The organism is Palleronia sp. THAF1 (genome assembly GCF_009363795.1).
GTDB lineage: Bacteria > Pseudomonadota > Alphaproteobacteria > Rhodobacterales > Rhodobacteraceae > Palleronia.
The window spans coordinates 2,298,544-2,353,424 of sequence record NZ_CP045420.1; the positions used below are offsets into that span (position 1 = coordinate 2,298,544).

Consider the following 54,881-nt stretch of genomic DNA (forward strand, 5'->3'; position numbering starts at 1 on the left):
GATTTCGCCGTGGTGCAGGCAGACTGGCAGGGCCACGCGTTCGACGGCACATCCGCCTTTCAGGACGATGGCCCGATGACGGACTTGCGGTCCGTCTTCTCGATCCACCCGGAGTTCTACACCGTCGTCGTGCGCGCGGGGTCGGAGATCGCGTCCTTCGACGACCTGCGCGGCAAGCGCGTGAACGCCGGCGCGCCGGGGTCGGGACAACGGGCCACCACCCGCTTGCTGCTGGACCAGATGGGCTGGACGGAAGAAGACTTCGCGGCGCTGACGGACATTCCCGCCGCCGACTCTGCAGCTGCCCTCTGCGCGGATGAGATCGACGCGATGATCTACATGGTCGGCCATCCGTCCGGCGCGATCCTAGAGGCCACATCTGACTGCGACAGCACCATCATCCCGGTGGCAGGAGATGGGCGCGACGCCTTGGCCAAGGAAAATCCGCTCTATTCGGTCGGCGTGGTTCCGGGATCACTCTATCGTGGCACCGATACGGACGTAGAGACGTTCTCTATCGACGCCACGCTGGTCACGACCGCAGACGCATCTGATGATATGGTCTACGCCGTCGTATCTTCCGTCTTTGACGATCTCGCCCAGTTTCGCGAGCTACATGCCGCGTTCGAAAATCTGGACCCCGAACGAATGGTGGCAGACAGTCTGACGGCCCCCCTGCACCCCGACGCCCGACGTTACTACATCGAAGCCGGGTTGCTGGAAGATCAGGCCGCAAAGGCCAGACCCTAGTTGTTGATACGGAAGCTGTTCGCGTCCAGCACTTGCGTCAGCCCTTCGATCAAAACGGATTGGCTTTCGCCCGCATCGAAGGACAGTAGCACGCCGTCGTCCGTCAGGGTCTGACGCGCGGCGATGTCTTCCGGCGTCACGCTGACATTGGACCCGGTCCCGTAGTCGATGGTGATGAAGTCCTCGCCTTCGGTGAAGTCCGTGATCCGCGTCACGGCTGACTGGGTCTCGGGCACGATGCCAACGTCGAGAAGGAATCCGTCCGCTCCGGAGCCACCCGTCACGATATCGCCCGCGCCAAGGGCCAGAACGTCGGCACCCGCGCCGCCGTCCAGCGTGTCTACGGCGCCGTCTTCCAATGCGGCGACGAACTGCGCTTCGGTGACCGGTTCCGTCAGCAAGGCCTCGATATCGCCACCGCCGAACAAGGCGTCTGCGCCCGCGCCGCCTTGGATGGAGTCGCTGCCGTTCTCTCCGAATAGAAAGTCAGTTCCCTCAAACCCGTCGATCGTATCGCTGCCGTCGCCGCCGCCGATAGAGTCGTTGCCACGTCCGCCTTCCAGCGTGTCTTGGCCACCACCACCTTCCATCAGGTCGTCGCCCCCTCCGCCACTGGCGAAGTCGTTGCCTTCGGACCCATCAATCAGGTCTCCGTCCGGACCACCGTAAATCACGTCGTCCCCGGTGCCCCCGACCAGCACATCGAACCCGGACCCGCCGCGCAGCACGTCGTTGCCCTGATCCCCGGTCAGCAGATCGTCGCCGGCGCCACCAGCCAGATCGTCGTTTCCACCGCGACCGAAGATGGCGTCCGACCCATTGCCGCCCTGAACGGTGTCTGCGCCGCCAAGGGCGTCGATGAGGTCGCCCCGGTTGGTCCCGACCAGGTCGTCGGCCCCGTTGGTGGCGCCCTGAACGACGTTCAGATCGCCGGTATCATCCGGTCCATTGGCACCGCCAGAAGACCCGTTGTCATCGTCGCCGCCGCCCGCGAACGACCCGATCGCCAAGGCACTGCCCAGCAACAATAGAATCCCAATCATTTCACCTACCCCAAGTGATTCATTAATCGAGAAAAGCGCTTATTTTTAAGGACTTACAATATGCAAAACTGGAAAAAATGCCTGTTGCAATCGAAAACGGGCGGGCCCGAAGGTCCGCCCGCTGGATAAGTGTGTTTCGGATCAGGACGCTGTAAGCGGATCGCCATCATCCACCACTGGTGTATCGTCTTCTGTGTCATCCGAAGGGGTGTCGTCTCCGCCGTCAGGAGGCGTAACGCCATCGCCGTTATCATCGGACCCACCTCCGCCGCCGATCCCGGCAGCGCCAGCATCAGGAGACTCCATCAAAGCAGGTGCATCGACCGAGCCATTTCGCGTCTCTTCCAGAACCTCGAAGTCGTCCTCGGTCAGCGTCTCTGTCAGACCGGCCAGCAGGATCTGCTGCCCATTGTCTAGCGCGACGACCACACCGTCATCGGTGACAGTCTGCGATCCAACGTAGTCCGCAGCGGTCGGGGCCGGTGTGGTGCCTGCATCATAGGTCACGCGAAGCACGTCCGAACCCGCATTGAAGTCCGTCACCTGGATCTGGGTGGCGGTCTCGATGCCATCCCGCTCGAAGACCTCGAACGTATCCGTGCCTTCGCCGCCGGTGGCCTGATCGCCCTGCGTCAGGATCAGGTGATCGTTGCCGGTGCCGCCATCCAGTGTGTCGGACGCCGCATCGGACAGGTCCGCATCGCTCGGCGCACCACCGACGCCCGGTGCCAAGACGGATCCGCCGCTCAGAACGTCGTCGCCGTCGTTGCCGGACAGGGCGTCCGCGCCCGCGCCACCGTACAGCGTATCCGCATCCACGCCGCCCGAAAGCTGATCGTCACCGTCGTCGCCGTACAGCAGGTCTTCACCGACCGCGCCGCCCAGCGTATCGCTGCCGGTGCCGCCATACAGGGCGTCATCGTCCAGGCCTCCGAACAAGACGTCATCGCCCGTGTCGCCGAACAATGTGTCGCTGCCCTCGGCCCCCTGAAGGGTATCGGCGTTGTTGCCGCCGGACATAAGGTCATCGCCCGCGCTCCCGTTAAGCTCGTCGGTGCCGCCACCGCCAAGAAGGGTGTCGTCATCCGCGCCGCCGCTCATGCTGTCGCCGCCGAAGCCGCCGTCCAGAAGATCGTTGCCCGCGTTGCCAACCAGCGTGTCACTTCCGTTGAAACCGATCAGCGTGTCATTTCCATCGTTGCCGGTGACCGAGTCGCTGCCGAGGCTGCCATCAAGGAAGTCATCGCCCGCAAGACCGGCCAGCGTGTCGTCGCCTTGACCGCCGACCAGTTCGTCGTTGCCGACGCCCCCGCCCAGGAAGTCCTGACCCGCTCCACCGAACAGGCTGTCGTCACCTTCGTTACCGAAGAGCGAGTCCGCACCCTGACCACCGCCCAGCAAATCATTGCCGGCAAAACCCGTCAGCGTATCGCTGCCGTTGTTTCCGTAGAGCGAGTCGTCGCCGTCGGTGCCGTCCAGCATGTCTGCACCATTGCCGCCGTTCGTCGCTCCATCGACGTTATTGTTGTCGTTGGAATCGTCATCATCGCTGCCCCCATCGTCGAACAGCAGGAAGCCGAGGCCAAGGACGCCCCCGATCAAAAGAAGTGGTAGCAGCATGATCCAAACCCCAAGAAGAAAGTTACCCCGGAGTGAAGGTAGGCAGATTTCAAGGACTTGGCAAATGTATGTAGGGGGGGTTGCCCAATCCGGATCAGTCAAGGGCTAAGGCAAAGATTGTCGTCCTCGGGATGTGCAATGCTGCCTGAGAATGGGAAAATAGCCATCAGACCGAGCCACGCCGATCGGGGCAGACAGAGATGTCTTCATCCACCAGCGGGCCTGACCGCCAGAACTGCAGAGCTCCCTGATCGGTCGCCAGCGTCGAAACGACGCCATCTTCCATCACCTCTCGGCCGTTAAGACACGTTGCGGAACGGATTTAGCTTCCGCCCAACATTCAAGGTGATCCGGATCATATCTTTACCCAGCGCAAAGCCAGCATCATCGATGGGATTGGTGATGTCGGCGCTGCCGCGCTTGCACACCTCGAAGAAGTCGCTACCCGCACGACTGGCAGCCTGATCGCCCTGTGTCAGAACAGAATAGACGTCACACGTACCCCTATCCATCGCACCGTTTTCTACACCGCCGTTCAGAACATCGTCGACGGCTTTGCCGATCATCGTGTTGTCATCCCCGACACTGCACGTAATCTCGTCTCCTTTGCTGTTCGGCAGCACCTTCGCGACAGCGATCCCTTTCAGCGCGGCTTCATCGGTGGGCGCGGAACGCCGGGTCAGAGCAGGATCGGGATCTGACGTAGAGGAGGCAGTCGCGGGATCGGGTCGTCGGCATCAACGGATGCCTCTATCCTTTCCTTCCCATCGGACGGCCCTGCCGAAAGACGAACAAGGCCGTACCACGCAGTAACAGACCCATGGTTTGGGTCTCCCCGAACATCCGCCCGGCGAGAAGGAAATGACTGCCGGGAACAATTCGCAAGGACCCAACGCGTTTCGCAATCTACGCCGATCGTTAGTCGACCGCTTGCACGGTCCCGTCGATCAGGCGCACGCGGCGGTCCATCCGACTGGCGAGGTCCAGATTGTGCGTCGCGACAAGCGCCGCGAGGCCGGTTTCGCGCACCAGTTTGACCAACGCATCGAATACGGTGTCGGACGTCTCGGGATCAAGGTTGCCGGTCGGCTCGTCTGCGAGCAACAGCCGCGGACTATTGGCAAGCGCGCGGCACACGGCGACGCGCTGCTGCTCGCCACCGGATAACGCGCTGGGGCGGTGATCGGCGCGGTGCCCGACGCCAACGATCCCCAGAAGCTCGGTCGCCCGCGCCTCGGCCACGTCCTGCGCGATGCCTTCGGCCAGTTGCGGCAAAACGATATTCTCGGCGGCGGTGAACTCGGGCAGCAGGTGGTGGAACTGGTAGACGAAGCCCACCTGATTGCGCCGCGCCTGCGTGCGGCGACGGTCGCCCAGATCGGTCATGTCCTCGCCGCCCAGATACACGCGCCCCGTATCCGCCGAGTCCAACAGCCCCGCGATATGCAGCAGCGTGGATTTGCCCGCACCGGAGGGTGCGACCATGGCGACGATTTCACCGGGCACCACAGTCAGGTCGATGCCGCGCAGCACCTGCACCTCCTTGGGCGTGTTGTGGTTGTAGCCTTTGTGGATGGCGTCGAGCTTCAGGGCCGCATCACTCATAGCGCAGCGCCTCCACCGGGTTCATGCGTGCGGCGCGGCGGGCCGGGAAGATCGTCACAATGAACGACAGCGACAGCGACAGGATCACGGCAGACAGCACATCGCCCCATTGCAGCTTGGCGGGCAGCGCGTAGATGCCCCGGATCGAGGGATCCCACGCTCCGCCCCCTGACAGGTAGTTCACCGCCGAAAAGATCGGATCGATCCAGACCGCGAAGGCCACGCCAAGGATGACGCCCAGCGCGGTGCCGATGATGCCCGTCAAAGAGCCACAGATGAAGAAGATGCGCAGCACAGAGCCTTCGGTCAGCCCGACGGTGCGCAGGATGCCGATGTCACGACCCTTGTTCTTCACCAGCATGATCAGGCCGGACACGATGTTCATGGACGCGATCAGCACCAGTACCGACAGGATCACGAACATCACGTTGTCCTCGATATCCAGCGCGCGCAGGAATGACCCCGACGCATCGCGCCACGACCACAGCACGGCCTCGGGCCCGGCGGCCTGCAGGATCGGGATCTCGTAGCGGGCGACCTCTTCGGGGTCGTCAAGCATCACCTCTATCTCTGTCGCGGTGCCTTCGGCGTTGAAATAGGTCTGCGCCTCGGCGAACGGCAGGTAAATGCGGGTGCGGTCGATGTCGTAGCGACCGGCGGTAAAGATGTAGACGACTTCATAGTTCGACACGCGCGGCGTGGTGCCGAAGGGCGTGCGCGCCCCGTCGGGAGAGATCAGGCGGATCACCTCGCCGATCCCCACACCCAGCTCACGCGCCACACCCGATCCGATGGCGATGGTCGCGGGCGAAGCGCCATCTTCCCCGCCACCGCCGCCGAAGTCGGCCAGTGTGCCTTGGCTTTCTAGGGGGTCGACGATGCGCGGTACGGTGTTCAGGTCTTCGGCGCGGATGCCATGAACTTCGATCCCGGAGGTGTTGCCATTCGCCGACGCCATCACCTGCCCTTTCACCAGCGGAGCGGCGCGGACGACGCCGGGCACCGTGGCGATGCGTTCGGCCATCTCGGCGTAGTCGGGAATGTTGCGCGTTCCCGCCCCTGCCCCGTCGAAATAGGCGGTGGAGTAAATCGTGACGTGGGCGTTCGCGCCAAGAATGGTGTCGATGAACTCTGCCCGGAAACCGGACCGCACCGCCAGAGTCGCGATCAGTGCGAAAACGGCCAGCGTGATGCCGACAAGGCTGATCCATGTCATCACGGACACGCCGCCCTCTGCGCGCTTGGCACGCAGGTAGCGCCAGGCGATCATCCACTCGAAGCGGGAAAACGGGGCGGGGTTCGCCATGGGAGGCTCTCCTAAGGTTCGGCGTGACTTGGGGGAGGACGCGCGCAGGGTCAAGCGGCGCGCTCTTGGCGCGGGGTGGGATTGGAGTATTTAAGAAAACAAAGAAGGGTGAGGATGGCATGGAAATCAAGCGCGGCGCGGTTCGAAACGAAGGCCCGGCAGACCCGGAGTATTTCACCGGAGAGGTTTACATGTCGAACCTGTCGAAACACGAGGCACCGGGCCGCACGGGCGTACTGTCCGTGCGGTTCTCACCGGGCGGGCGCACGAACTGGCATACGCACCCCTACGGTCAGACGCTGGTGGTGACGGATGGCAACGGGTGGGTGCAAAAGGATGGCGACGCGAAGCAAGAGATCGCGCCCGGTGACGTGGTCGTGATCCCCGCGGGTGTGCGCCATTGGCACGGCGCGACTGACACATCCCAGATGACCCATATCGCCATCGGCGAGCGGGACGAGATCGGCACCGCACATTGGGAAGAAGCCGTTTCGGACGCCGATTACCTCGGCTAGGCCGCGTCAATACGGCGCTTTTGCTGGTCGTGGGGGCTATGCCTTCTATCTCTTTTCACCAACCTGCGTGACACCGGAGAGCACAATGACGACCATTCATCCCCATGCCCGCCAACTGGCTGGAGAGGTCGCCTCGGGCGCACTTTCCCGCCGCGAATTCTTGACCCGCGCCACAGCGCTTGGCCTGACGGCATCGTCGGCCTACGCCTTGCTGGGCTTGATGGCGACGCCCGCGCGCGCGCAAGAACGGCAGGATGGTGGCACGCTGCGCATTCAACAAGACGTGCGCGCGCTGAAGGATCCCCGCAGCTACGACTGGCCGCAGATGTCGAACGTGACCCGTGGCTGGCTGGAGTATCTCGTGAAGTACGAGCGTGACGGCGCGCTGACGCCGATGCTCTTGGAAAGCTGGGACATCAGCGACGACGCCACGGGCTACACCCTGAACGTCCGCCCCGGCGTGACATGGTCCGATGGCACACCGTTCACCGCCGAAGATGTGGCGTTCAACCTGACCCGCTGGTGCGACTCCACCGTCGAAGGCAACTCGATGGCCGCGCGATTTTCGTCACTGATCGACGAGGCCACCGGTCAGGCCCGCGAGGGCGCGATCACGGTGGACGACGATACAACCGTGACGCTGGCGCTGTCCTTCCCGGACGTGACGCTGATCGCGACTTTCAGCGACTATACCGCTGCCATTGTCCCGCAGGACTTCGACGGCGATCCGCTGAATGCCAAGGGCACGGGGGCCTACATGCCGGTGGAGTATGAAGTCGGCATCCGCGCCGCGATCGAGAAGCGCCCGGACCACCAGTGGTGGGGCGAAGAGGTGTACGGCCCCGCAACGCTGGAGCGGATCGAGTTCATCGACTTCGGCACCGATCCCGCCAGCTGGTTCGCCGCCGCAGACTCGGGCGAGGTCGACATGGTCTACGAGACCGTAGGCGAGTTCATCGACCTGTTCGACACGCTGGACTGGACCCGGTCCGAGTCCGTCACCTCCGGCACCGTGGTCATCCGGGTGAACCAGACGGTCGAGCCCTACGGCGACGTGCGGGTGCGGCGGGCGCTGCAACTGGCAACCGACAACGATACGCTTCTGGAACTCGGCAATTCCGGCCGTGGCCAAGTGGCAGCGAACCACCACGTCGCGCCGATCCATCCCGACTACGCCGATATCGGCCCGTCCGAATACGACGCGGAACAGGCGATGGCCTTGCTGGAAGAAGCTGGCCAGACTGACCACGCGTTCGAACTGATCTCGCTCGATGACGATTGGCGCAAGAACACCTGTGACGCGATGGCGGCGATGCTGCGCGATGCCGGGATGACGGTGAACCGCACGGTCGTGCCCGGCTCGACCTTCTGGACCAACTGGACGACCTATCCGTTCTCGGCCACCGACTGGGGCCACCGCCCCTTGGGCATCCAGCTTCTGTCGCTGGCCTACAAGTCGGGCGTGCCGTGGAACGAAACCGGCTTCGACAACGCCGAGTTCGACAGCTTGCTGGAACAGGCGCAGGGCATCGGCGACGCGGATGGGCGCGCCGAGGTCATGGGTCAGCTGGAAACCATCCTACGCGATGAGGGCGTCATCACGCAGCCCTACTGGCGCTCGACCTACCGTCACTTTGCGGCGAACGTGGTCGGGGCCGAACAGCACCCGGCGTTCGAGATCCATCCCTATGAGTTGGGTTTCGTCGTCTCCTGATCTTGCATCGGCCCCTGCGGGGGCCGATTTTGTCTGCGATGCACTTTTTCGAACAACTTGCCAACGAACGGATCGAAAGCGCCATGGAAGACGGCGCTTTCGACGACTTGCCGGGCGCGGGGAAACCCCTGCCGTTCAAAGCCGGTGATCCGGTTGTGCCGAAATCCCTGCAGACCAGCGGCTACACGCCCCCGGTCGTCATCCTGATCCGAAAGCTCGAAGATCTTCGCGTCGCGCTGCGCGACGAAAGCGACCGCGACCGCCGCCGCGCGCTTCTGACCGAGATCGCAGAGACCGACATGCGCCGCCGGATAGAGATCGAGCGCGCCGTGACGGATGCCACCCGGGGGCGCTGAGACCGCCCCAGCTTCTAGGTGGTCGAGCGACTTACCGCCTATCTTCACACGCTATGCGTGATTCCCATTTTATTCTGCGCTGCAGCATCTTGTATTTCGGCGCTGCAGCACGACATGTGTTGAAGACGAAAGACACACAGTATCCATTAAGGGGTTAATTCCATGGCCAAGCAATCCAACAAAGCCGCCGCGAACGATATGCAGAGCATGTTCGATCCGCAGAATTATCAGAACGTCTTCAAGACCTGGGCCGAGATGAACGAGCGCGTGACGACCATGATGGTCGAAGCCGGTCAACGTTCGGTCGACATTGCGCATGAGACCGCCAACGAAAGCTTCTCGAACATCCGCGACGTCGCTCAGGTCCGCGAAGAGCCGTCCGAATATAGCCGCGTTTACAGCGACTTCATGCAAAAGCAGATGGAGCTGGCTCGCCGTACTATCGAGTCGTTCTCTGCAGTGTCCAAGCAGACCGCATTCGAAGCGGCTGAAGTTGCGCAAGACGCTGGCAAGACGATGACGGACCAAGCGAGCGAGAACGCCGAGCGCGCCACCAACAAGGCAGAATCCGCCGCCAAGAAAGCCGCCTGAACGTCGAAAGATGTCCATGCACGATAGCGAAGGCGGGCCCATCACGGCCCGCCTTTTTTTCGTGTGCGGCCGGTCGCGTGAGGCAGAAAGTCAGATCGGCAGCAACCGATAGATCAGGTATCCGCAGGCCAGTACGATGGCCATGATCGGCACCAGCTTGCGCTTTGGGATGTTCAACTTCTCGATCCGTTCGCCAAGAAGCTGCGCCAAGAGTGCCAGACCAAAATAACGAACGCCCCGGCTGACTGCGATGGCGGCGAAGAACATCAGGAAATTCCCGCCCACAGCCCCGGCACCCAGCGTTGCCAGCTGCATTGGTGCTGGCGAGAAGGACACAAGGAACACGGTCCAGAACAAACCGTCCCCATCCAGCTCGCCTTGAAGGTCTTCGAATTCCGGCCCGAAGCTCAGCCATTCGATGATCGGCAAGACAACCGGATCGCGCAGCCATAACCCGAGCAAGTAGAACAACGACGCCCCAAAAAGGCATCCCAACCAGATCGAGACCGCGATGGTTATCGAACGTTTGGGGTGGCCGATCATCAAAGGGGCGATGATCGTTTCAAGCGGGATCGGCAACACCGTGCTTTCGGCGAAGGAGAGTGCCGCAAGACCCGTGCGGTGTCGGGCCAGACGTTCTGTCCAGCTTGCCTGGGTCTCGGGTTCGGTATCGGTTGCCTGTGTCACCTTGTCCAACCGGCAGCTTGGCGCACCGGTTCCGAAGCGGTGCCCCTGAATGTAAAAAAGCCCGCGCCGGAGTGGCGCGGGCCTTGGTGTCCTTAACGGTCGGCACCCGTCAGCTGGAGGTATCGGGGTTCGTGACGCGCAGGATTTCTCCGTTTGCCTTGTCTGTCAGCAGGAGGATCGCGCCGTTCTGATCAACCTCTACATCGCGGATACGGCCCCGGTCGGTGACCAGACGCTCTTCACCCGTGACAGTATCGCCGTCCATCGTCAGACGCACCAACCCGCCAGGGTTCAGGGAGGATGCCAGCACATCACCCTGCCATTCGGGAAACATCTCGCCATCGTAGAAGACGAAACCACCGGGCGCGATGACGGGGTCCCAGTAGTAGCGCGGCTCGGTGAAACCTTCGGCGCGCGGCTCGCCCGATCCGATCAGCGGGCCATTGTAGCGGCGACCGTAGCTGACCACGGGCCAGCCGTAGTTTTCGCCGGCAGTGATCAGGTTCAGTTCATCACCGCCCTTGGGACCATGCTCCAGCCCCCAGAGTTGTCCGGTTTCAGGGTGAATGTCGGCACCCTGAATATTGCGGTGGCCGGTGGACCAGATCTCGGGACGCGCGCCCTCTTGATTCACGAAGGGATTGTCGTCGGGCACAGTGCCATCGTGGGTGACGCGGATGATCTTGCCGTAGGTCTTATCGAGGTCCTGCGCGAAGACACGGGTTTCGTCCGATGAATGCTCACCGGTTGTGATATAAGCGTAATCGTCATCCAGCACGATGCGGCTGCCGAAGTGCTTTGGCGGCACGGCAGGGGGCGTCTGGACGAAGATGTCCTGCACATCCGTTAGCTGTGTGCCATCCTCTGACAATACCGCACGGGCGGCGGCGGTGCCGTTCTGACCCTCTTGCAGTGGCTTGGCGTAGGTCAGGAAGATCTCGCGCGTCTCTTCAAAATCGGGCGCAAGCGCCACATCCAGAAGACCGCCCTGCCCGCGCGCCAGAACCTCTGGCACGCCGCTGATCGGCTCCATCTTCTCGCCGTCGCGCGTGACCATGCGCAAGGTCCCGGCCCGTTCGGTCACCAGATAGGAACCGTCCGGCATGACCTCGATCCCCCAAGGGTGCGTCAAACCATCGGTCACGACCTCGACGTTCGGGGCGGGCGTCGTTTCGACCGCGGGCGCGCGGGTCTGATTGTCGAAGGCCGGCTCGAACTGGGGCACGTTTTTGGGGCCTTGATCGACTTGAGCTGCGGCAGGCGCGGCTAAGGCGGTGGTGAGGGCAAGAAGGGTCAGGCGGGTCATGACAGGCTCGCTTTTCTTAGGTTTGGTTGATTTTGAAACGCGCGGCCGCGTGACCCGTTCCGGGTCGGATCGTCGCGGCAACCCGCGCCGCTTTCGGGGCGTTGATGCCGGGAGCTCGAAAGGAGTGGCCATGCCGACTGAATTGAAGACCCTGTCGAAAGATGCCCTGCGCGACCTTGGCTCTGTGCGGGAGCTGGGCGGACATAACGACATGACCAAGGATGAATTGATCGAAGGACTCGACGGTCCGGTCGATGATGATCTGGCCAAGTGGCTGGGCATGACCCGGCAAGAGGTCTACCAAGCTGCGAAAGACGCCGGGATCAAGGGCGCGATGGACATGGACAAGCGCGACCTGATCCTGAAGATGGCCGACATGGCATGAGTCATTTCGCCGGAAGCTATGCCGTCCGCGTCGGCCCGCGCGGCGCCATCCCCTTACCCCCGCCGTGGTGGCTGGCCGCACTCGCCGCCGATCCCGGTGGCGCCCCTGGCCCGACCTTGTTCGTCATTGTCGAGGATGCGCAAGAAGGCTTCTTCAGGGTGGTTACGCCAGACGAACATCTGCGCCTTTTCTCGGCAACAGCCGCGCAGCCCGACACAGAGATTGACGCGTTTCCGGTATGCCTGACCGACCACGGCGAAATCCCCGGCTCTGACACCTTCGACCGCGTCCCCGCCTTCGCGCCGGGCCAGATGGTCATGTTGAGCGGTCGCAAGGCAGGGTTCTCGTTGTCACCGATGGACGAGACAGAGAACCCAATTCACGACTAGCCCTTAGCTGGCCACGCTGTAGATCTGCCCGATCCGGTCGATTGCGGCGTCGATCCCCATCTCTTCGCTGTCGCCCGTGCGGCGGCAGGTCAGCTCGACCTTACCGTCCTTCAACCCGCGCGGGCCGACGGTGATCCGCCACGGCAGGCCGATCAGATCCATGCCCGCAAACTTCGCGCCTGCCCGCTCGTCCCGGTCGTCGTACAATGGGTCGAGGCCCATGGCGATCAGCGCCGCCTCTACCCGTTCACAGGCCGCATCGCAGTCGCCGTCGCCTTGGCGCAGGTTGACGATGCCGCAGTGGAAGGGCGTCACGCCTTCGGGCCAGACGATGCCCTTGTCGTCGTGGCTCGCCTCGATGATCGCGCCGACCAGACGCGAGACACCAATGCCGTGCGACCCCATGTGGACCGGCACGCGGTCACCTTCGGGGGTGACCACGGTCGCGCCCATCGCCTCGGAATACTTGGTGCCGAAGTAGAAGATCTGCCCGACCTCGATCCCGCGAGACGTGCGGCGGCGCTCTTCGGGAACCTTGTCGAACATCTCGGCGTCGTGGGTTTCGTCCGTACGAGCGTAGGGCGCGGTCCACTCGTCCACGATGGCCTGACAGGCGGCGCGGTCGTCGAAATCGACGGAACGGTCGCCAAAGGTCAGGTCGGTGATCGCGGCGTCGTAGAAGACTTCCGATTCGCCCGTTTCCGCCAGCACAAGAAATTCATGCGTGTTGTCGCCGCCGATGGGCCCGGAGTCCGCCCGCATCGGGATCGCCTTCAAACCCATGCGCTCATAGGTGCGCAGATAGCTGACCATGTGACGGTTGTAGGCATGAAACGCATCTTCCTGCGTCAGGTCGAAGTTGTAGCCGTCCTTCATGCAGAATTCGCGGCCCCGCATCACGCCGAACCGCGGACGGACCTCATCGCGGAACTTCCACTGAATGTGGTACAGCGTCAGCGGCAGCGCCTTGTAGGACGACACGTGGCTGCGGAAGATATCGGTGATCATCTCTTCATTGGTGGGACCATACAGCAACCCACGCTCATGCCGGTCGGTTACGCGCAGCATTTCGGGACCGTAGGCGTCGTACCGCCCGGACTCGCGCCACAGATCAGCAGGTTGCAAAGTCGGCATCAGCATCGGGATGTGACCGGCCTTGGCCTGTTCCTCGTGGACGATCTGCTCGATCTTCTTGAGCACCTTGAAGCCTAGCGGCAGCCACGAATAGATGCCCGCCGCGTTTTGCTTGATCATACCCGCGCGCAACATCAGACGGTGGCTGACGATTTGCGCCTCGGACGGGGTTTCCTTGAGGACGGGCAGGAAATAGCGGCTAAGACGCATAGTGCGGGCTCCGGTAATGGTACTTCGGGCGTAGGCCAAAGGCCGCGCACCCGCAAGATCGGCCAAGCGTCACAGGATCGAAACGTTTCGCGCACTACGTTGATCCCGACCCCGGATCAGGGGATACCGGGGTGAACCCGTCAGGAAGGATAACCGATGGCGCTGCCCGTCAGAAGCCAGCTGAAATACTGGGGTGCCGCCGCGGTGGTGTTCCTGCTGCTGCTCTGGTGGCTGGGCAATGTGATCCTGCCCTTCGTGCTGGGCGCTGGCGTGGCCTACCTGCTGGACCCGGTCGCGGACCGGCTGGAGCGGATTGGCCTGTCGCGCGGTCTGTCTGTGGCGATCATCGCCATCGTCATGCTTCTGCTGTTCGTGGCGCTGGTGCTGCTGGTCATCCCGACGCTTATCAGCCAGGCGGTCTCTCTGTCAGAGCGGCTCGCCGAGATCATCGAAGGTGCGCCGGGCACGGTGGCCAGTTTTCAGGAGTGGATTTCCACGCGCTATCCTGGCTTCGTCGAGCGTTTCCCAGATTTCGCTGACATAGAGACCACACTACGCAACATGTTGACCAACGTGACAGAGGCATTGCGATCGCGGGCGGGCACGCTGGTCGAAGGCGCACTGGCGTCGTTCTCCGGTTTCTTCAACGTGATCATCCTGTTCCTAATCGTACCCGTCGTGGCGGTCTACCTGCTGATCGACTGGGACCGCATGATTGCGAAGATCGACGATCTGCTGCCGCGCGAACACGCCCCGACCATCCGTCGCGTCGCATCCGACATAGACGATACGCTGGCCGGGTTCCTGCGCGGTCAAGGCCTCGTGTGTCTGATCCTCGGGGTCTACTACGCAGCTGCGCTGGCCATCGTCGGCTTGCAATTCGGGCTGATCGTGGGCGCCATTGCGGGCTTCCTGACCTTCATTCCCTACGTGGGCGCCTTGGTCGGCGGCATTTTGGCCATCGGCTTGGCCCTGTTCCAGTTTTGGGGTGACTGGGTCTGGATCATCGCGGTCTGGGCGATCTTCCAGTCCGGCCAGTTCGTCGAGGGCAACTTCCTGACGCCCAAGCTGGTGGGCGACTCGGTCGGCCTGCACCCCGTATGGCTGCTGTTCGCCCTGTCGGCCTTCGGCGCGGTATTCGGCTTTGTGGGTTTGCTGGTCGCGGTGCCGCTGGCCGCATCGCTCGGTGTAATCGCGCGATTCCTCACGGCGCAGTACCGCGACAGCGCGCTTTATCGCGGGACCGGCGGTGACGGGACGGACATCTCGTAGTGGCCGAGCAACTCCCCCTGCCCCTACCCGTGCGGCCTGCACTGGGCCGCGCCGATTTCGTCGTCGCCCGCGCGAATGCGGCGGCGCTTGGGATGCTGGAAGGCGCGCGCTGGCCGGGCAATCGACTGGCGATCATCGGCCCGACCGCTTCCGGCAAGACGCATCTGGCACACGTCTGGGCCGCGGCGCGCAACGCGCTCGTGATTCCCGCCACCGATCTTTCGCGCTACGACATCGGCACGCTGGCCAGCGCGGGCCGCGTCGCGGTCGAAGATGCGAACGCCGTCGCGGGCAACCGATCCGGCGAGGCGGCGCTGTTCCACCTGTATAACCGTCTTGCCGCCACGCAAGGCGCCTTGCTGCTGACCGGACGCACCGCGCCGTCCACATGGCCCATCACCTTGCCCGACCTGCGCACACGTTTGGCGTCGTTCACCGTGGCGCAGCTGGACGCCCCGGACGAGGCGCTTCTGGCCGCCCTTCTGGACAAACAACTGAAGGATCGCGGTTTGACGCTGACCACACCAGTGTTCCGCTATCTCGTACCCCGCATGAGACGCTCGGCGGCCTTCGCGCAGGCACTGGCAGACGAGATCGACCACCTTGCATTGGCCAAGGGCCGCGCCGTCACCCGCGACATCGCGAAAGAGGCACTGATCCGGCTGGGAGCCGACCCCGACCGAACAGAGGATGACGAAACATGAGCGATACCGACTTCCTGAACCAACCCTTCCCCCAAGCGGTCGAGCCCGAAGACGGCATGGACCTGACCGGCCCCGCACGTTTCTACAACCGCGAACTGTCATGGCTGGCCTTCAACTGGCGCGTTCTGGAAGAAGCGCAGAACCCCCGCGTGCCGCTTCTGGAACGGCTGCGGTTCCTGTCGATCTCTGCCACCAACCTCGATGAATTCTACACGGTGCGCGTCGCGGGCCTGCGGGAACTGGCGATGGCGGGTAACACCACCCCCGCCGCCGATGGCCTGACGCCCGCGCAGCAGCTGACCCGGATCGACGCCAGCGCGCGCGACCTGATGGATCACCAGCAACTCGTCTTCCGCGAATTGAAGGCCCTGATGGACGCCGAGCGGATCGAGATCCTGACCCGAGATGAGTTGTCGAAAGAGGATTGCGCGGCGCTGGATGTCCGCTTCCTGGAAGAGGTGTTTCCGGTTCTGTCGCCGCTCGCCATCGACCCGGCGCACCCGTTCCCCTTTATCCCCTCGACCGGCTACAGCCTTGCGCTGCATCTGGAGCGTATCAAAGACAAGCGAGTCCTGCACACGCTTCTACCCATCCCCCAGCAGATCGACCGCTTTATCCGCCTTGATGCGCCCGAAGGCACCGCCCGGTTCCTGCCGCTGGAAGAGATGCTGCTGCTGCACGTCACGAAGCTGTATCCGCGCTACAAGGTCGTCGGCCATTGCACCTTCCGCGTGCTTCGCGACAGCGATCTGGAAGTCGAAGACGAGGCCGAAGACCTCGTCCGCGGCTTCGAGGTCGCGCTGAAGCGACGGCGGCGGGGCGAAGTGGTGCGGCTTAATATCTCGGCCAACGCCCCCAAGGCGCTGAAGAAGATCATCATGGACGAGTTGCCGGTGACGGAGTCAGAAACGATCGAGACGGACGGTCTGATCGGCGTCGGCCACTTGTCGGAACTGGTGTTGAAGGAACGCCCCGACCTTCTTTGGCCGTCCTACACCCCCCGCGTGCCCGAGCGTGTACAGGACCACGAAGGCGACATGTTCGCCGCGATCCGCCAGAAGGACATGCTGCTGCACCACCCCTATGAGACCTTCGACATGGTGGTGCGTTTCCTGAACCAAGCCGCGACCGACCCGGATGTGGTGGCGATCAAACAAACCCTTTACCGTACCAGCCACGACAGCCCCATCGTCGACGCGCTGTGCGATGCGGCTGAATCGGGCAAGCAGGTGACCGCTCTGGTCGAGCTGAAGGCCCGCTTCGACGAAGCCGCCAACATCCGTCAGTCGCGTAAGCTGGAACGGTCGGGCGTACACGTTGTCTACGGTTTCCTGAACCTGAAGACCCACGCCAAGCTATCTGCGGTCGTCCGACGCGAGGGCGGCAAGACCGTCAGCTACAGCCACTTCGGCACCGGCAACTACCATCACATCACCGCGCGCATCTACACCGATCTGTCGTTCTTCACGACCGACGCCGCACTGGGACGGGACATGACGCGGCTGTTCAACTTCCTGTCCGGTTACGCACAACCCGATGACATGGAAAACCTTGCCGTTTCACCCACCACGCTCAAGCCCAGCCTGATCGAGATGTTCGAACAGGAAGCGCTGAATGCCGAGGCTGGCAAACCCGCCGCGATCTGGGCCAAGATGAACGCGCTGATCGAGACCGACGTGATCGACAAGCTGTACGAGGTCAGCCAGCGCGGCGTGAAGGTCAGCCTTGTCGTGCGCGGCATCTGCGGGTTGCGGCCCGGCATCAAGGGCCTGTCCGAAAACATCCGGGTGAAGTCCATCGTGGGTCGGTTCCTGGAACACTCGCGCATCGTCTGCGTCGGCAACGGGCATGATATCCCAAGCAAGCACGCGCGGGTCTACATCTCGTCCGCCGACTGGATGGGCCGCAACTTGAACCGCCGGGTCGAGACGCTGGTGGAATGCACCAACGCGACCGTGAAGGCGCAGATCGTGCGACAGATCATGGCGGCGAACATGGCCGACACCGCGCAAAGCTGGATTCTGCGACCCGATGGCTCGTTCGAGCGTCCGGCGGCAGACCCGGATACGCGTCAGTTCTCGTGCCACCGCTTCTTCATCGAAAACCCGTCGCTGTCCGGGCGCGGATCGGCGGGAGCAAAGGACGTGCCGGAACTGACCCACGCGAACGACTGATGCGCCCGCACCTGTGGCCGATCCTCGCGGCGCAGGCCGCTTGGGTCGTAGCCCGCGCAACGCGGCTGCCCGAAGCGGACGGGCCGCGCTTCGGGTCAGCAGGGGTTGGTGAACCCCTTCGATTGCTGATTTTAGGCGATAGCTCAGCCGCTGGAACGGGTGCCGCAACACAGGAACAAGCGCTCGCCGGGCAGATCGCGACTTCGCTGGCCCCACCCGCGCGCTGGACTGGACCCTGATCGCCCGCTCTGGCGGCACAGCGCGCTCTACCTTGCGACTCTTGGCCGACGCCCCGGACGCCCGCTTCGACGCGGCAATCGTCTGCCTTGGCGTGAACGACGCGAAGAACGGTGTGGCGCGCGGGTTGTTCGCGCGGAGGATGGAGACGCTGCTCGACACGCTGATCACGAGGTTCCAAACCCGCCGCATCGTTCTGTCCGGCCTTCCCCCTCTTCATCGCTTTCCCATCCTGCCATCGCCACTGAACGCCACTGAACGCCACTATCGGCGCTCGGGCGTCGCTTTTCGACAAAACACTTCAAGACCTCGCGCACAGCCGTCCCGATACCGTCCATGTTCCGCTGGACCCCGAAATGGACCTGTCCCTGCTGGCCCCTGACGGCTTCCACCCCGGCCCCGGCATATATGCCGAATGGGGGCGGATGCTGGCGCAAGCAGTGCGCGATGTGCCCGACGACGATTGACCTGCCAGACCAAGCCGTTAACTGTCGCGTGACGCAGAACCCCCAGGGACCGATGCCAGACACCTCTCACACAGACGAGTATGGTGCCTTCGGCGCACCCATATTCGATGACCCGTCCGCCCGCGCCCTGTCGCGCGTTGCCGTCATTGATATTGGATCGAACTCGGTCCGTCTGGTCATCTTCGATGGGGCGGCACGCTCTCCCGCCTACTTTTTCAACGAAAAGGTCATGGCCGGGCTGGGCGCCGGTTTTGCCCAGACGGGCCGATTGAACGCCGAAGGCAAAAAGCGCGCCATGTCTGCGATGCTTCGGTTCGCGCGGTTGATAGAAGGCATGAACGCCAGCCCCGTCATCGCCATCGCCACCGCCGCCATGCGCGAGGCCGAGGACGGCCCATCTTTCCGCGAAGAGATCGAGGCGCTAACCGGCATCACGATCAACATCATCGACGGAGAGGAAGAAGCGCGACTGTCTGCCCAAGGCGTGTTCGTCGGCTGGCCGGACGCCAAGGGTCTGGTCTGCGATATCGGCGGCTCTTCCATGGAACTGGCCGAGGTCGGTGACGGGCGCGTGGGCCAGCGTATGACTACGCCCTTGGGTCCCCTTCGTTTGCAGGGCGTAACCGGCGGCAAGAAGGCGCTTCAGGCCCACATCTCTGACCATGTGGCCGCCTTGGGCAAGCGGTTCGGCCCCGACCATGATCGTCTTTTCCTCGTCGGCGGCTCATGGCGCGCCATCGCCCGGATCGACATGGAGCGGCGCGGCTATCCGCTGCACGTGCTGCACGAATACCGCATGAGCCCCAAGCAGGTGCGCGAGACGGTCAAATATATCCATGATCGATCTGTCGATGAATTGCGCGACAGCACCGGGATCGGCGAAAGCCGGATGAGCTTGGTTCACTTGGCCTCGACCGTTCTGAAGACGCTGGTGAAACAGTTGAAACCGAAGGAAATTGCTATCTCATCCTACGGCATCCGCGAAGGCGTGCTATACGAGCAGATGCCAGACACGCTTCGCGAACGCGATCCACTGATCGAAGCGTGCCGCTTCATCGAAGCCAAGGATGCCCGCCAGCCCGGTTTCGGCCGCGCGCTGTATCACTTCATCCTGCCGCTGTTCAAAAGCTGGCCCGCCAATCGTCTGCGCATCGTCCGCGCTGCCTGCCTGCTGCACGACGTGAACTGGCGGGCCCATCCCGACTACCGACATGAGGCCTGCTTCGACAGCGCCACCCGTGCCAACCTTGGAGGCATGACCCATCAGGAACGCTTGTTCTTGGGCCTATCGCTGCTGCACCGCTACAAGGGCGGGCGCGAGGGCACGCGGTTCGAGGAATTGATCGGCGTGCTTACGGATCGGGAAACGAAAGAAGCCGAGATCCTTGGCCGCGCTATGCGGTTTGGGGCTATGTTCTCTGCGCAGGAACCGCTGAGCCACGGTGAGCTGCGGTGGTTCCCGAAGAGGCTGCATCTTGAGTTGCGGATAAAGGATGCGGCGCAAGACTTGTTCGGAGAAGTCGCCCAGTCGCGCTTCAACGCACTGGTAAGCTCGCTGGGCGCCACAAGCGAAATCGCCCGAAGCCGAAAGCCCTAGATCTCTATCTCGCCGTCCATCGGATCTTCCGGTGGATCCTTACGCCGGATGATGATGTCACCATTCGGCAAACGTTCGGGCGGGTGATATGCGCCCAGATCGTCGATGCTCAGCCCTTCGAAGTTCCAGTCTTCCAGGGCATCGGCCAGATCGCGCATCCGCGGCTCGACCTCTCCCATCAGACCATCCATCAGCCGCCGGGCCCCTTCGGACAGCATGTCGATACCGTCTTCGATTTCCGAGTTTTCGGCCGGCGCGTCCTGTTCTTGCGCGCTGACCGGAGCGGTCAGCAGCATGGCGGAGAGGGATGTGATGACAACGTGCTTCATGGTTTGCCAACTCTCCTACGCTGACGAAAGTTCAACCGTCACAGGGAAGTGATCGGACGCGGCAAGCAACGCCGCGCGTAGGTCCGGATCGGCGTAGATTTCCGGGTCGTCGAACGGATGCCAGATGTGCCACCGCGCGCGGGCGGCCAGATCGGGGCTAAGCATCGCGTAATCCAGCATCGCGCCGATCCAGCGCTTGCCGTCGCGATCCCAGAAGCGGGCAGAGGACGGCCGCGCCACCGTCGCGCGCGGCGGCACCGCATTGGGGTCCACCAATCGGCCCGCGCCGTCACCCAGCACGATCTCGACACCTGACCGACCGAAGAGCGCTTCGTACTCATCCAGACCGGGACCATCGTTGAAGTCTCCCGCGACGATAAGGCTGTCGCCCGCCGCCAGGTGCGCGTCGATTCGGGCGCGCAGCCAGGCGCATTGAGCCAATTGCTTTCGGCGGTTCGCAATGGCGCGAGTGATGCGTTCCGCCTGCGTCGCACCATGGGTGGACTTCGACTTCGCATGCACGCCGATCAGCCGGATCGGTCCTTGCGGCGTATCCAAGGCCAGTTCCAGCGGCGGCTTGCTCCACCGCACCGCCTCCGGCTCTGCGTCCACATCCATATCGACCAGATAGCTTCGGTCGAACCGTGGGACTGTCGCGCTTTCCTTGGGATCATGCAGAGGTGTGATCACATCGGGATCGTAGAGCAGCGCGATTTCCTGCACCGTGTCGTTGGCAAAACCGATCACGGCACGACGGGCGCGCAGACCCGCATGTTCGGCGAAAGTCTCCAGCGCTGCCTGTCCTGACCTGCGAGACGAGGTGTCGGGCGCTTCGATCACCAGAACCGCGTCCACGTCCAGCGCCTTGAACACCTGCGTCAGAGCCTTGATCTGTTGTGCGCGTGTGACGTTCCACCGCGCAGACCACCCACCATCGTTCAGCAACGCACCGTCATCATCGAACAGGCGGTCGAACCATTCGACATTGTAGGTCGCGACCCTTACGCCCGCGCGGCTTCGATCTCTGCCCATGCGTCATTGATCGCACTGAGCCGGCGTTCGGCCAGCCGCACCGCCTCTGTCGGGACGCCGCGCGCGATCATACGGTCGGGGTGGCTCTCTTTCACAAGCTTGCGGTACGCGCGCTGGATATCGGCCAGCGGCGCGTCAGGATCGACGCCCAGGATCGCATAGGGATCGGGGGCTGCGTCGGGCACGTGGCGCGCGCGAGCCTGCCGGAACGCCGCTTCGCTGATGCCGAAGATTTCCTGCACCCGGCGCAGGAAAACTTCCTCATCCGGGTGATAGTCCCCGTCCGCCGCCGCGATGTGGAACAGCCCGTCGAGCAGATCCTCGAGCATGTCCGACCCACGCCCGAAGCTTTTGGCAATGCGGGTGGCATAATCCTCGAACCCCGCCACGTCCTGCCGCGCAAGGTTGAACACGCGGCCTGCCGCCGCCTCGGCCTCTGGCGGAATGGTAAAAACCTCGCGGAAGGCCGTCACCTCGTCCCGCGTGACCGTACCGTCGGCCTTGGCCATCTTCGCACCCAGCGCGATCACGGCGATGGTAAAGCCCACCGATTGCTCTGGCGGGGTGCGCAAGCGTTCGAATATCTCCGCCAAGCTGTCGCCTTGGCGCAGCGCCGCAAGAGCATCGAGGATTCGGGTCCAGATCGACATGCGCGCAACCCTACGCGCAGGCCGCGACGCGCGAAAGCGTTAGCCGATGTGTTTCGTCAGAAGATGCAGGTCAAACCACTGATCGAACTTGCGCCCGATCTGCGGCAGAACGCCGGTCTCGGTATAGCCACACGCCACGTGAAACGCGCGCCCGTCCGGGTTGGCGGACGAGACACCGGCCACCATGACATGGCCGCCCTCTGCCGCTGCCTGCCGTTCCGCGTAGCGCAACAAAGCGCGCCCAATGCCCTGCCCGCGCGCATCAGTCGCAAGGTACAAGCTATGTTCGAAACTGTGCGCGTAACCGGGACCGCTGCGGAACTGGCCGTATGTGATGAAGCCGCTGACGGTGCCACCGGGCGCGGTGACGAACGTGCGCCCCTGTGCGATGCGGTCCGCGATTTCTGCGTCAGTCTTCTCTGCGTTAGTGAAGGTCAGAGCCGTGTCGCGGATCACAACGTTCCAGATCGCGGCGATGGCCGGGGCGTCATCGACCCGCGCCGGGCGGATCACGCCAGACCGCCGCGAAGGACTTTCAGGCCAGTAGGGGTGACGATCTCTGCCGCGATCTCGGGTCGCTGACCGACTTCCAGCACTACGGAGTCGGTTCGGGCCAGGTCGGGCCAGGCCGCCTGTATGTCACCCATGCGCGGATGCGTCAGAATAAGCCGCTTGATCTTGCAACCCTGCGGCTCCAGCCCGTCCTGCGCCCGCGCACCCCGCCACTGCAGCAAGGCGGGCAGCACACCGTCGAACGGCAGCGCGCCGGAGGGCGGGATCGCCATGCGCCACGCCAGATCACCGCGAGACAGGTCGTGCACTTCGCCCATGCCCATCGGCGCCTCGGCCACCGCCCGGTCCATGTCGGCGGCGCTGGCGACCCAGTTGGTCAGCGCGGGCGCGCCAGAGCGATTGTCGAGATCGAACCACCGCGGTCGGTCCGGCGCGGGGGCGTCCGGGTCGATGGCGATGACCTCAAGGTAGGCGTCGCCAAGGGACAGAAGCCGATTGTGCGTGCCCATCAAGGGATGCTTGCCACCGGTTTGCAGGGGCACCCCTAGCGTCTCGGACACAGCAGCAGTTCCGGTGTCGAGGTCGGCGCAGGTCACGACGAGATGGTCGATTTTCATGGCACATGTCCTGTTGGGAGGCAGGGGCGGTATGAGGGCCGGCAAGGGCGTTGTAAACATTTGCCTTTTTAGCCCGGCTACGACTTTTTTTCGTAGCTGCAAAACCCAGCTACGAAAAAAAGTCGTAAATCGGGGCCAAAAGAAGTGAGGTTCCGCTCCCTACTCCGCAGCGTCGGCCCGGGCGCTGCGGATCAGGACCAGCACCTTGGCGGCTGCCTCGGGTATGTTCGTGCCCGGCCCGAACACCGCCGCGACACCAGCCTCGCGCAGTACCTGGTAATCGCGGTGCGGGATGACCCCGCCGCAGATCACCAAGATGTCGCCAGCACCCTTGTCCTTCAGCGTCTGTATCAGCTTGGGCGCGTTGGTCAGGTGCCCCGCCGCCTGAGACGACAGACCGATGACATGCACGTCGTTGTCCACCGCGTCCTGCGCAGCTTCTTCCGGCGTTTGGAACAGCGGGCCCACGTCCACGTCGAACCCGATATCTGCAAAGGCCGTGGCGATCACCTTCGCCCCGCGGTCGTGCCCGTCCTGACCGACCTTGACGACCAGCATCCGGGGGCGACGGCCTTCTTCTTCGGCAAAGTCCTCCACGTCCTTCTGAATTTTCTCATAGCCCGCGTCGCCCTCATACGCGGCGCCATAGACACCCGACAAAGTTCGCACTTCCGCACGGTGACGCCCGAATACGTCCTCCAGCGCCATCGAGATTTCGCCCACCGTCGCCCGCGCACGCGCCGCTTCCACAGCCAACGCCAGCAGGTTGCCGTCGCCTTTTGCACCCTCGCGCAGGGCATTCAGCGCCGCCTCGCACGCGTCCGGGTCGCGCTCTGCCCGCAGGGTCTTCACTCGCTCGATCTGGCTGTCGCGCACACCAGCGTTGTCGATCACGCGGATATCAAGGTCATCCTCCTGCTCCAGCCGGAACTTGTTGACGCCGACGATCACTTCCTCGCCCCGGTCGATGCGCGCCTGCTTTGCGGCCGCCGCCTCCTCGATCCGCAGCTTGGGCATGCCGGACTCGACGGCCTTGGTCATGCCACCCAGCTCGTCCACTTCTGCCATCAGCTTGCGCGCCTTGTCGATCAGGTCCGCGGTCAGCTTTTCCACGTAGTAAGAGCCCGCCAGCGGATCGACGACATTGGTCACGCCCGTCTCGTTCTGCAGGATCAACTGCGTGTTCCGCGCGATGCGGGCCGAGAAATCCGTCGGCAGCGCGATCGCCTCGTCGAAGCTGTTGGTATGCAGCGACTGGGTGCCGCCCAGCACAGCGCTCATCGCCTCATAGGCCGTGCGCACGACGTTGTTGTAGGGGTCTTGCTCGGCAAGGCTAACGCCCGAGGTCTGGCAATGGGTCCGCAGCATCTTCGAGCGGTCGTCCTTCGCGCCCATCTCCGTCATGATCTCATGCCACAGGAACCGCGCGGCGCGCAGCTTGGCCGCCTCCATGAAGAAGTTCATGCCGATGGCGAAGAAGAACGACAGACGGCCCGCGAACTTGTCCACGTCCATGCCCCGCTCCATCGCGACGCGGACGTATTCGCGCCCGTCAGCCAGCGTGAACGCCAGTTCTTGCACCAGGTTCGCGCCCGCTTCCTGCATGTGATAGCCAGAGATGCTGATCGAATTGTACTTCGGCATCTCGCGCGCGGTGTAATCGATGATGTCTGCCACAATCCGCATCGAAGGCTCCGGCGGATAGATATACGTGTTGCGGACCATGAACTCCTTCAGAATGTCGTTCTGGATTGTGCCCGACAGCTTGGAGCGGTCCACGCCCTGCTCTTCGCCTGCCACGATGAAGGACGCCAGCACCGGGATAACCGCGCCGTTCATGGTCATCGAAACCGAGACCTGATCCAGCGGAATTCCGTCGAACAGCACCTTCATGTCCTCGACCGAGTCGATGGCCACACCCGCCTTGCCCACGTCGCCCTCGACGCGCTCGTGATCCGAATCGTAGCCCCGGTGAGTCGCCAGATCGAAGGCGACCGACACACCCTGCTGTCCGGCGGCCAAGGCGCGACGGTAGAAGGCATTGGACTCTTCGGCGGTGGAAAAGCCCGCATACTGACGGATCGTCCAGGGGCGGCCCGCGTACATCGTCGCCTTCACGCCACGAGTGAACGGTGCCTCGCCGGGCATCGACCCCATATGATCGCCCTGCGCATCTTCTGACGTATGCACCGGGGCCACGTCGATCCCTTCGGCGGTGCGCCACGTCAGATCGTCCAGCGGTTTGCCGCGCAATTCCTTCTCGGCGCGCTTTTTCCAATCGTCCATGACCATCCTCCTGTCAGCACACTTGCGGCATAGTGATCCGCGCAGGCGCTTTGCCTCTTCGTTTCAGCGTCTGTCGTGCATACATTCAAGTCATGATAAACAGACGCAAGATTGTTACCGGCATGTCCCTACTCGCAATTCTGGGCGCTGTCCCGGTGTTAGCGCAAGAGGTTGGATTGCAAACGACGCCCGAACTGGATGCCGTGAACCGTTGGCGTGCCGATCCGGCAACCGTGTTCCGCGCCGACGAAGTAGACCTTGCGGACTTCAAGTGGATCGCTCGCCCCGTCGTCATCTTCGCAGAGGCACCGCAGCAGCCGGATTACCAAGAACAGATGGACCTGATCGCCGACCGCGCGCAGGATCTAGCGGATCGCGATGTCTTGGTGGTGGTCGATACCGACCCCGCCGCCTTCAGCGACTTGCGCCGCCAGTTGCGCCCACGTGGCTTCCAGTTCACACTTATCGGCAAGGATGGAGAGGTGAAGCTGCGCAAACCCTTCCCGTGGGACGTCCGCGAGATCACGCGCTCCATCGACAAGATGCCCATGCGCCAGCGTGAGATCAGAGAAGGCGGAAGTTGAACGCGGCGTTTATTGATAACGAACACGTTACGACTTATATATTGTGCATAGGCCATGGAGGCGCTGACGATGTCGCAGAACGATGAAAAGCCGCGTATTCCGCTGACGGGTCGCAACGGCCCCCGTCCCAGCTACTGATAGACGCCTAGGCCTTCTTCTTTCCGTAGGTGTCAATGATGCTTAGCGCCTCATTTCCATATTCGATCAGTCTGATCTTTATCGCGAACAGATCACCATAAATGACCGCGCGTCGCTGCGCATCCATCCGACGAAAACCTGCGCCCCGCATATCTTCGACCAATGCATCATGTGCCGCCAGCTGGCTATAATAACGCACAACCGGGTCGATGGTGACACGCGGCAGAACGCTGATCTCTGACAAGATCGTCTGGAACACTACATCGTTGCGTTCGCGCGGGACGAAAGGCACGAAGTCTTCCACTATGATCTTGTCCAAGACAGGCTCTGCGAAATCACGCAGTTTTTCGGGAGTCTCCAGGTTCGCAAGGTTGTGCTTTATCTCGGCATAGAGCGCGCGATGCACGTCCCTCAGTCGCTCGACCCGTCCCAGATGCGCGCTGAGTTCGCGCAAGGCGAACCCCGCGACCCATCCCAGCGCCACCACGACCGCAGCGACGAGCGCCTGTTGAACACGTTCGTTCGTCAGGTCGAGCGGCAAGAGAACAAGCAGGCCGATGGCAACCAGTACGACCGCAGCAAGGGTCGCAAGGATGATCCACAGCCGCGCTTGCACCCTATTCGAACTCCATGATCACCTCGTCCACGGCAAGGCTGTCGCCCTCGCCCGCGTTCACGACAGACACGATGCCCTTGCGTTCGGCGCGCAGGATGTTCTCCATCTTCATCGCCTCGATGGTGCACAGAGGTTGGCCCTGCTGGACCTCGTCGCCTTCGGACACGTGCAGCTTCACGACCAGACCCGGCATGGGGCACAGAAGCAGCTTGGAGGTGTCCGCCTCCTCCTTCTCCAGCATCAGGCGCGCCAATTCGGCCTGTCGGGGGCTGAAGACCCTGACGACCATATCGGCCCCGCGCGTTCGCAGGCGGTAGCCGCCCGTGGCGCGCCCGACCTTCAACACCAAAGGCGTGCCGTCCACGTCGAGCACCGCCAGCGGCTGGCCCGGCATCCAGTCGGACGTGATGCGATGCGTCGCGCCATTCTCCAGACGCACGGTCGCGCCTTCGCGGTCGGCGTCGATGGTCAAAGGTATCTCTTGCCCCTGCACCACGACGACCCACTCGCTACCGACACGGCGCTCGTGGTTGTCCATCCGACCGGAAATGCGCGTGCGCCGAATCTCTGCCACACGGTTCATCGCCGCCGCCGCCGCCGCCACACGGGTCAGGTCGGCGTCGGGCAGCGTGACTCCTTCGAACCCGTCGGGGTATTCTTCTTCGATGAAGGCGGTCGTCATGTTGCCGCTGGTGAACTTCGGATGGTCCATCACCGCCGACAGGAACGGCAGGTTGTGACCGATCCCCTCCAGTTCGAATCGATCCAGAGCCAGCCGCATACCTTCGATGGCCGTGTCGCGATCCGGACCCCAGGTGCACAGTTTGGCGATCATCGGATCGTAATACATGCTGATCTCGCCGCCCTCATAGACGCCGGTATCGTTGCGCACCGCAGTCTCGCCCGTGTGCGCACCAGTCTCATGCCATTTGCCATTCTCGGCCAGCGGTCCCGCCGCCACCTCTGACGGGGGCCGATACCGCGTCAAACGACCGATGGAGGGCAGGAACCCGCGATAGGGATCCTCTGCATAAAGCCGCGACTCCATCGCCCAGCCGGTCAGCGTCACATCGTCCTGCGCCAACGCCAGCTTTTCGCCAGCCGCCACGCGGATCATCTGCTCGACCAGATCGACGCCGGTGATCAGCTCCGTCACAGGGTGTTCGACCTGCAGGCGGGTGTTCATCTCCAGGAAATAGAAGTTACGGTCACCGTCCACGATGAACTCGACCGTCCCGGCGCTGGTGTAGCCCACGGCCTGTGCCAGTGCGACGGACTGCTCGCCCATGGCCTTGCGCGTTGCCTCGTCAAGGAACGGCGACGGCGCCTCTTCGATGACCTTCTGGTTGCGGCGCTGGATAGAACACTCACGCTCGCCCAGATACAGGCAGGTGCCGTGCTGATCGGCGAGCACCTGGATTTCGATGTGCCGCGGCTGGGTGACGAACTTTTCGATGAAGATGCGATCATCGCCGAAGCTGTTGGCGGCCTCGTTCTTGGAAGACTGGAAGCCCTCGCGCGCCTCGTCGTTGTCCCAAGCGATCCGCATGCCCTTGCCGCCGCCGCCAGCACTGGCCTTGATCATCACGGGATAGCCGATTTCAGACGCGATCTTCGCGGCCTCGTCGGCATCCTCGATCAATCCCATATGGCCCGGCACGGTCGAGACGTTGGCCTCCTGCGCCAGCTTCTTGGAGGTGATCTTGTCGCCCATCGCCTCGATCGCGTTCTGCGGCGGGCCGATGAAGGCGACGCCCGCCTTGGCCAGCGCTTCGGCGAACTTCGGGTTTTCAGACAGGAAGCCATACCCCGGATGCACGGCCTCTGCCCCGGTCTGGCGCAGAGCCTCCATGATCTTGTCGATCACGATGTAGGACTGGTTGGCCTGGGCGGGGCCGATGTGCACGGCTTCGTCGGCCATGCGCACGTGCAACGCGTTGCGGTCTGCGTCGGAATAGACGGCGACGGTGGCAATCCCCATACGGCGCGCGGTCTTTATGACCCGGCAGGCAATTTCGCCCCGGTTCGCGATCAGGATCTTCTTGAACATCAGAAGTCTGCCGTATCGCCGGGCGTGCGGTTCACGACGGGGCCGGGGTTGGCGCACAACTCGGGCACAACGCCCATACAGGGATCGCCCGGCTCGAACTGGGGACCACTTCCGCCAGCCGACGGCATCGTCGTTGCCGTCGGGGCGCACCCCGCGATCGTTGCCACAAGGATCGCAGCCAAAGCCGCTTGCCAGATACCAGTCATGCCATCCCTCCAATTTTCAGGAAGGAATGCCACTTTTTATCGGGAATGCACAATCCTTAGCGACGAAGATTGCGGTAACGGGGTGATTTTGGACGCTCGCTTACACGTCGTCGCTGAGCGCGCCGACCGCGGCACCGGCGGCAGCACCGGCCACGGGCTCATCCAGCAACACTTCACCAGCAAGGCCACCACCGACGGCGCCCGTGCCAGCACGCTCGAGATCGGTGTTTCCGCAGGCAGCAAGGCCAGTGAAGGCGGCAAGGCCGAGGATAATTGCAGTCTTGGTCATGTTAACGTATCCTAATGATTACCGACTCCCAAAACAGTGACCGCGCAGAGGTTCCAATCTGTGTCGGTACAGCTGCTCAGTCGGCGAGATTGCATGACCGCGAACGAAAAGATGGCCCGGCGGGGACCGGGCCATCAGGGGAAGGGTAAACGGTATGCTGACCCACAAAGTTGCGAGCCATGCATCAGTGCTGTCCGGAAACGATAAGCCGTGCAATACCGACGCGCAGCAAATCCCACTTTGGGCCAAGGGGTGCCGATCACGGTGCAGTCTTCGGCGAAATCCCGCGCTAGTCTGCGAAGATCGTGGGGAAGGACGCGCGGGCCGCGGCCTCATCGACGCGCAGCAGCGCCTCATAGTCCGCAGGGTCGAACGGATCGTCGACCGCGACGACCTCCCGCTTGAACAGGAACGAAAGACGCCCGGCATCAAGATTGCCGCGCTCGAACGGGTCGAACCCGAAATGGTCGATCAGCGCATAGAGGAACTCTTCATCCGCCTGCTTGTCGGTGGCGCGGCGGTCGCGATAGCGCTCTCTGACCGTCAGGGGCGTGGCCCCCTTGGGATTGGCGCGTCGAACTGTGAATTGAAGGTCGGTGCCGGGCAGTCGGCCCGGAAAACCCCGGTGTTTCAGCATCTTGGCTTAACCTCGGGCGTATGGTGCGGGCCGCCGGAAGACCGCCCGCGCCAGGTAACTCAGAACTTCGAGAAGGTCGGCTCTGCGACGATCGGGGCCGGGGGAGCGGTCACGACGACCTCTTCCTGGCGGTTGCCGCAAGCGGCGACGAAGGACACGAGCGCAAAGCCCATGACGATTTTGAAGGTGTTGGACATCAGTGTCTCCATAAGGTCGGGCGCATTTCGCGTCCCATGTTCCATGAACCGCTCACCCGCGACTCTGCTGCCCTGTTACCGCATCGGAAACGCAGTGTGTAGATGGTTCTGACGCAGGTTTTCGCAATGCGTTGCGCGACTGCGTCAGAAATCACGCCACAGGCAGTCCGTGCCTTGCGGCGTATAGGCTTCGAAGAACTGGACAGCCTCGGGATCGGTCGCACCGAAGGGCACGGGGCGGTCCGCCAATGTGATCACGATGGCCTCGGGCCGCGGCTCTGCCGTCTCGACCCGCGGCAACGCGTAGGACACGCACAGGTGGGCCATGTCGGCTTCCGTGGTTACATAGTCCCGATCCGGGGTCAGCGACGGCGACACGAAGCGGTAGCGATGCGCGATCCCCATCCCCGGCGCGTCAGTGATGACATCGAGGAACTGCGCCTCGATGCCGGATGGCAGGGCGATGGTGTCGGCGGCGGCGCAAGTGCCCGACGCGGAAACCGCGACGATAGGAATGACACGCAGAAGGCTCATAGCGGTATATTGTCGTGCTTCTTCCACGGGTTCTGCAAGCGCTTGCCGCGCAGGCTGGCGAATGCGCGCGACACGCGGCGGCGTGTGGATTGGGGCAGGATGACCTCGTCGATGAAGCCGCGTTCGGCGGCCTTGAACGGGTTCGCGAAATTCGCCTCATACTCTGCCGTGCGCTCGGCGATCTTGTCCTTGTCGCCCAACTCGGAGCGATACAGGATTTCCACCGCACCCTTCGCGCCCATCACCGCGATTTCCGCCGTGGGCCACGCGTAGTTGAAATCGCCCCGCAGGTGCTTGGATGCCATCACGTCATACGCCCCGCCATAGGCCTTGCGCGTGATAACCGTGACCTTCGGCACCGTCGCCTCGCCGTAGGCAAACAGCAGTTTGGCGCCATGCTTGATGACGCCGCCGTATTCCTGGCTCGTGCCCGGCAGGAAGCCCGGCACGTCCACCAGCGTAAGGATCGGTATCTCGAAGGCATCGCAGAACCGGACGAACCGCGCGGCCTTGCGGCTGGAGTCGATGTCCAGCACGCCTGCCAGCACCATTGGCTGGTTCGCCACGACACCGACGGTCTGCCCTTCCAACCGAATGAAGCCGGTCAGAATGTTCTTGGCGTAGTCTTCCTGAATTTCGAAGAAATCGCCCTCGTCCGCGACCTTCGTAATCACTTCCTTCATGTCGTAGGGCATGTTGGGATTGTCGGGGATCACCGTGTCCAGACTGTCGTCGATGCGCTTGGGATCGTCGAAGAAAGGCCGCACCGGCGGGATCGAGCGGTTGGACAGCGGCAGGAAGTCCACCAAGCGGCGGATCTCGATCAGCGCTTCAACGTCGTTCTCGAACGCGCCATCGGCCACGCTGGACTTCTTGGTGTGGGTGGACGCGCCGCCCAGTTCCTCGGCCGTGACGACCTCGTTCGTGACGGTCTTCACCACGTCAGGGCCGGTGACGAACATGTAGGACGTGTCCTTCACCATGAAGATGAAGTCGGTCATCGCCGGTGAATAGACCGCGCCACCGGCGCATGGACCCATGATCACGCTGATCTGCGGGATGACGCCCGAGGCCAGAACGTTCTTCTGAAACACATCGGCGTAACCCGCCAGCGAGGCCACGCCTTCCTGAATCCGCGCCCCGCCCGAGTCGTTCAGCCCGATGATCGGCGCGCCGTTCTGCATGGCCATGTCCATGACCTTGCAGATTTTCTGCGCGTGGGTTTCCGACAGCGATCCACCCAGAACGGTGAAATCCTGGCTATATACGTAGACCTGACGCCCGTTGATCGTGCCCCACCCCGTAATCACACCATCGCCGGGGATCTTGTTCTCGGCCATCCCGAAATCGGTGGCGCGATGGGTGACGAACATGTCGAACTCTTCGAAGGAGTCGTCGTCCAGCAACAACTCCAGGCGCTCGCGCGCGGTCAGCTTGCCCTTGGCGTGCTGCGCGTCGATCCGTTTCTGACCACCGCCCAGCCGCGCGACGGCCCGTTTCTCCACCAACTGGTCCAGAATATCCTTCATCGCGCGTTCCTTCGTTTCGTCACAGGGCGTTGTGACGCAACTTATAGCCGTATCCGCCCGTGAGAAAGCCGAAACAGCCACGGGCGGCGATCGTCTTGGAACAACCTGGGTATTGCGAGGTAACCAAAATAAGACAGGCGGCGTTACAAAAGGCAGTTGAAACCGCTCCTACTTCCAACCAGCTCTGACCACACGACAGGAGAACAATACATGTCGACTTACACGGGTGACCGCCAGGTCTCTCTTTCCGCTATCATCGTGGGGACACTTATCTCAATCGCTCTGATGGTTCTGTTCACGCTTCTGGGTCTGTCGATCGGCGTCGCCAGTCTTGACGGTGCAAACCAAGGTCTCGGGATTGGCGCTGCGATCTACCTGGTCGTGACACAACTGGTCTCCTTGGCCGCAGGTGGTTTTGCCGCGTCCCGTCTGCTGGATACATATGACACGCCCGCCGCAGGCATGGCGGGCGTTTCCGTATGGGCGCTGGCTACCATCGTCCTTGCGGTTGGCGGTATCGGGACCGGAGCCTCCGCGATCAATTCGACCGCCAATCTTGCCGGACAGGTGTCCAAGGGCGCGGCCGGGGCCGTTCAGGCGATCGCGCCGGATGACCTTCAACTGCCCGACATCTCGGACCTGGCGAACGACATTTCCCTGTCCAATCTGCCGCCCGAGCTTCAGCAGGCGCTGGAAGAGGCGGAGATCACGCCCTCGGCCCTGCGGGCCGAACTTGGCGAGGCCTTTCGCAACGTGATCTCGGAACAGGAATTGTCGCGCGCGCGCTCCATTGTCACATCCACCGCGTCCGATGTAATTACCCGACCGTCCAGTTTCGCCGAGGAAGTGAATGCCGCCATCGACGAACTGGTCGGTGGAGAGAACGCCGTTCTGAGCGAAGAGGATCTGACCCAGGCCACGAATACGCTCCAGCGACGCCTCGGCATCACCGATGCACAGGCACAGGAACTGGTTGCGTCCGTTCGAAGCCAGTATGACTCTGCCATTGAGACACTGCGCCAGAGTGTAAACGATATGCAGCAAAACCTCGTCTCGGCGGCAGAGACCGCACAGTCGGCCGTCGCGTCGGCTTCCCTGTGGCTCTTCATCGCGTCACTTCTGGGTCTGGCCGCGGCAGCCGGCGGCGGCGTTCTGGGACGCCGCACCTAAGCAGATCGAAATAAAACACGATTGTCCCTGACGGGACAATCGCCCCCATCACCCGATGGACGCGGGAAGACGATCGTCCTAAGTCCGCTCGATGAGCAGCCTTGCACCCTCCCGATTTCTGGACCGCACGACGCCCCCCACGGTGGCGACGATGATCCTGCTGACATCTCTTGGCGCGCTGGCGATGAACCTGTTCTTGCCGTCACTGCCGAACATGACGGCCTACTTCGACACCGAATATCGCATCATGCAGATCGCGGTGGCGGGCTATCTGGGCGTCACGGGCCTGCTGCAACTGATTATCGGCCCGATCTCTGACAAATACGGACGGCGCAACACGCTGATGGGCGCGGTGGCGATCTTCGTGGTCGCCTCCATCGGCTGCGTTTTCGCCACGACGATAGAGGTTTTCCTGGCCTTCCGTCTGTTACAAGGCGCCATCGTCGCCGGCATGATCCTGCCCCGCGCCGCGCTGCGCGACATGTATTCCACCGATCAGGCAGCCAGCATGATGGGCTGGGTCACGATGGGCATGGCCGTCGCCCCGATGCTGGCCCCCGCGTTGGGCGGAGTGCTGGATGGCCTGTTCGGCTGGCAGGCGAACTTCGTGACGCTGATGGCCTTGGGAGTCGCGGGCCTGTGGCTGGTCTGGGCCGATATGGGCGAGACAGCGGCCCCCAGCACCGAGTCCATCACCCAGCAATTCGGCCACTACCCCGAACTTCTGACCGCCCCGCGCTTCTGGGGGTACGCGCTGACCGCCGCCTTCGCCTCGGGCGCGTTCTTTGCCTATCTAGGCGGCGCGCCCTACGTCGGCTCATCCGTCTACGGCATGTCGCCAGAGCGTCTGGGCATCTACTTTGGCGCGCCCGCCGTCGGTTACATGGTCGGCAACGGACTGTCGGGGCGCTATTCAAATGTTTTCGGAATTCAGCGCATGATCATGACGGGCACAATCGTGACCGTCCTGGGACTGAGCGCGGGCCTTCTGGTCGACCTTGGCGGCATGCGTCGGCCAGAGACGTTCTTCGCCTTCATGATCTTCGTGGGTCTTGGCAACGGCTTGGTGATCCCGAACTCGATGGCCGGAATGCTCTCTGTACGCCCCCGCCTTGCGGGTACAGCATCCGGTCTTGGCGGCGCGCTGATGGTCGGCGGCGGAGCTGGCCTGTCAGCACTCGCAGGCATCCTGCTGGAACGCGGGGAAGGTGCCGCGCCACTTCTATGGCTGATGACCCTGACCTCCCTCGCCTCGGTCGCGTCGATCTGGTTCACGATCCGACGGGAAAAGCGACTGGCAGCACGGGGGGACTTGGAAGCGGCGGAGTAAAGCAGCTTGTTTAAATTAAAATAGATATAGCGAAGTTTGCCACCCAAACGTCTGCTTTGAGCCCGAAGTGTCGCGCTGCATTTTGGAGCGGAGGCGGACTCGACACTTTGACAGGAGCGCTGCATCGTTAGAGCTACTATCAAATGGATTACGCGAGGTCAGATGGAGTTGGTTGAGCAAGCAGACGAGATTTTTTTAGATTTCGCTCGACGATTCAACTTGGTCTACGAGCGAAAGACTTATGGAGATGGAGACACCTGCCTTTTTTTCGGACAACAGGTCGGTTTACAAGAAAAAGTATGGATGTGCTTCGGCTCTGGACTCATAGCCAAAAGATGACGGCAGCGGCGAGGGCGATGGCTGAGAGGAAGACCGTGGGGCTTCTGTCGTAACGCGTGGCCACGCGTCTCCAGTCTTTCAGGCGACCGAACATGATCTCAATCCGGTTGCGCTTTCGGTAGCGGCGTTTGTCGTATTTGACCGGGGTGTCGCGTGACTTCCGGCCAGGGATGCAGGGCTTTATCTTCTTGTTGATAAGGTCTTCGCGGAACCAGTCCGCGTCGTATCCTCGGTCCCCCAAGAGCCAGTCGGCGTCCGGAAGACTGCTCAATAGAGCTCTGGCTCCAGTGTAATCGCTGGCCTGTCCCGCCGTCATGAAGAACCGGATAGGCCGCCCACACGCGTCCGTCACGGCGTGCAGCTTGGTGTTCATGCCGCCCTTCGTGCGTCCGATCAGGCGTCCACGCCCCCCTTTTTCGACCATAGACTCGAGGCCGTGCGATGCGCTTTCAGATACGTGGCGTCGATGGAGATCGTCTTGTTGTCGGGCGCCTCCGCCGCCAAGCCAGCCATGATCCGCGCGAACACGCCCATATCGCTCCACCGCTTCCAGCGGTTGTAAAGCGTCTTGTGGGGGCCATATTCACGCGGCGCATCTCGCCATCGCAAGCCATTGCGATTGATGAAGATAATGCCGCTCAGGACCCGTCGATCATCGACGCGGGGCACGCCATGGCTCTTGGGAAAGTAAGGCCGCAGCCGCTCCATCTGAGCCTCGCTCAGCCAGTATAGATCACTCATCACGCCCCCTTTGGTTCAGGGGCAGTGAATCACGCGGGCCGCAGAGCCTCAAGCAGATCAATGGGTCCTGACCCTCGGGAACGTTAACGAAATTTCTTATGGCGTTGGAGAGTTTTTTGGTGGTAGCGCCTTCCCCTGTCCCGCTGCTTTCGATGATTTCATTGAGAATATGAATGGCATTCTGTCTGGAGAATTCCGCATTCGTTACGGAATGTTCCGTTCAGTTCTTGAAAAGCAAGTTGGCGAATCGTGGACTATTAGGGCGAGGTATTCAGGATTAAAATGGAACGGTTTTCGGTTCCAGATTTTCGTCAACTCTCCTCAAACCGCAAGCTGAGAACGGCGGCTTCGTCCGCATAGCCGACCTTTCGGAAATCTGTTTCTCACCCAATCTCTGGCGCGTATCTCAGGATCACCGGCACAACCAACTCTTCTTCATCTACCAGATGCCGGTTCAGGAACGCGCCGAAGTCGGTCAGCCGGTCGTCCAGCGTGCCCGCTGCCACCTTCGGGTCATTCCCCGACAGCCCGCGCAGCATGGCGTTGGTGTCCTCGGCCAACCCGTTCAGATGGCCGTCCAACGCGTGGTGGTCCGCATCCAGCAAGTCGAATCCGCGTTCCAGCCGCGGGTCCAGCCCCTGCAGCACCGGGAAGTAATGCGCGTCTTCGATGTTGTGGTGGGCGTGCAGCTCCGACAGGAACATCTGCGCCAGCCGCGCGGCGTTGCGGCCGTAGCTGCGCGCGTCCATCACGTCGTCCAGATAACCGCGCGTGCCGCCCTGCAGCTTTTCCAGCAGCTCGCGGAACATCAGATGCCGTTGCAGCCAGAACCGCGTCAGGGGCGAGAAGTTCGGGTGCGCTTCCCAGGTGCCGCGGGGCAGTTCCTGCACCAGAACGCGCAAGGCGTCTGGCAGGGCGTCGCGCTGTTCCAGCGCCGTCATGTCTGTGTTGGTCATGCCGTGCAGGTAAGCCGCGCCCCCCTTTCGACCAACCCCCGGGTCGCCTAAATCGGGATCATGCGCTGTTTCCTTGCACTCGACCCGCCCGACACTCTTCGTGACGCCCTTGCCGCTTTGCAGGACGGCCTGCGCGTGGGGCGGTTGGTGGACGAGGATGATCTGCACCTGACGCTCGCCTTCATGGGCGACATGGAGCTTGATGCGCTGGACGAGCTGAACCTCGATCTGGAGATGCTGCGCCCGGGCCCCGTGCGGATCGAGGTTACGGGGCTGGATACGTTCGGATCGATCAACCCACGGTCGCTGCACGCCTCGGCCCGCCCGCATCCCGAACTGGACCACCTGAACCGCAAGGTTGAAACGCTGGTGCGCCGTGCAGGCCATCCCCTGCCCCACCACCGCTTCGTCCCGCACATCACGCTCGCTCGCTTTCGCCACCGGATGCCGCCGGAGGATCATGTGAAACTGGGCCGCTTCCTGTCGGCCCACGGCAACTTCCGTTTCGACCCGGTCAGCGTGGACCGGCTGATGCTGTACCAGTCGACCCTGACCGACGACGGCCCGCGCTATGATCTGCTGGAAGAGTATGCGCTGGCCTGAGACGCGCACGAGAAAAGGGCCGCGCAGTCCGCCGCGCGGCCCCTATAAAAATTTAGCCCGGTTCAGACTTCACCCGGCTCGTACCAGTCGCCGATGCGGACTTCGGTCTCTGCATCGGTCTCGGCCATCAGTGACGCGAACTCTTCGGGGTCTTGCGTGCCGCCGTCGCGGCCACGGTAGTGGTAGGGGTACACGTAGGTCGGCGCGAACTCTGACACCGCGTCCGCCGCCTGATCCGCCGCCATGGTAAACGGCAGGTTCATGGACACGAAGGCCAGATAGATGTCCTCAAGCGCGCGCATTTCGGGGGTGCCTTCGGTATCACCAGAAATGTAGATCCGGCGTCCGCCGATCTCGAAGACGTAACCGTTGTCGCGGCCCTGCGGGTGAAAGTCCAAGCGGCCTTCGGTGATGTTATAGGCGGGGACCGCCTCTACCATCAGACCAGAGACATCGACGCTTTCGCCGTTGGCCGCCTGCTGGGCCTTCATCTGAAGATCGGGCGGCAGCATGTCGTAGACCGCGATGTTGGTCACAAGTTGGGTTGCCGCCTTCGACACCGCCTGGATCGTCTCCGCATTGTAGTGATCGCCATGCTCATGGGTGATGAAGATCATGTCCGGCTCTGGGAAGTCGGCGTATTGTGACGCATCACCCACCGGGTCAGCGTAGATCACGCCGATCGGCGTCTCCAGCACGACGCTGGCGTGGTTCACCGGGTGAACGACGATCTGGCCGCCATCGACCTCGAATGTGTTCCCGCCATGGGCCGCAGCCTTGGCAGTGAATGGCAGGATCACCGAACCGCCAAGGGCAGCGCCGGTGGCAAGGAAAGTGCGTCTGGTCGTGGACATAGGGAAACCTCCGTCGTCCGTTGGGTCTGGGGCGACACTTAGGGCGTCTTGGCCGCAGGTCACTCACGTGCGCGGGAACGCGCACCCCGCCCGCCACGTTGCTCCGTCATGGCATCGGATTTGAGCGATATCTTGGACGACCTGCAATCCTTGGCCGATGCCGAGGGGCAAGTCAGTTTGGGCGACGTGGTCGAAAAAATCGGCCCGCGCGGTCGCGGCGCGTTGCTTCTACTTCCGGGTCTTCTGGGCGCGACGCCGGTGGGTGCCATACCGGGTGTTCCGACGATACTGGGCTTGTTCACCATCCTGATCGCCCTGCAGATCGTCATGCAGCGCAGCAAGTTGTGGCTGCCGGGCTTTATTCGCCGCCGTTCGGTGTCTGACGGAAAACTATCGAGCGCGATATCCAAGTCGCGCGGCCCGGCCCGCTGGATCGACAGACACTTCGGCAAGCGCCTGCAGGTCCTGACACAACAGCCAGCCACCACCATCGCCGCGCTGTTCTGCATCGCACTCGGCGCGATTCTGCCTCCGCTGGAGGTGGTCCCCTTCGCCGCCCTTTTGCCCTTTGCCGCAATCGCCCTGCTCGGCATTGCACTTACATTGCGCGACGGTTTGCTGATGGCCGTGGCCTTCGCGGCGAGCGGAGGCGCGCTTTACGGTGCCTGGACGTTGGCGTTCTGACCGCGCGTTTTCGGCGAAGCCATGACCACGAAAGTCGAGATGGATTGAACCTGCGGCAGATCGCCCAAGATGTTCGTATGGAAGGTCTTGTAGGCTGCAATGTCCGCAACCTCCACGCGTAGCAGATACTCTGATGCACCCGTAATGTTGTGACATTCGACCACCTGATCGGCCGTTGCCATCGCCGTCTCGAAAGCCGCCTGCGCGTCTCGCGTGTGGGTGCCCAAACCGACGGTCACGTAGGCCACGAACCCCAGCCCCATCGAGCCGGGATCCAACACGGCACGGTAGCCCGCGATCACGCCCGAACGCTCTAGCGCCTGCACGCGGCGCAGGCAGGCCGATGGCGACAACCCGACCTTCTCGCTTAGCGCAAGATTCGAAAGTCGCCCATCGGCTTCAAGAGCACGCAATATCGAAGCGTCAATTCGGTCCATTCAGAACAATATACGTCGTAAAATCAGATTGAGTAGAGAACTTTGCAACCAAATACACCCAGCTGCGCGCTATATTAGCTCCATGACACAAGAAAATTTCATCGCCCTCGCCCTCTTCGCCATCGTCTCGACCGGCACGCCGGGACCGAACAACCTGATGGTCATGGCCTCAGGTGCCAACTTCGGTGTTCGGCGCACCTGGCCGCACATCCTCGGCATCGCCATCGGCTTTTCCGCGATGATCTTCCTCGTCGGCGCAGGGCTGTCCCGCGTGTTCGAGGTGGTCCCATGGCTCGACACGGCCCTTCTGATCGCGTCCGCTGTGTTCCTTGCCTACCTTGCATGGAAGATCGCGACCGCAGCACCACCGGACCCCGACGCGCCGCGCGGATCGCCGTTCACTTTCGTGCAGGCGGCCGCGTTCCAATGGGTGAACCCAAAGGCCTGGGCCATGGCGCTGACCACCGCGACCGTCTACGCGCCCGGCGCTGCTGCCACCGCTGGAATGGTCTTCGCCGCCGTGGCCGTGCCTCTGATCGTCCTGTGGGCCATCGCCGGTCGCGGCGTTGCCCGTTTTCTGACCGCTCCCCGTGCCCTGCGCGCCTTCAACTGGACAATGGCCGCCCTTTTGATCGCATCGACGCTGCCCGCACTTATGTGACATGACAAACGGGTGACAACGCCTGCGGTCGGGCGTATGCAGCGGCGACTCTTCCAGCACCGGACCTGCCATGCCCGCGATGCCCTTGTTCCACCCGTTCGAGCCGCGCGACGACGACAAACTCCGCGAGGAATGCGGCGTCTTCGGCGTCACCGGCGTGTCAGAGGCCGCGAACTTCGTGGCTCTTGGCCTGCACGCCCTGCAACATCGGGGGCAAGAGGCTGGCGGCATTGTCAGCCACGACCCCGAGCATGGGTTCAACTCTGCCCGCCGCTTTGGCTACGTGCGCGACAACTTCACCAAGCAATCGCTGATGGAAACACTGCCCGGCCCGCTCGCCATCGGTCATGTGCGCTATTCCACCACCGGATCGAAGGGTCAGACCCAGATCCGCGACGTGCAGCCGTTCTTCGGCGAATTCTCCGCCGGTGGCGCGGCGATTGCCCACAACGGCAACATCACCAACGCCGACGCCCTGCGGCGAGAGTTGATCGAGCGCGGCTCGATCTTCCAGTCCTCCAGTGACTCCGAATGCATCATCCACCTCATGGCGCGTTCGTTGCAGCGCAAGGTGCCGGAGCGCATCCAGGACGCCCTGCGCCGTGTCGAAGGTGCGTTCTCTATCGTGGCGATGACGCGCACCAAGCTGATCGGCGTGCGCGACCCGCTGGGCGTGCGCCCCCTGATGCTGGGCCGCGTGGGTGATGGCTGGGTCCTTTCGTCCGAGACCTGCGCGCTCGATATCATCGGCGCCGAATTCATCCGCGAAATCGAGCCGGGCGAGATGGTGGTGATCGAGAACGGCGAAGTCGCCTCGCATCGTCCGTTCGCACCGCAAAAGTCCCGCTTCTGCATTTTCGAGCATGTCTACTTCAGCCGCCCCGATTCGATCCTTGGCGGGCAATCCGTCTATGAAACCCGCCGCCGCATCGGCGTGGAACTGGCCCGCGAAGCCCCGGTAGAGGCCGACTATGTCTGCCCCGTCCCCGACAGCGGCACCCCAGCCGCCATCGGCTACAGCCAGGAATCTGGCATCCCCTACGCCATGGGGATCATCCGCAACCAGTACATGGGCCGGACCTTCATCGAGCCGACCGAGCAGATCCGCAACATGGGTGTGCGTCTAAAGCTGAACGTGAACCGCGCGCTCATTCGCGGCAAACGCATCGTGCTGGTGGACGATTCGGTCGTGCGCGGTACGACAACGGTGAAAATTCGGGAAATGCTGCTGGACGCCGGTGCCGCCGCCGTCCACTTCCGCATCGCCTCGCCCCCCACCGCATGGCCGTGCTTTTATGGCGTCGACACTCCCGACCGCGAAAAACTGCTCGCCGCGAACATGGACGAAGACGAGATGTGCGCGCACCTCGGCGTCGACTCGCTCCGCTTCATCTCTCTCGACGGTCTGTACCGCGCCGTCGGCGAAGCCGAGGGCCGCGACCCCGCATCGCCCCAGTATTGCGACGCCTGCTTCTCCGGCGAGTATCCGATCACACCGACGGATCGGATCGAGAAGGGCTTTCAGTTGAAACACGTCGCGGCGGAGTAACTTCTTCTACCTCAAGCCAGAAACGCAAAACGCCGCTCCGAAGAGCGGCGTTTTTCATTGTAACACCGTGGAAGAGACTACCGCTTCAACGTCTTCAAACCACCGGCCACCAACAAGGCAGCCAGGACGGCCTTCAGCGCGTCACCGATCAGGAACGGCTGCATCCAGCCGGACCACAGGGCGGCGGCCTCGGACGAGGCCCAGCTTGCGTCGACGCCCATCGCGGAGGCGACGGCCAGCGGCCAGGCAAGGCCAGGCACGTACAACAGCACGGATGCGGCCAGCGTGGCGCCGAGCATCACCAACAAGGACGCGCGGGCGGCAAGCCCCGCGATATAGGCCATCGCGACATAGCCCAGAAGGAAACCGCCGGTCGGTCCGGTCATATAGGCCAGCCCGGCACCGCCATTCGCGAAGACCGGCAGGCCCATCGCGCCCTCGGCCAGATAGGTCAGCACGGCCAGCGCGCCCATGCGCGGACCCAGCGACAGACCAACCGTCAGCACGGCTAGCGTCGACAGAGTGATCGGCACCGGCCACATCGGCACGGCGACCTGCGCGGCGATCGCGATGAACAGCGACGCGGCGACGATCAAGGCGCCCTGCTGCCAGAGCGTCTGATCCGGGCGGCGAAGAAGGGGGGTCGCGTGGGTCATGTCGGTCTCCTGTTGGCTTGTGTCCGTTCTTCACCCCACGCGGGTCCGCGTCAAGCCGTCTTGCCTATTGGCCATCTTTTGACCATCACGCGGGCCATGGAAAAGATTGCCCTTATCACCGGCGCGTCTCGGGGCCTTGGGGCCGCACTGGCCGAGACGCTGGCTGCCACGCACCACGTCGTCGCCGTCGCCCGCACCACCGGCGCCCTGGAAGAGCTGGACGACCGCATTCAAGCCGCCGGCGGCAAGGCTACGCTGGCCCCGATGGACATCACGAACGCCGACGCGATGGCGGTTCTGTGCCGTGGCATCCACGATCGTTGGGGACACGTGGATGTCTGGGCGCACACGGCCGTCCACGCCGCCCCCCTGTCGCCCGCGCCCCACGTCGCGGCGAAGGACTGGGAAAAGAGCGTCGCGATAAACGCCACCGCCACGGCAACGCTGATCCGCTTCGTCGAGCCGCTGTTGCTGGCCGCCGAGGCCGGGCACGCGTTGTTCTTCGAAGACGCGCGCGGTGGGGTCAAGTTCTTCGGCTCTTACGGCGCGACGAAGGCGGCGCAGATCGCGCTGGCCCGAAGCTGGGCGGCGGAAACGGCCAACACCGCACCGCGCGTGTCGGTGCTTGATCCGGCGGCGATGCCCACGGCAACGCGCGCCCGGTTCTTTCCGGGAGAGGATCGCTCCGGGCTGGCAGAACCGATGGCAGAGGCGAAGCGGCTGTTGGCGCAGGCGGGGATTCAAGACGCTTAGGAGATCGCCCGCATCGTGGGGGCGGTTCGGGCGCTACCCGGTCGTACACACCGGGCGGAAGGCCTGTTCGACAGATCGCGCTTTGACAGAGTCTCCCTTGCAACGGTCGCTTCCCGGACCGCGCCGCCGTATTGCCGCCTCTGCCGCCCACGCCTAGACAGGTCCAAACCGCAGCGGGGTCCTCATGCGCATTCTCATCACCAATGACGACGGCATCGCCGCGCCCGGCCTGCAGGTCCTGACAGGAATCGCCACCGAAATTGCGGGCGATGCGGATGAGGTTTGGACCGTCGCCCCCGCCTTCGAGCAATCGGGCGTCGGCCACTGCATCAGCTACGCGCGGCCCACCATGGTGCAAAAGCTGGAAGACCGGCGCTACGCCGTCGAAGGCTCTCCCGCCGATTGTGTGCTGGCCGCGATCTACGACATCATGCCGGACCGCCCCGACCTGATCCTGTCGGGCGTGAACCGGGGCAACAATGCCGCCGAGAACGTCCTGTATTCCGGCACCATCGGCGCTGCGATGGAAGGCGCGCTGCAAGGCTGCGCTGCCATCGCCCTGTCGCAATATTACGGCCCCAACAACAACGCGCTCGATGATCCGTTCGAGGCCGCCCGCGTCCACGGTGTCGAAACGGTTCGTCGCCTCATCGACGGCGCGCAGTGGGACAGCGCCGATTACCGCCTGTTTTACAACGTGAACTTCCCGCCCTGCGCCGCTGCCGACGTGCAAGGCCGCCGCGTCACCGCCCAGGGATGGCGCACGGACGCCGATCACGGCATGACGCCCCATATTTCCCCTTCCGGTCGCCGCTTTCTCTACGTCACCGGCGGTCCGCAGCAGACGCCAACCGCGCCCGGCACCGATGTGGAAGCGAACCTGCGCAACTTCATCTCCATCACCCCCATGCGCGCCGATCTCACGGCCCATGATCTGGTCGCCTCGCTCAAGGACACGCTCGAATGACCTTCGACGCCGAAGCGCGGATGCGGCTGCTGTTCGCCCTGCGCTCGAACGGGATCACGGACGAGCGTGTGCTGAATGCCATGGAAAAGATCGACCGCGCGCGCTTCGTGCGCGGCGTGTTCCAGCCGCGCGCCTATGACGACACGCCCCTGCCCATCGAATGCGGGCAGACGATATCCCAGCCCTCGGTCGTTGGCATGATGACCCAGGCGCTGGACGTTCGGCCCCGCGACAAGGTGCTCGAAATCGGCTGCGGCTCTGGCTACCAGGCCGCGATCCTGTCGCAACTTGCACGGCGCGTTTACACGCTGGAACGCTACAAGCCGCTGGCCCGCAGCGCGCAGACGACCCTGCAACAGCTGGATATCTCGAACGTCACCGTGCTGGCCGCGGACGGCGCGGTCGGGTTGCCCGAACAGGCCCCGTTCGACCGCATTCTCGTGACGGCGGCGGCAGAAGACGTGCCACCGGCCCTATTGGCGCAATTGCGCATCGGGGGTATCATGGTGGTGCCCGTGGGGCAGTCCGATCACGTGCAGACGCTTCTGAAAGTTACCCGAACCGAAGCAGGACCGGACTATACCACGCTGGGCGAGGTGCGCTTCGTGCCCTTGGTCGAGGGCATGGGAGACGGCTAAAACGACGCGGCCAAATCGCTGGCGGCAGGGGCAAAGGCAGACGGGACGCGCGCTTCGGCAAGAAAGCGCCGCCCGTGAACAGGAAGGGACGCAAAGATGATCCGCAGGACAGGAGCCACTGGGCTGTTGCTCGTCACCGCACTTGGCCTATCGGGTTGCGCCGAGAACGGCATGATCGACTTCGATCTGCGCGACAACATGGGTATGGCCTTCGATACCAGCCCCGCCGTCGCCCGCGTCGCCGCGCGCCCCACGCCCGACAATCGCGGCATCATCAGCTACCCAGGCTATCAGGTGGCCGTCACACAGCGGTCCGAGACCATCAACGACGTCGCCGCGCGTCTGGGCCTGAACGGGGCAGAACTATCCCGCTTCAACGGCATCCCTCAAGACGTCGTGCTGCGTAAGGGAGAGATCGTCGCCCTGCCGAACCGCGTGGCCGAACCCTCGCCCGCCACCGGCGCGCCGGTCACCGGCCCGATCCTGCCACCCGCAGCCCCGATCACGACGACATCACTGGAAGACCGCGCCACCGCCGCCATCAACCGCGGCGAGACTGCGCCCACCCCGGTCGCCCAGCCCGCCACACGCGCGCCTGCACCCGCAAACACCGGCATCGAGCCGGTGCGCCACAAGATCAGCCGCGGCGAAACCGCCTTCTCCATCGCCCGGCGCTACGGCGTTCCGGTGCAAGCACTCGCCGACTGGAACGGTCTGGACGGTCAGATGACCGTGCGCGAAGGCGCGTTCCTGTTGATCCCGCCCGTCACCGCCGTCCCAGCCGCGCAAACCACACGCCCCGGACAAGGCAGCGTCGCCCCGGTACCGCCCTCCTCCACACAGCCCCTGCCAGACGAAGAAGCCACCCAAGAACCACCGAAAGAGACGCCACCTTCCCCCGCGCTAGAGGCAGAGACGACCACCGCCTCCCGCTCGGACTCCGCGTTCTCATACCCGGTTCAAGGCAGCGTCATCCGCGCCTACGCCCCCGGTAAGAACCAAGGTATCGATATCGCCGCCGCCGCAGGCACGCCGGTCAAGGCCGCAGCCTCCGGCACGGTCGCAGCCATCACGCGCGACACCGATCAGGTGCCGATCCTCGTCGTGCGCCATCCGAACAATCTTCTGACGGTCTATGCTGGCGTGGACGGTATCACGGTCAGCAAAGGCGACAGCGTGAAGCGCGGCCAGACCATCGCGGAAGTTCGCGCAGGCTCTCCCGCAGCGCTACATTTCGAGGTACGAGAAGGGTTCGAGGCCGTCGATCCGGCGGACTACCTGGACTGACAACCCGCCGGGAGCAGCCGATCGGGCAACCTACCCCAGCCGGACGCCCCGGCGCCCCGCCAGGTCGGTGAAGTACTGCCACGCGACACGGCCGGACCGCCCCCCGCGCGTCGCCTGCCACTCGATGGCCTCGGCGCGCAGGGTGGCGTCATCGATCTCGACCCCATGCGCGTCGCAATAGCCCCGGATCATCGCAAGATATTCGTCCTGATCGCAGGGGTGAAAGCCCAGCCACAGACCGAAACGATCCGAGAGGGACACCTTCTCTTCCACAGCCTCACCGCCGTGGATTGCGCGCGACGACTCGTTCTCGATCATGTCGCGCGGCATCAAGTGCCGACGGTTCGAGGTCGCATAGAACAGCACATTCTCTGGCGGCCCGGCGATCCCCCCGTCCAGAACTGCCTTCAACGACTTGTAATGCTGATCGTCGTGGCTGAACGACAGATCATCGCAGAACAGCAGGAAGCGCAGATCGGGCGCGGCGCGCAGATGCTCCAGAAGGTGCCCCACCGATGGCAGGTCCTCGCGCTGCAACTCGACGATCTTCAATGGCGCATTCTGCGCCACGTCGGCATGGACCGCCTTCACCAAAGAAGACTTGCCCATCCCCCGCGCGCCCCACAGCAGCGCATTGTTCGCCGGGAAACCGCGCGCGAACTGCCGCGTGTTTTCCAAAAGGATATCACGCGCCCGGTCGATCCCGACCAACAGTGCCACATCCACGCGGCTCACTTGCTCTATCGGCACCAACCGCTCGGGGTCCGTCTGCCACAAGAATGCGTCGGCCGACCCGAAATCAGGAGCTTCCATCGGACGGGGCGCCATCCGGTCCAACGCATCCGCGATACGGGTCAGATCGTCCACGCGCCCCTCCTTCTTTCTTTTCTCAAATACTCATCGACGGGATATCAGGGGCGCTTCGTGTCGTCCTCTGGCTCGTCGTCGGCAAGGTCTTCGTCGTCGTCGAAGTCGTAAAGCTCTTCGTCTTCACCCAAGACACCCTCGGCCCGCAATTCTTCGGTCCGCTTTTTCTCGACGCGGCGCACAAGGAAGATGGAGATCTCGTAAAGACCGTAGACCACGACGAACAGGATCACCTGCGTTATCACATCGGGCGGCGTCACCAAGGCGGCCAGCAGAAGGATGGCCACGACGGCATACTTCCGAACGGCACCCAGCCCGTGCGACGTGACCAGCCCCGCCTTGCCCATTAGCGTCAGCAGAACCGGCAGTTGGAAGCACAGCCCGAAGGACACGATGAACTTCATCGTCAGGTTCAGGTATTCCTGCGCCGAACCTTGGAACACGACCGACAAGGGTGCTGCCTGATCCGGCAGAACAGCCTCTCCGGTCTGACCAAACTGCTGGAAGCCCAGGAAGAAGTCGTAAGCCAGAGGGGTGACGACGTAGAACGCGAAGGACGCGCCGAGCACGAACATGAACGGTGAGGCAACAAGAAACGGCAGCATTGCGCCCTTTTCCTGTCGGTACAGCCCCGGTGCCACGAACCGCCACATCTGGTAGGCGATCATCGGGAACGCTAGGAACAACCCGCCCAGTAGCGACACCTTGATCGCGACGAAGAAGCCTTCCTGCGGGCTGATGAAGATCAGGTCACAGTCCTGCCCACGCTGGGAAAGCTCTTGGCACAGCGGCCCTGTCAGGAAGTTGAAGATGGGCGTGGCGACCGTGAAGCACAGCACCATGCCGATGATAAACGCGATGGCGGACCGGATCAGGCGCGTGCGCAACTCGGCCAAGTGCTCGATCAGCGGCGCCGCGCTATCTTCGATCTCGTCGTTGGCGCTCATTCTTTGGGTTCATCCGCTGTCAGGGGCGTATCGGCGGCGGTGCCGGTGTCTTTCACAGGCGCGGCGGGTTCAGGCACCGCGTCCGGAGCGGCAGCAGTCTTCCGCGCTTCCATCCGCTTCGCGGCGGCGGTCTGGATGCGATCCCGCTCTGCCTGCCGTTCTTCGCTTAGAGCGCTGGTGTTCGGCCCGGCCTTGCGCGGCGATTTCATGGGATCCCACTTCTCGAAATCTCCTGCCGCGTCCTTCAGCTTGTCCAAGCCAAATTTCTTCGGGTTCGCCATTCCTTTGAGATCGCGAGAGATATCCTTGACGCCCGACTCATCGGCAGCGTCTTCCATGGCGCGCTGAAAATCGCGCGCCATGCCTCGCATCTTGCCGGTGAACCGGCCCAATTGGCGGAACATCCCCGGCAGGTCGTTGGGCCCCACCACGATCAACGCGACGACTCCAATGACCAAAAGCTCGGTCATGCCGATGTCGAACATGGCGCGCGCCCCCTAAGGCCTGAAGATCAGCTCTTGTGGGTTTCGCTGTCCGAGGTCTGCACCATCGGCGTTTCCACCTCGTCGTGCGACTCGACGCGCTTGGCTTCGGCTTCGGACTCGTCCTTGCCTTCGCCGACGCCCTTCTTGAAGGCAGTAATGCCTTTGCCGACTTCGCCCATCAAGGACGAGATCTTGCCGCGTCCGAACAGGACAAGGACGACAACGGCGATAAGCAGCAGGCCCGGTAGGCCGATATTGTTGAGCATGGGTCTCTCCCTTTCGCCCCGGCTGGAACGCACCTTACCTAAGCGATCGTGCGGCAGAGTTGAAGGAGCAATCGCTCACGATTGCGGTGGCAGATGCACGGCCTCGCCCGTAGCCGCAGATTTCTGTGCCGCGAGCCCCATTTCAACGGCCCGCGCGCCGTCCGCCAGCGTCACTTCGACCTCCGCCCGGCCCAAAACAACCTCCCTGAATCGCTGGTGCTGATAGAAGGTCGCGCCGTTATGATCACCTGCTTCCAGCAACCGCGGATCGACCGGAAGTTCCAGCGTTTCCGGCCCCTTGGGATGGCGGGGGCTGACCACAAGCTGCGCCGTCGGGCTGGGACCAAGCGCTTCGGGCCAGAAGCGCGTCGGTCCAGGCACGAACGCCTCGACCTTGCCCGCGTGACCCGTCAGCGCGATCTCTTCCTGCCAGCGACCGCCCTCGGCGAACATGCACAACTCCAGCATCGCCCGCGCACCACTTTCGAAATCAACCAGCACGTATCCGCTGTCCAGAATGTCCGGCACGCGATCCCCGTAAACCTCGTCCTTGTGGTTCAGTTCCTGCCCCGCGCTGGCCATGATCCGTACCGGCTCGGACTGCAGAATCAGGCGCATCAGATCGAAGAAATGGCAGCATTTCTCGACGAATGTGCCGCCGGTGAAAGCGTTGAAGCGGTTCCAGTCACCGACCTTGTCCAGAAACGGAAAGCGATGCTCACGAATCGACAGCATGCGCGGTGCGCCGGTCGCGCCGGTCGCCTTGTCGATCAACGCGGCGATGGGGGGCATGTAGCGGTATTCCATCGCCACCCAGACCGGGGCCGGATAGTCGATCGCCGTCAAGGCCGCGGCCTGATCTTCGCTTGTGTACAACGGCTTTTCGATCAACAGCGGCAGGGCCCGGCGCTGCGCAATCTCCATCATTTCAGGGACATGCAAAAAATTCGGCGATGCGATGACCAGCGCATCCAGCGGGTCGTGCGCCAGCAGCTCGGCAATTGATCCGTATTGCACCGCATCCGGTACCAGCGCGCGGGTATGCCTTGCCATACCGGGGTCAGGCTCCAGGAATGCGACGACCTCGGCCCCATCCAGAAGCGCGATATTGCGGATGTGCTCTTGCCCCATCATCCCGCATCCGATGATGCCGTATTTGACTATTTCGTGCATTCGCAGCCCTGACCTTCGTCGCGTTTACCCGCCAACTATTCATTTCCGTGCATCACGATGAGCATGGGAACCCGGCTTCGCCCGCCGCTTCACTAACCGCAATTGATGCACCCCCACAGGGCTGCTACGCAAGCAGCATAAGGAGCCTTCCCATGACCGTTGTCCCTGTCACCTCAGCCGATCTCGACGCCGCAGAGGTCTCTTGGTTCGCCGCCCTGTGTTCCGACGATTACACGCAGTTGGGCGTACCCGATGGTGATCTGCGGTCAAGCTGGACACACTGCCGCGACATCGCGCTGGAGGCCGAGCGTCAATCTTTTCGCAACATTTTGTGCCCATCATCCTATCAGGTCGGTCAGGACACGCTGTCATTCGTCGCCGGAATGGCACCGCTTACGGAAAGGATGAATTTTCTGGCCGCGATCCGCTGCGGAGAGATGCAGCCGATCATGCTCGCGCGCACGGTCGCGACACTGGATCACATGCTGGAAGGACGGCTGACTTTGAATGTCATCTCGTCCGACTTTCCGGGGGAGAAGGCTGACAGCGACTACCGTTACCAGCGCAGCCGCGAGGTGGTGGAGATTCTGAAACAGGCTTGGACGCAGGATACGATCACCTATCACGGACAGGTCTACGATTTCGATGCCGTCCCGACGGACCCCGCCAAACCCTACCAGACCGGCGGTCCTCTGCTCTACTTCGGCGGCTACTCTCCGTCGGCGCTGGAATTGTGCGGCCAGCATTGCGACGTCTACCTCATGTGGCCCGAACCAAAGGACCAGATCGCCGAACGGATGCGCGCCGTGAACGACGTGGCCGCCCGCTATGATCGCACGCTCGACTACGGCCTGCGCGTCCACATGATCGTGCGCGACACGGAAGCAGAGGCGAAGGAATACGCCGAACACCTGACCGCTCAGCTTGACGACGAGATGGGAAAGCTGATCCGCGAGCGCGCCCATGACAGCGGTAGCCTGGGTGTCAGCCATCAGGCCCGTGCGCGCGAATTGGCGGACCAGTTCGGCTATGTCGAACCCCACCTCTGGACCGGCATCGGCCGCGCGCGGTCGGGCTGCGGCGCCGCACTGGTAGGATCGGCGGACCAGGTCCTTTCAGAAATCGAGGCGTACCGGAAAATGGGCATCCGCTCGTTCATCTTCTCGGGTTACCCGCATCTGGACGAGTGTCGCCATTTCGGCCGACTGGTCATGCCTCAGTTGACAACCTGCTCGCTACCCCATGTCTACGGTCGCGTACCGGACACCACTCCGGCCACGCCCCTTGGAACAGGAGACCGCCGCTGATGGACCGCGTCAGACTTTCGCCCGACCTGGAGATCAGCCGCATCGTTTACGGCATGTGGCGGCTGGCCGATGACGGCGCCGACACGGCGCCCAAAGCCGTGCAGGAAAAGATCGAAGCCTGTCTCGAACAAGGCATCACCACCATGGATCAGGCCGACATCTACGGCGGATACATGGCCGAAGAAGTGATGGGAGCCGCGCTGACACCCAATCTGAAACGCCAGATCGAGGTTGTCACGAAATGCGATATCGTCGCGCCGGCAGGGCGTCACGCGAAGGCACGCATCAAGCACTATGACACCAGCCGCGCGCATATTGTCCGCTCTGTCGACACCTCGCTGCGGCTGATGGGGATCGACCGGATCGACCTTCTGTTAATCCACCGCCCCGATCCGTTCATGGACCAGCACGAGACGGGCCGAACGCTGGACGCGTTGGTCGCTCAGGGAAAAGTCCGCGCCGTTGGCGTGTCGAACTTCAAGCTGCACGACTGGACCCTGCTGCAATCCGCGATGACATCGCCGCTGGTGACGAACCAGATCGAGATGAGCCTTGGCCACGTTGCCCCTTTCACCAACGGCGATCTCGCCTATCTGCAAGAGCGCAACGTCGCACCGATGGCATGGTCGCCCTTGGGTGGCGGCGCACTGATGACTGGCACCGGCGCGCTGGAAACCGCGATGGACGAAGTCGCCGCACAGGCCGGCGTGGACCGTGCCGCCGTTGCGGTCGCCTGGCTTCTGGCGCATCCGGCCGGTATCGTTCCGGTCCTTGGCACCAACAATCCGCGCCGCATCCGCAGCATCTCTGACGCGGAGAGGGTAAAGATGGATCGAGAAACATGGTTCCAGCTTTACACCCACGCTCTGGGCCAAGAGGTTCCATGACCGACCTTCAGCCATTCACGCAACGCGAGCTGCGCGACGCTTTCTCGCGTTTCGCCACCGGCGTCACTGTCGTCACGACGGAGGCCGCGTCCGGGCCTCTGGGCATCACCGCGAACTCCTTTACCTCGGTGTCTCTGGACCCGCCGATGGTGTTGTGGCTGCCCGCCAAATCCTCGCGCCGTTTCACGCCGTTCACCGATTGCAAGACCTTCGCGATCCACGTCATGGGCGCCGGGCAAGAGACGATCAGCAACGGCTTCGTATCCGAAGGCGATCTGTTCGACGATCTCGACTGGACCCGAGCCGATGACGGCACACCGCTGATCCAGGACTGCCTAGCCCGCTTTCACTGCGAAACCCACGCGGTGCATGACGCGGGTGATCACGCCATCGTCGTCGGCCGGGTTTTGGACGCGCAACACCGCAAGGGAGATCCGCTGATCTTCGCGCAGGGCCGCTATGGGGGGTTCGCATCGAGCTAGTCGAGCGGGCGATCCTCTACCTTCAACATCATGCGCCGGTCCTCGACCCATCGGATGCCCACCAGCCCGACGGCCAGCGCCAGAACAGCGGCGGCGATCCCCAAAAGGAACGGCCCCGTCGCCTGATCCACTTCCAGCACGATCAGCTTGCGCACCACGGCCAGCATCCCGATCACGATGACCGTGCGCAACTGGCCTAGCCCATGATCGCCCGCCACCATCTGCCGGATCGAATGCGCCAGCTCCAACGCGATGACGGCGGCAAGAACACGGTCGAAAAGGATCTGGAACTGTCCGTATTCCAGCGATCCGCCTTCCGTCAGCGTCAGCATCCAAAGCGTCGCGAAGAACGACCAGGTCGCCAGAAGCACGACGACGACCATACCCAGCAGGATCACGGCGGCGATCGCGCGCTCCAACCAGTGGTACATCCGCATGATAGCGCCGTCTTCTTCCATACCACCCTCACTTGATGACCTTAAGGAAGGATAGGCCGACACGTCACAAGGGCGAGGGTCTTGCGCGCCCGCACCGCCCCCCGTATTGGGCCAGCGATCCAATACAAGGGGACGCATCGGCGATGTCGCGTCTGGTGATGAAATTCGGCGGCACCTCTGTCGCCTCTCTCGACCGCATCAAGCGGGCGGCCAAGCGCGTCGCGCGTGAGGTGGCCAATGGGCACGAGGTGATCGTGATCGTCTCGGCCATGTCGGGCAAGACGAACGAGCTTGTGGGCTGGGTGAACGAAACCTCGCCCTTCTACGACGCCCGCGAATACGATGCGGTCGTCTCGTCGGGTGAGAACGTGACCGCCGGGCTGATGGCGCTGACCTTGCAGGAAATGGACATCCCGGCCAGGTCTTGGCAGGGCTGGCAGGTGCCGCTGAAGACCAATGGCACCCACGGGGCCGCGCGGATCGAAGAGATTCCGACCGCCAACATGGACGCCAAGTTCATTGAGGGCATGAAGGTCGCGGTCGTCGCGGGCTTCCAAGGCATTAGCCCCGAAGGCCGCATCACCACGCTGGGGCGCGGCGGCTCGGACACCACCGCTGTCGCCTTCGCCGCCGCCTTCGATGCCGTTCGCTGCGACATCTATACAGACGTCGATGGCGTCTACACCACCGATCCGCGCATCACCGCCAAGGCCCGCAAACTGGACCGCATCGCGTTCGAAGAGATGCTGGAGCTGGCGTCGCTGGGCGCGAAGGTATTGCAAACACGCTCGGTGGAGCTGGCGATGCGCTACGGCGTCAAGCTGCGGGTGCTGTCGAGCTTCGAGGAATACGATGAAAATGCAGGCACGCTCGTCTGCGCGGAGGATGAGATCATGGAATCCAATGTGGTGAACGGCGTCGCCTATTCGCGCGACGAGGCGAAGATGACGCTGCTGGGGGTCTACGACAAACCGGGCATTGCTGCTGCGATCTTCGGGCCGCTGGCCGAAGCCGGGGTAAACGTGGACATGATCGTTCAGAACATATCCGAAGGCGGGAAGACGGACATGACGTTCTCTTGCCCCGTCGATCAAGTCGCACGGGCGCGTCAGGCAATAGAGGCAGCGCGCGGTGAAGGCCTTTATGAGTTCGATGAGCTGGTCGCCGATCAGGACACCGCGAAAGTGTCGGTCGTGGGCATCGGGATGCGCAGCCACACGGGAGTCGCGGCGCGCATGTTTCAGGCGTTGCGCGACGAGAACGTCAACATAAAGGTCATCTCGACCTCCGAGATAAAAATCTCTGTCCTGATCGACCGGAAGTACATGGAACTGGCGGTGCAGGCGCTGCACGATGCGTTTGAGTTGGAGAAGGCGCGGTAGACCGCGTCCTTTCCACCGGGCGACCCAAAGCCTAGAACGGGTGTGACGGCGGCCTTTCGCACGTCGAGGGAGTAAAGCCATGCCAACGGGCAGCGAAAGCGAAAGCCGCAAGCTACTCAAGCGTCTGCGCGAAACCCTTGCCGAGGAAAGCGAGGGACAGGAACGGCTCGACCATATCACATCGATCATCGCCGAATGCATGGCAACGGAAGTGTGCTCGATCTACCTGTTCCGCGATGCCGAGACGTTGGAGCTGTGCGCCACCGAAGGCTTGCAGCGCGAGGCCGTCCACCAGACCCGGATGCGGCTGGGCGAAGGTCTGGTGGGCCGGGTGGCCCGGATGGGCCAGAACATAAACACCGCCGACGCCCCCGCGACACGCGGCTTCCGCTACATGCCCGAAACGGGGGAAGAGAGGTATTCGTCCTTTCTAGGCATCCCGATTTCGCGATTGGGCGAACGCTTGGGCGTGCTAGTCGTCCAATCAAAGATCGCCCGCACCTTCACCGATGACGAGGTCTACGCCCTCGAAGTCGTTGCGATGGTGCTGGCAGAGATGACAGAGCTGGGCGCGTTCACCGGCGAGGGGGCGGCGCTATCCGCCCGCCACCAGCACCCTGCCCTGTTCCGTGGCCTCGTCGGCCAAGAAGGCACGGCGCGCGGGCACGTCTGGCTGCACGAGCCGCGCGTGGTCGTGACCAATCCCATCGCTGAAGACCCCGACAGCGAAAAGGAACGGCTGGAAGAGGCCGTC

Annotated in this window: 61 protein-coding genes (2 of these 61 only partly in view); 28 read left to right on the forward strand and 33 right to left on the reverse strand. The window is 63.0% G+C overall.

Annotation, left to right across the window (positions count from 1 at the left end; all coding sequences use genetic code 11):
- Positions 1-750, forward strand: partial view of a TAXI family TRAP transporter solute-binding subunit gene (locus tag FIU81_RS11320; protein ID WP_124112132.1) — the 3' portion only. It extends 243 nt beyond the left edge of the window; the window shows 750 of its 993 coding nt (coding positions 244-993); the start codon falls outside the window, past its left edge; the stop codon is at positions 748-750.
- Here the strand turns inward: FIU81_RS11320 and FIU81_RS17065 are convergent.
- The 5 genes from FIU81_RS17065 to FIU81_RS11345 all read right to left on the reverse strand — a co-directional run bounded on the left by FIU81_RS17065 (position 747) and on the right by FIU81_RS11345 (position 6,324).
- A complete protein-coding gene (locus FIU81_RS17065) occupies positions 747-1,793 on the reverse strand; it encodes a calcium-binding protein (protein WP_124112133.1) in 1,047 nt (348 codons plus the stop codon). The two genes, FIU81_RS11320 and FIU81_RS17065, sit on opposite strands and share 4 nt — an antisense overlap.
- A 141-nt stretch (positions 1,794-1,934) precedes the next feature.
- A complete protein-coding gene (locus FIU81_RS11330; RefSeq protein WP_124112134.1) occupies positions 1,935-3,413 on the reverse strand; it encodes a calcium-binding protein in 1,479 nt (492 codons plus the stop codon).
- Between the two features lie 299 nt (positions 3,414-3,712).
- A complete protein-coding gene (locus FIU81_RS11335) occupies positions 3,713-3,979 on the reverse strand; it encodes a hypothetical protein (protein ID WP_124112135.1) in 267 nt (88 codons plus the stop codon).
- A 352-nt stretch (positions 3,980-4,331) separates the two neighbouring features.
- Positions 4,332-5,018 (reverse strand): ABC transporter ATP-binding protein, encoded by a 687-nt coding sequence (locus FIU81_RS11340; protein WP_124112136.1) that lies wholly within the window; start codon positions 5,016-5,018, stop codon positions 4,332-4,334.
- Positions 5,011-6,324 carry a lipoprotein-releasing ABC transporter permease subunit gene (locus FIU81_RS11345; protein WP_124112137.1) on the reverse strand — a complete coding sequence of 438 codons (1,314 nt, stop codon included), beginning with the start codon at positions 6,322-6,324 and terminating at the stop codon, positions 5,011-5,013. Before FIU81_RS11345 ends, FIU81_RS11340 begins: the two co-directional genes overlap by 8 nt.
- 119 nt (positions 6,325-6,443) lie before the next feature.
- Between FIU81_RS11345 and FIU81_RS11350 the strand changes: the two genes are divergently transcribed.
- The 4 genes from FIU81_RS11350 to FIU81_RS11365 all read left to right on the forward strand — a co-directional run bounded on the left by FIU81_RS11350 (position 6,444) and on the right by FIU81_RS11365 (position 9,500).
- Entirely contained in the window at positions 6,444-6,839 is a 396-nt protein-coding gene (locus FIU81_RS11350; RefSeq protein ID WP_124112138.1) for a cupin domain-containing protein, read from the forward strand.
- Between the two features lie 85 nt (positions 6,840-6,924).
- A complete protein-coding gene (locus tag FIU81_RS11355; RefSeq protein ID WP_172971463.1) occupies positions 6,925-8,553 on the forward strand; it encodes an ABC transporter substrate-binding protein in 1,629 nt (542 codons plus the stop codon).
- Between the two features lie 38 nt (positions 8,554-8,591).
- Positions 8,592-8,909 carry a DUF1992 domain-containing protein gene (locus FIU81_RS11360; protein WP_124112140.1) on the forward strand — a complete coding sequence of 106 codons (318 nt, stop codon included), beginning with the start codon at positions 8,592-8,594 and terminating at the stop codon, positions 8,907-8,909.
- Between the two features lie 162 nt (positions 8,910-9,071).
- A complete protein-coding gene (locus FIU81_RS11365; protein ID WP_124112141.1) occupies positions 9,072-9,500 on the forward strand; it encodes a phasin family protein in 429 nt (142 codons plus the stop codon).
- A gap of 90 nt (positions 9,501-9,590) precedes the next feature.
- Here the strand turns inward: FIU81_RS11365 and FIU81_RS11370 are convergent, their stop codons facing one another.
- The gene (locus FIU81_RS11370) at positions 9,591-10,187 is read right to left on the reverse strand and encodes a YqaA family protein (protein ID WP_124112142.1); all 597 of its coding nucleotides are present in this window, start codon (positions 10,185-10,187) and stop codon (positions 9,591-9,593) included.
- A 109-nt stretch (positions 10,188-10,296) separates the two neighbouring features.
- Positions 10,297-11,493, reverse strand: coding sequence for a PQQ-dependent sugar dehydrogenase (locus FIU81_RS11375; RefSeq protein WP_124112143.1), 1,197 nt, complete (start codon positions 11,491-11,493; stop codon positions 10,297-10,299).
- Between the two features lie 130 nt (positions 11,494-11,623).
- Here FIU81_RS11375 and FIU81_RS11380 point away from each other — a divergent pair, with 130 nt between their 5' ends.
- Positions 11,624-11,878 carry a hypothetical protein gene (locus tag FIU81_RS11380; RefSeq protein WP_124112144.1) on the forward strand — a complete coding sequence of 85 codons (255 nt, stop codon included), beginning with the start codon at positions 11,624-11,626 and terminating at the stop codon, positions 11,876-11,878.
- Positions 11,875-12,267: a hypothetical protein gene (locus FIU81_RS11385; protein ID WP_124112145.1), complete on the forward strand. Its 393-nt coding sequence runs from the start codon at positions 11,875-11,877 to the stop codon at positions 12,265-12,267. The genes FIU81_RS11380 and FIU81_RS11385 overlap by 4 nt, the downstream gene beginning before the upstream one ends.
- Positions 12,268-12,270: 3 nt before the next feature.
- Here the strand turns inward: FIU81_RS11385 and proS are convergent, their stop codons facing one another.
- Positions 12,271-13,611, reverse strand: a complete 1,341-nt coding sequence (gene proS, locus FIU81_RS11390; RefSeq protein ID WP_124112146.1) for a proline--tRNA ligase — start codon at positions 13,609-13,611, stop codon at positions 12,271-12,273.
- A gap of 156 nt (positions 13,612-13,767) precedes the next feature.
- Here proS and FIU81_RS11395 point away from each other — a divergent pair, with 156 nt between their 5' ends.
- The 5 genes from FIU81_RS11395 (at position 13,768) to FIU81_RS11415 (ending at position 20,062) form a co-directional block, all read left to right on the forward strand.
- A complete protein-coding gene (locus FIU81_RS11395; RefSeq protein WP_124112147.1) occupies positions 13,768-14,883 on the forward strand; it encodes an AI-2E family transporter in 1,116 nt (371 codons plus the stop codon).
- Positions 14,883-15,587 (forward strand): HdaA/DnaA family protein, encoded by a 705-nt coding sequence (locus FIU81_RS11400; protein ID WP_124112148.1) that lies wholly within the window; start codon positions 14,883-14,885, stop codon positions 15,585-15,587. Before FIU81_RS11395 ends, FIU81_RS11400 begins: the two co-directional genes overlap by 1 nt.
- Entirely contained in the window at positions 15,584-17,761 is a 2,178-nt protein-coding gene (locus FIU81_RS11405; protein WP_124112149.1) for an RNA degradosome polyphosphate kinase, read from the forward strand. The genes FIU81_RS11400 and FIU81_RS11405 overlap by 4 nt, the downstream gene beginning before the upstream one ends.
- Before the next feature lie 280 nt (positions 17,762-18,041).
- On the forward strand, positions 18,042-18,380 hold the full coding sequence (locus tag FIU81_RS17175; RefSeq protein WP_413816206.1) for a hypothetical protein: 339 nt from the start codon (positions 18,042-18,044) through the stop codon (positions 18,378-18,380).
- Between the two features lie 137 nt (positions 18,381-18,517).
- The gene (locus FIU81_RS11415) at positions 18,518-20,062 is read left to right on the forward strand and encodes a Ppx/GppA family phosphatase (RefSeq protein ID WP_254696059.1); all 1,545 of its coding nucleotides are present in this window, start codon (positions 18,518-18,520) and stop codon (positions 20,060-20,062) included.
- On the opposite strand, the gene FIU81_RS11420 is transcribed toward FIU81_RS11415, so the two are convergent.
- From FIU81_RS11420 to scpA, 6 genes are all read right to left on the reverse strand, one after another.
- The gene (locus tag FIU81_RS11420) at positions 20,059-20,391 is read right to left on the reverse strand and encodes a hypothetical protein (RefSeq protein WP_124112151.1); all 333 of its coding nucleotides are present in this window, start codon (positions 20,389-20,391) and stop codon (positions 20,059-20,061) included. The two genes, FIU81_RS11415 and FIU81_RS11420, sit on opposite strands and share 4 nt — an antisense overlap.
- A gap of 15 nt (positions 20,392-20,406) precedes the next feature.
- On the reverse strand, positions 20,407-21,423 hold the full coding sequence (locus tag FIU81_RS11425) for an endonuclease/exonuclease/phosphatase family protein (protein WP_124112152.1): 1,017 nt from the start codon (positions 21,421-21,423) through the stop codon (positions 20,407-20,409).
- Entirely contained in the window at positions 21,393-22,073 is a 681-nt protein-coding gene (locus FIU81_RS11430; protein ID WP_124112153.1) for a J domain-containing protein, read from the reverse strand. The genes FIU81_RS11425 and FIU81_RS11430 overlap by 31 nt, the downstream gene beginning before the upstream one ends.
- Before the next feature lie 39 nt (positions 22,074-22,112).
- Positions 22,113-22,586, reverse strand: a complete 474-nt coding sequence (locus FIU81_RS11435) for a GNAT family N-acetyltransferase (protein WP_124112154.1) — start codon at positions 22,584-22,586, stop codon at positions 22,113-22,115.
- A complete protein-coding gene (locus FIU81_RS11440) occupies positions 22,583-23,203 on the reverse strand; it encodes a VOC family protein (RefSeq protein WP_172971464.1) in 621 nt (206 codons plus the stop codon). The genes FIU81_RS11435 and FIU81_RS11440 overlap by 4 nt, the downstream gene beginning before the upstream one ends.
- Before the next feature lie 159 nt (positions 23,204-23,362).
- The gene (gene scpA, locus FIU81_RS11445) at positions 23,363-25,489 is read right to left on the reverse strand and encodes a methylmalonyl-CoA mutase (RefSeq protein WP_124112156.1); all 2,127 of its coding nucleotides are present in this window, start codon (positions 25,487-25,489) and stop codon (positions 23,363-23,365) included.
- 122 nt (positions 25,490-25,611) lie between these two features.
- Between scpA and FIU81_RS11450 the strand changes: the two genes are divergently transcribed.
- On the forward strand, positions 25,612-26,073 hold the full coding sequence (locus FIU81_RS11450) for a DUF4174 domain-containing protein (RefSeq protein WP_254695904.1): 462 nt from the start codon (positions 25,612-25,614) through the stop codon (positions 26,071-26,073).
- Between the two features lie 145 nt (positions 26,074-26,218).
- On the opposite strand, the gene FIU81_RS11455 is transcribed toward FIU81_RS11450, so the two are convergent.
- The 8 genes from FIU81_RS11455 to FIU81_RS11485 all read right to left on the reverse strand — a co-directional run bounded on the left by FIU81_RS11455 (position 26,219) and on the right by FIU81_RS11485 (position 32,269).
- Positions 26,219-26,827 (reverse strand): hypothetical protein, encoded by a 609-nt coding sequence (locus FIU81_RS11455; RefSeq protein ID WP_124112158.1) that lies wholly within the window; start codon positions 26,825-26,827, stop codon positions 26,219-26,221.
- A gap of 1 nt (position 26,828) precedes the next feature.
- Complete coding sequence (locus tag FIU81_RS11460; protein WP_124112159.1) at positions 26,829-28,877, reverse strand: acetyl/propionyl/methylcrotonyl-CoA carboxylase subunit alpha; 2,049 nt, start codon at positions 28,875-28,877, stop codon at positions 26,829-26,831.
- Positions 28,877-29,083 (reverse strand): hypothetical protein, encoded by a 207-nt coding sequence (locus tag FIU81_RS11465; protein ID WP_124112160.1) that lies wholly within the window; start codon positions 29,081-29,083, stop codon positions 28,877-28,879. The genes FIU81_RS11460 and FIU81_RS11465 overlap by 1 nt, the downstream gene beginning before the upstream one ends.
- A 100-nt stretch (positions 29,084-29,183) precedes the next feature.
- Positions 29,184-29,372: a hypothetical protein gene (locus FIU81_RS16755; RefSeq protein WP_172971465.1), complete on the reverse strand. Its 189-nt coding sequence runs from the start codon at positions 29,370-29,372 to the stop codon at positions 29,184-29,186.
- 289 nt (positions 29,373-29,661) lie between these two features.
- The gene (locus FIU81_RS11475; protein WP_124112161.1) at positions 29,662-30,009 is read right to left on the reverse strand and encodes a hypothetical protein; all 348 of its coding nucleotides are present in this window, start codon (positions 30,007-30,009) and stop codon (positions 29,662-29,664) included.
- Positions 30,010-30,068: 59 nt separating this feature from the next.
- The gene (locus FIU81_RS16760) at positions 30,069-30,206 is read right to left on the reverse strand and encodes a hypothetical protein (protein ID WP_172971466.1); all 138 of its coding nucleotides are present in this window, start codon (positions 30,204-30,206) and stop codon (positions 30,069-30,071) included.
- A gap of 144 nt (positions 30,207-30,350) precedes the next feature.
- Entirely contained in the window at positions 30,351-30,740 is a 390-nt protein-coding gene (locus FIU81_RS11480; RefSeq protein ID WP_124112162.1) for a DUF6497 family protein, read from the reverse strand.
- Positions 30,737-32,269 (reverse strand): acyl-CoA carboxylase subunit beta, encoded by a 1,533-nt coding sequence (locus tag FIU81_RS11485; RefSeq protein WP_124112163.1) that lies wholly within the window; start codon positions 32,267-32,269, stop codon positions 30,737-30,739. The genes FIU81_RS11480 and FIU81_RS11485 overlap by 4 nt, the downstream gene beginning before the upstream one ends.
- A 210-nt stretch (positions 32,270-32,479) precedes the next feature.
- On the opposite strand from FIU81_RS11485, the gene FIU81_RS11490 reads away from it, so the two are divergent.
- Both FIU81_RS11490 and FIU81_RS11495 read left to right on the forward strand, forming a co-directional pair.
- Positions 32,480-33,439 (forward strand): hypothetical protein, encoded by a 960-nt coding sequence (locus tag FIU81_RS11490; protein ID WP_124112164.1) that lies wholly within the window; start codon positions 32,480-32,482, stop codon positions 33,437-33,439.
- A gap of 91 nt (positions 33,440-33,530) precedes the next feature.
- A complete protein-coding gene (locus tag FIU81_RS11495) occupies positions 33,531-34,769 on the forward strand; it encodes a multidrug effflux MFS transporter (RefSeq protein ID WP_124112165.1) in 1,239 nt (412 codons plus the stop codon).
- 322 nt (positions 34,770-35,091) lie between these two features.
- Here FIU81_RS11495 and FIU81_RS11500 read toward each other — a convergent pair.
- A protein-coding gene (locus FIU81_RS11500; protein WP_152460898.1) for an IS5 family transposase occupies positions 35,092-35,849 on the reverse strand; the annotation gives its coding sequence in 2 pieces (ribosomal slippage) (positions 35,092-35,525 and positions 35,525-35,849; 759 coding nt in all).
- A gap of 383 nt (positions 35,850-36,232) precedes the next feature.
- Positions 36,233-36,805 carry a hemerythrin domain-containing protein gene (locus tag FIU81_RS11505; protein ID WP_124111341.1) on the reverse strand — a complete coding sequence of 191 codons (573 nt, stop codon included), beginning with the start codon at positions 36,803-36,805 and terminating at the stop codon, positions 36,233-36,235.
- A gap of 60 nt (positions 36,806-36,865) precedes the next feature.
- Between FIU81_RS11505 and thpR the strand changes: the two genes are divergently transcribed.
- The gene (gene thpR, locus FIU81_RS11510) at positions 36,866-37,408 is read left to right on the forward strand and encodes an RNA 2',3'-cyclic phosphodiesterase (RefSeq protein WP_124111340.1); all 543 of its coding nucleotides are present in this window, start codon (positions 36,866-36,868) and stop codon (positions 37,406-37,408) included.
- A gap of 62 nt (positions 37,409-37,470) precedes the next feature.
- On the opposite strand, the gene FIU81_RS11515 is transcribed toward thpR, so the two are convergent.
- Complete coding sequence (locus FIU81_RS11515; protein WP_124111339.1) at positions 37,471-38,262, reverse strand: MBL fold metallo-hydrolase; 792 nt, start codon at positions 38,260-38,262, stop codon at positions 37,471-37,473.
- A 120-nt stretch (positions 38,263-38,382) separates the two neighbouring features.
- Between FIU81_RS11515 and FIU81_RS11520 the strand changes: the two genes are divergently transcribed.
- Entirely contained in the window at positions 38,383-38,946 is a 564-nt protein-coding gene (locus tag FIU81_RS11520; protein WP_254695905.1) for an exopolysaccharide biosynthesis protein, read from the forward strand.
- Here the strand turns inward: FIU81_RS11520 and FIU81_RS11525 are convergent.
- Entirely contained in the window at positions 38,919-39,383 is a 465-nt protein-coding gene (locus FIU81_RS11525) for an Lrp/AsnC family transcriptional regulator (protein WP_124111337.1), read from the reverse strand. The genes FIU81_RS11520 and FIU81_RS11525 overlap by 28 nt on opposite strands.
- A gap of 82 nt (positions 39,384-39,465) precedes the next feature.
- Here FIU81_RS11525 and FIU81_RS11530 point away from each other — a divergent pair, with 82 nt between their 5' ends.
- Positions 39,466-40,044, forward strand: coding sequence for a LysE family translocator (locus FIU81_RS11530; protein WP_124111336.1), 579 nt, complete (start codon positions 39,466-39,468; stop codon positions 40,042-40,044).
- 79 nt (positions 40,045-40,123) lie between these two features.
- On the forward strand, positions 40,124-41,593 hold the full coding sequence (gene purF / locus FIU81_RS11535; RefSeq protein WP_413816237.1) for an amidophosphoribosyltransferase: 1,470 nt from the start codon (positions 40,124-40,126) through the stop codon (positions 41,591-41,593).
- A gap of 77 nt (positions 41,594-41,670) precedes the next feature.
- Here the strand turns inward: purF and FIU81_RS11540 are convergent, their stop codons facing one another.
- On the reverse strand, positions 41,671-42,249 hold the full coding sequence (locus FIU81_RS11540) for a biotin transporter BioY (protein ID WP_124111334.1): 579 nt from the start codon (positions 42,247-42,249) through the stop codon (positions 41,671-41,673).
- Positions 42,250-42,345: 96 nt separating this feature from the next.
- Here FIU81_RS11540 and FIU81_RS11545 point away from each other — a divergent pair, with 96 nt between their 5' ends.
- The 4 genes from FIU81_RS11545 to FIU81_RS11560 all read left to right on the forward strand — a co-directional run bounded on the left by FIU81_RS11545 (position 42,346) and on the right by FIU81_RS11560 (position 45,894).
- Positions 42,346-43,002, forward strand: a complete 657-nt coding sequence (locus tag FIU81_RS11545) for an SDR family oxidoreductase (RefSeq protein WP_124111333.1) — start codon at positions 42,346-42,348, stop codon at positions 43,000-43,002.
- Positions 43,003-43,186: 184 nt separating this feature from the next.
- The gene (gene surE / locus FIU81_RS11550; RefSeq protein ID WP_124111332.1) at positions 43,187-43,969 is read left to right on the forward strand and encodes a 5'/3'-nucleotidase SurE; all 783 of its coding nucleotides are present in this window, start codon (positions 43,187-43,189) and stop codon (positions 43,967-43,969) included.
- Positions 43,966-44,607 carry a protein-L-isoaspartate(D-aspartate) O-methyltransferase gene (locus FIU81_RS11555; RefSeq protein ID WP_124111331.1) on the forward strand — a complete coding sequence of 214 codons (642 nt, stop codon included), beginning with the start codon at positions 43,966-43,968 and terminating at the stop codon, positions 44,605-44,607. The genes surE and FIU81_RS11555 overlap by 4 nt, the downstream gene beginning before the upstream one ends.
- A 96-nt stretch (positions 44,608-44,703) precedes the next feature.
- Positions 44,704-45,894 (forward strand): peptidoglycan DD-metalloendopeptidase family protein, encoded by a 1,191-nt coding sequence (locus FIU81_RS11560; protein WP_124111330.1) that lies wholly within the window; start codon positions 44,704-44,706, stop codon positions 45,892-45,894.
- Positions 45,895-45,924: 30 nt separating this feature from the next.
- Here the strand turns inward: FIU81_RS11560 and FIU81_RS11565 are convergent, their stop codons facing one another.
- The 5 genes from FIU81_RS11565 to FIU81_RS11585 all read right to left on the reverse strand — a co-directional run bounded on the left by FIU81_RS11565 (position 45,925) and on the right by FIU81_RS11585 (position 49,632).
- On the reverse strand, positions 45,925-46,722 hold the full coding sequence (locus FIU81_RS11565; protein ID WP_172971508.1) for an ATP-binding protein: 798 nt from the start codon (positions 46,720-46,722) through the stop codon (positions 45,925-45,927).
- 83 nt (positions 46,723-46,805) lie between these two features.
- On the reverse strand, positions 46,806-47,708 hold the full coding sequence (gene tatC / locus FIU81_RS11570; protein ID WP_124111328.1) for a twin-arginine translocase subunit TatC: 903 nt from the start codon (positions 47,706-47,708) through the stop codon (positions 46,806-46,808).
- Positions 47,705-48,193, reverse strand: coding sequence for a Sec-independent protein translocase protein TatB (tatB, locus tag FIU81_RS11575; protein ID WP_124111327.1), 489 nt, complete (start codon positions 48,191-48,193; stop codon positions 47,705-47,707). Before tatB ends, tatC begins: the two co-directional genes overlap by 4 nt.
- 26 nt (positions 48,194-48,219) lie before the next feature.
- Complete coding sequence (locus FIU81_RS11580) at positions 48,220-48,459, reverse strand: twin-arginine translocase TatA/TatE family subunit (RefSeq protein WP_254695906.1); 240 nt, start codon at positions 48,457-48,459, stop codon at positions 48,220-48,222.
- A gap of 75 nt (positions 48,460-48,534) precedes the next feature.
- Positions 48,535-49,632, reverse strand: coding sequence for a Gfo/Idh/MocA family protein (locus FIU81_RS11585; protein ID WP_124111326.1), 1,098 nt, complete (start codon positions 49,630-49,632; stop codon positions 48,535-48,537).
- Positions 49,633-49,784: 152 nt separating this feature from the next.
- Here FIU81_RS11585 and FIU81_RS11590 point away from each other — a divergent pair, with 152 nt between their 5' ends.
- The 3 genes from FIU81_RS11590 to FIU81_RS11600 are packed head-to-tail and all read left to right on the forward strand — an operon-like array spanning position 49,785 to position 52,308.
- Complete coding sequence (locus tag FIU81_RS11590) at positions 49,785-50,939, forward strand: LLM class flavin-dependent oxidoreductase (RefSeq protein WP_124111325.1); 1,155 nt, start codon at positions 49,785-49,787, stop codon at positions 50,937-50,939.
- Entirely contained in the window at positions 50,939-51,826 is an 888-nt protein-coding gene (locus FIU81_RS11595; RefSeq protein ID WP_124111324.1) for an aldo/keto reductase, read from the forward strand. The genes FIU81_RS11590 and FIU81_RS11595 overlap by 1 nt, the downstream gene beginning before the upstream one ends.
- Positions 51,823-52,308, forward strand: a complete 486-nt coding sequence (locus tag FIU81_RS11600; protein WP_124111323.1) for a flavin reductase family protein — start codon at positions 51,823-51,825, stop codon at positions 52,306-52,308. Before FIU81_RS11595 ends, FIU81_RS11600 begins: the two co-directional genes overlap by 4 nt.
- Here the strand turns inward: FIU81_RS11600 and FIU81_RS11605 are convergent.
- Positions 52,305-52,766: a phosphate-starvation-inducible PsiE family protein gene (locus FIU81_RS11605; RefSeq protein ID WP_216644252.1), complete on the reverse strand. Its 462-nt coding sequence runs from the start codon at positions 52,764-52,766 to the stop codon at positions 52,305-52,307. The genes FIU81_RS11600 and FIU81_RS11605 overlap by 4 nt on opposite strands.
- Before the next feature lie 122 nt (positions 52,767-52,888).
- On the opposite strand from FIU81_RS11605, the gene FIU81_RS11610 reads away from it, so the two are divergent.
- On the forward strand, positions 52,889-54,127 hold the full coding sequence (locus FIU81_RS11610) for an aspartate kinase (RefSeq protein ID WP_124111322.1): 1,239 nt from the start codon (positions 52,889-52,891) through the stop codon (positions 54,125-54,127).
- A 79-nt stretch (positions 54,128-54,206) separates the two neighbouring features.
- Positions 54,207-54,881, forward strand: the 5' end (the start) of a protein-coding gene (gene ptsP / locus FIU81_RS11615) for a phosphoenolpyruvate--protein phosphotransferase (protein ID WP_124111321.1). It continues 1,590 nt past the right edge of the window; the window shows 675 of its 2,265 coding nt (coding positions 1-675); the start codon lies at positions 54,207-54,209; its stop codon lies beyond the right edge, outside the window.

Excerpts from the sequence above, each read along its gene's own strand:
- FIU81_RS11600 (WP_124111323.1), top strand. The coding sequence starts at position 51,823 with ATGACCGACCTTCAGCCATTCACGCAACGCGAGCTGCGCGACGCTTTC.
- FIU81_RS11340 (WP_124112136.1), bottom strand. The coding sequence starts at position 5,018 with ATGAGTGATGCGGCCCTGAAGCTCGACGCCATCCACAAAGGCTACAAC.
- FIU81_RS11585 (WP_124111326.1), bottom strand. The coding sequence starts at position 49,632 with ATGCACGAAATAGTCAAATACGGCATCATCGGATGCGGGATGATGGGG.
- FIU81_RS11395 (WP_124112147.1), top strand. The coding sequence starts at position 13,768 with ATGGCGCTGCCCGTCAGAAGCCAGCTGAAATACTGGGGTGCCGCCGCG.
- FIU81_RS11560 (WP_124111330.1), top strand. The coding sequence starts at position 44,704 with ATGATCCGCAGGACAGGAGCCACTGGGCTGTTGCTCGTCACCGCACTT.
- FIU81_RS11590 (WP_124111325.1), top strand. The coding sequence starts at position 49,785 with ATGACCGTTGTCCCTGTCACCTCAGCCGATCTCGACGCCGCAGAGGTC.
- FIU81_RS11380 (WP_124112144.1), top strand. The coding sequence starts at position 11,624 with ATGCCGACTGAATTGAAGACCCTGTCGAAAGATGCCCTGCGCGACCTT.
- FIU81_RS17065 (WP_124112133.1), bottom strand. The coding sequence starts at position 1,793 with ATGATTGGGATTCTATTGTTGCTGGGCAGTGCCTTGGCGATCGGGTCG.
- FIU81_RS11330 (WP_124112134.1), bottom strand. The coding sequence starts at position 3,413 with ATGCTGCTACCACTTCTTTTGATCGGGGGCGTCCTTGGCCTCGGCTTC.
- proS (WP_124112146.1), bottom strand. The coding sequence starts at position 13,611 with ATGCGTCTTAGCCGCTATTTCCTGCCCGTCCTCAAGGAAACCCCGTCC.
- FIU81_RS11460 (WP_124112159.1), bottom strand. The coding sequence starts at position 28,877 with ATGTTCAAGAAGATCCTGATCGCGAACCGGGGCGAAATTGCCTGCCGG.
- FIU81_RS11430 (WP_124112153.1), bottom strand. The coding sequence starts at position 22,073 with ATGTCGATCTGGACCCGAATCCTCGATGCTCTTGCGGCGCTGCGCCAA.
- FIU81_RS16760 (WP_172971466.1), bottom strand. The coding sequence starts at position 30,206 with ATGTCCAACACCTTCAAAATCGTCATGGGCTTTGCGCTCGTGTCCTTC.
- FIU81_RS11555 (WP_124111331.1), top strand. The coding sequence starts at position 43,966 with ATGACCTTCGACGCCGAAGCGCGGATGCGGCTGCTGTTCGCCCTGCGC.
- FIU81_RS11365 (WP_124112141.1), top strand. The coding sequence starts at position 9,072 with ATGGCCAAGCAATCCAACAAAGCCGCCGCGAACGATATGCAGAGCATG.
- FIU81_RS11480 (WP_124112162.1), bottom strand. The coding sequence starts at position 30,740 with ATGAGCCTTCTGCGTGTCATTCCTATCGTCGCGGTTTCCGCGTCGGGC.
- surE (WP_124111332.1), top strand. The coding sequence starts at position 43,187 with ATGCGCATTCTCATCACCAATGACGACGGCATCGCCGCGCCCGGCCTG.
- FIU81_RS11490 (WP_124112164.1), top strand. The coding sequence starts at position 32,480 with ATGTCGACTTACACGGGTGACCGCCAGGTCTCTCTTTCCGCTATCATC.
- FIU81_RS11515 (WP_124111339.1), bottom strand. The coding sequence starts at position 38,262 with ATGTCCACGACCAGACGCACTTTCCTTGCCACCGGCGCTGCCCTTGGC.
- tatB (WP_124111327.1), bottom strand. The coding sequence starts at position 48,193 with ATGTTCGACATCGGCATGACCGAGCTTTTGGTCATTGGAGTCGTCGCG.
- FIU81_RS11565 (WP_172971508.1), bottom strand. The coding sequence starts at position 46,722 with ATGGCGCCCCGTCCGATGGAAGCTCCTGATTTCGGGTCGGCCGACGCA.
- FIU81_RS11580 (WP_254695906.1), bottom strand. The coding sequence starts at position 48,459 with ATGCTCAACAATATCGGCCTACCGGGCCTGCTGCTTATCGCCGTTGTC.
- FIU81_RS11425 (WP_124112152.1), bottom strand. The coding sequence starts at position 21,423 with ATGGGCAGAGATCGAAGCCGCGCGGGCGTAAGGGTCGCGACCTACAAT.
- FIU81_RS11540 (WP_124111334.1), bottom strand. The coding sequence starts at position 42,249 with ATGACCCACGCGACCCCCCTTCTTCGCCGCCCGGATCAGACGCTCTGG.
- FIU81_RS11505 (WP_124111341.1), bottom strand. The coding sequence starts at position 36,805 with ATGACCAACACAGACATGACGGCGCTGGAACAGCGCGACGCCCTGCCA.
- FIU81_RS11355 (WP_172971463.1), top strand. The coding sequence starts at position 6,925 with ATGACGACCATTCATCCCCATGCCCGCCAACTGGCTGGAGAGGTCGCC.
- FIU81_RS11440 (WP_172971464.1), bottom strand. The coding sequence starts at position 23,203 with ATGAAAATCGACCATCTCGTCGTGACCTGCGCCGACCTCGACACCGGA.
- scpA (WP_124112156.1), bottom strand. The coding sequence starts at position 25,489 with ATGGACGATTGGAAAAAGCGCGCCGAGAAGGAATTGCGCGGCAAACCG.
- FIU81_RS11375 (WP_124112143.1), bottom strand. The coding sequence starts at position 11,493 with ATGACCCGCCTGACCCTTCTTGCCCTCACCACCGCCTTAGCCGCGCCT.
- FIU81_RS11345 (WP_124112137.1), bottom strand. The coding sequence starts at position 6,324 with ATGGCGAACCCCGCCCCGTTTTCCCGCTTCGAGTGGATGATCGCCTGG.
- FIU81_RS11595 (WP_124111324.1), top strand. The coding sequence starts at position 50,939 with ATGGACCGCGTCAGACTTTCGCCCGACCTGGAGATCAGCCGCATCGTT.
- FIU81_RS11350 (WP_124112138.1), top strand. The coding sequence starts at position 6,444 with ATGGAAATCAAGCGCGGCGCGGTTCGAAACGAAGGCCCGGCAGACCCG.
- FIU81_RS11335 (WP_124112135.1), bottom strand. The coding sequence starts at position 3,979 with ATGATCGGCAAAGCCGTCGACGATGTTCTGAACGGCGGTGTAGAAAAC.
- FIU81_RS11405 (WP_124112149.1), top strand. The coding sequence starts at position 15,584 with ATGAGCGATACCGACTTCCTGAACCAACCCTTCCCCCAAGCGGTCGAG.
- FIU81_RS11385 (WP_124112145.1), top strand. The coding sequence starts at position 11,875 with ATGAGTCATTTCGCCGGAAGCTATGCCGTCCGCGTCGGCCCGCGCGGC.
- FIU81_RS11610 (WP_124111322.1), top strand. The coding sequence starts at position 52,889 with ATGTCGCGTCTGGTGATGAAATTCGGCGGCACCTCTGTCGCCTCTCTC.
- FIU81_RS11605 (WP_216644252.1), bottom strand. The coding sequence starts at position 52,766 with ATGGAAGAAGACGGCGCTATCATGCGGATGTACCACTGGTTGGAGCGC.
- FIU81_RS11545 (WP_124111333.1), top strand. The coding sequence starts at position 42,346 with ATGGAAAAGATTGCCCTTATCACCGGCGCGTCTCGGGGCCTTGGGGCC.
- FIU81_RS11475 (WP_124112161.1), bottom strand. The coding sequence starts at position 30,009 with ATGCTGAAACACCGGGGTTTTCCGGGCCGACTGCCCGGCACCGACCTT.
- FIU81_RS16755 (WP_172971465.1), bottom strand. The coding sequence starts at position 29,372 with ATGACCAAGACTGCAATTATCCTCGGCCTTGCCGCCTTCACTGGCCTT.
- FIU81_RS11525 (WP_124111337.1), bottom strand. The coding sequence starts at position 39,383 with ATGGACCGAATTGACGCTTCGATATTGCGTGCTCTTGAAGCCGATGGG.
- FIU81_RS11485 (WP_124112163.1), bottom strand. The coding sequence starts at position 32,269 with ATGAAGGATATTCTGGACCAGTTGGTGGAGAAACGGGCCGTCGCGCGG.
- thpR (WP_124111340.1), top strand. The coding sequence starts at position 36,866 with ATGCGCTGTTTCCTTGCACTCGACCCGCCCGACACTCTTCGTGACGCC.
- FIU81_RS11450 (WP_254695904.1), top strand. The coding sequence starts at position 25,612 with ATGTCCCTACTCGCAATTCTGGGCGCTGTCCCGGTGTTAGCGCAAGAG.
- purF (WP_413816237.1), top strand. The coding sequence starts at position 40,124 with ATGCCCTTGTTCCACCCGTTCGAGCCGCGCGACGACGACAAACTCCGC.
- FIU81_RS11420 (WP_124112151.1), bottom strand. The coding sequence starts at position 20,391 with ATGAAGCACGTTGTCATCACATCCCTCTCCGCCATGCTGCTGACCGCT.
- tatC (WP_124111328.1), bottom strand. The coding sequence starts at position 47,708 with ATGAGCGCCAACGACGAGATCGAAGATAGCGCGGCGCCGCTGATCGAG.
- FIU81_RS11465 (WP_124112160.1), bottom strand. The coding sequence starts at position 29,083 with ATGACTGGTATCTGGCAAGCGGCTTTGGCTGCGATCCTTGTGGCAACG.
- FIU81_RS11530 (WP_124111336.1), top strand. The coding sequence starts at position 39,466 with ATGACACAAGAAAATTTCATCGCCCTCGCCCTCTTCGCCATCGTCTCG.
- FIU81_RS11415 (WP_254696059.1), top strand. The coding sequence starts at position 18,518 with ATGCCAGACACCTCTCACACAGACGAGTATGGTGCCTTCGGCGCACCC.
- FIU81_RS11360 (WP_124112140.1), top strand. The coding sequence starts at position 8,592 with ATGCACTTTTTCGAACAACTTGCCAACGAACGGATCGAAAGCGCCATG.
- FIU81_RS11495 (WP_124112165.1), top strand. The coding sequence starts at position 33,531 with ATGAGCAGCCTTGCACCCTCCCGATTTCTGGACCGCACGACGCCCCCC.